Origin of the sequence: Paenibacillus cookii (assembly GCF_018333375.1) — a bacterium.
GTDB classification, from domain to species: domain Bacteria; phylum Bacillota; class Bacilli; order Paenibacillales; family Paenibacillaceae; genus Paenibacillus_AQ; species Paenibacillus_AQ cookii.
The window spans coordinates 1-57671 of record NZ_BORW01000006.1; the positions used below are offsets into that span (position 1 = coordinate 1).

The 57671-nt window shown below is 54.7% G+C and carries 58 protein-coding genes, 1 pseudogene and 1 riboswitch (1 of these 60 running past the window's edge); of the genes and pseudogenes, 47 read left to right on the plus strand and 12 right to left on the minus strand.

Features of this window, described 5'->3' with window-relative positions:
* Positions 1 to 125: 125 nt before the first annotated feature.
* Positions 126 to 791: a tetratricopeptide repeat protein gene (locus KI367_RS07855; RefSeq protein ID WP_036711769.1), complete on the minus strand. Its 666-nt coding sequence runs from the start codon at positions 789 to 791 to the stop codon at positions 126 to 128.
* A gap of 339 nt (positions 792 to 1130) precedes the next feature.
* On the opposite strand from KI367_RS07855, the gene KI367_RS07860 reads away from it, so the two are divergent.
* From KI367_RS07860 to KI367_RS07875, 4 genes are all read left to right on the plus strand, one after another.
* Positions 1131 to 1721 carry an HD domain-containing protein gene (locus KI367_RS07860; protein ID WP_036711772.1) on the plus strand — a complete coding sequence of 197 codons (591 nt, stop codon included), beginning with the start codon at positions 1131 to 1133 and terminating at the stop codon, positions 1719 to 1721.
* 153 nt (positions 1722 to 1874) lie between these two features.
* A complete protein-coding gene (locus KI367_RS07865; protein WP_212948874.1) occupies positions 1875 to 2093 on the plus strand; it encodes a helix-turn-helix domain-containing protein in 219 nt (72 codons plus the stop codon).
* Between the two features lie 213 nt (positions 2094 to 2306).
* Entirely contained in the window at positions 2307 to 3107 is an 801-nt protein-coding gene (locus KI367_RS07870; RefSeq protein WP_212948876.1) for a glycoside hydrolase family 25 protein, read from the plus strand.
* A 135-nt stretch (positions 3108 to 3242) separates the two neighbouring features.
* Entirely contained in the window at positions 3243 to 3353 is a 111-nt protein-coding gene (locus KI367_RS07875) for a sporulation protein YjcZ (RefSeq protein ID WP_197069988.1), read from the plus strand.
* A gap of 236 nt (positions 3354 to 3589) precedes the next feature.
* Here KI367_RS07875 and KI367_RS07880 read toward each other — a convergent pair whose 3' ends face one another.
* The 5 genes from KI367_RS07880 to KI367_RS27560 all read right to left on the minus strand — a co-directional run bounded on the left by KI367_RS07880 (position 3590) and on the right by KI367_RS27560 (position 6569).
* Positions 3590 to 3916: an SPW repeat protein gene (locus KI367_RS07880; RefSeq protein WP_036711775.1), complete on the minus strand. Its 327-nt coding sequence runs from the start codon at positions 3914 to 3916 to the stop codon at positions 3590 to 3592.
* A gap of 184 nt (positions 3917 to 4100) precedes the next feature.
* Complete coding sequence (locus tag KI367_RS07885) at positions 4101 to 4298, minus strand: hypothetical protein (RefSeq protein ID WP_036711778.1); 198 nt, start codon at positions 4296 to 4298, stop codon at positions 4101 to 4103.
* Between the two features lie 465 nt (positions 4299 to 4763).
* Positions 4764 to 5357: a hypothetical protein gene (locus KI367_RS07890; RefSeq protein ID WP_212948878.1), complete on the minus strand. Its 594-nt coding sequence runs from the start codon at positions 5355 to 5357 to the stop codon at positions 4764 to 4766.
* A gap of 197 nt (positions 5358 to 5554) precedes the next feature.
* Complete coding sequence (locus KI367_RS07895) at positions 5555 to 6403, minus strand: alpha/beta hydrolase family protein (protein WP_212948880.1); 849 nt, start codon at positions 6401 to 6403, stop codon at positions 5555 to 5557.
* A 40-nt stretch (positions 6404 to 6443) separates the two neighbouring features.
* A complete protein-coding gene (locus KI367_RS27560; RefSeq protein WP_212948883.1) occupies positions 6444 to 6569 on the minus strand; it encodes a DUF1963 domain-containing protein in 126 nt (41 codons plus the stop codon).
* A gap of 247 nt (positions 6570 to 6816) precedes the next feature.
* Positions 6817 to 6906, plus strand: a riboswitch (cyclic di-GMP riboswitch).
* A 183-nt stretch (positions 6907 to 7089) separates the two neighbouring features.
* Here KI367_RS27560 and KI367_RS07905 point away from each other — a divergent pair.
* The 4 genes from KI367_RS07905 (at position 7090) to coaD (ending at position 10562) form a co-directional block, all read left to right on the plus strand.
* Positions 7090 to 7845, plus strand: a complete 756-nt coding sequence (locus KI367_RS07905) for a GTP cyclohydrolase II (protein WP_036711782.1) — start codon at positions 7090 to 7092, stop codon at positions 7843 to 7845.
* Between the two features lie 11 nt (positions 7846 to 7856).
* A complete protein-coding gene (ribD, locus tag KI367_RS07910) occupies positions 7857 to 8954 on the plus strand; it encodes a bifunctional diaminohydroxyphosphoribosylaminopyrimidine deaminase/5-amino-6-(5-phosphoribosylamino)uracil reductase RibD (protein WP_212948884.1) in 1098 nt (365 codons plus the stop codon).
* Positions 8955 to 9469: 515 nt separating this feature from the next.
* Complete coding sequence (rsmD, locus tag KI367_RS07915; RefSeq protein WP_036714459.1) at positions 9470 to 10084, plus strand: 16S rRNA (guanine(966)-N(2))-methyltransferase RsmD; 615 nt, start codon at positions 9470 to 9472, stop codon at positions 10082 to 10084.
* Positions 10068 to 10562, plus strand: a complete 495-nt coding sequence (gene coaD / locus KI367_RS07920) for a pantetheine-phosphate adenylyltransferase (RefSeq protein ID WP_036714462.1) — start codon at positions 10068 to 10070, stop codon at positions 10560 to 10562. The genes rsmD and coaD overlap by 17 nt, the downstream gene beginning before the upstream one ends.
* On the opposite strand, the gene KI367_RS07925 is transcribed toward coaD, so the two are convergent.
* A complete protein-coding gene (locus KI367_RS07925) occupies positions 10559 to 11776 on the minus strand; it encodes a nucleoside recognition domain-containing protein (protein WP_212948887.1) in 1218 nt (405 codons plus the stop codon). The two genes, coaD and KI367_RS07925, sit on opposite strands and share 4 nt — an antisense overlap.
* A 101-nt stretch (positions 11777 to 11877) precedes the next feature.
* Between KI367_RS07925 and KI367_RS07930 the strand changes: the two genes are divergently transcribed.
* The gene (locus tag KI367_RS07930; RefSeq protein WP_036714499.1) at positions 11878 to 12918 is read left to right on the plus strand and encodes a SepM family pheromone-processing serine protease; all 1041 of its coding nucleotides are present in this window, start codon (positions 11878 to 11880) and stop codon (positions 12916 to 12918) included.
* On the opposite strand, the gene KI367_RS07935 is transcribed toward KI367_RS07930, so the two are convergent.
* The gene (locus KI367_RS07935; protein WP_212948888.1) at positions 12915 to 14177 is read right to left on the minus strand and encodes a nucleotidyltransferase; all 1263 of its coding nucleotides are present in this window, start codon (positions 14175 to 14177) and stop codon (positions 12915 to 12917) included. The two genes, KI367_RS07930 and KI367_RS07935, sit on opposite strands and share 4 nt — an antisense overlap.
* A 203-nt stretch (positions 14178 to 14380) precedes the next feature.
* Between KI367_RS07935 and KI367_RS07940 the strand changes: the two genes are divergently transcribed.
* The 20 genes from KI367_RS07940 (at position 14381) to KI367_RS08035 (ending at position 33764) form a co-directional block, all read left to right on the plus strand.
* The gene (locus tag KI367_RS07940; RefSeq protein ID WP_036714501.1) at positions 14381 to 14890 is read left to right on the plus strand and encodes a YceD family protein; all 510 of its coding nucleotides are present in this window, start codon (positions 14381 to 14383) and stop codon (positions 14888 to 14890) included.
* 59 nt (positions 14891 to 14949) lie between these two features.
* The gene (gene rpmF / locus KI367_RS07945; RefSeq protein WP_036645943.1) at positions 14950 to 15123 is read left to right on the plus strand and encodes a 50S ribosomal protein L32; all 174 of its coding nucleotides are present in this window, start codon (positions 14950 to 14952) and stop codon (positions 15121 to 15123) included.
* A gap of 200 nt (positions 15124 to 15323) precedes the next feature.
* Positions 15324 to 15902: a transcription factor FapR gene (gene fapR / locus KI367_RS07950; RefSeq protein WP_036714465.1), complete on the plus strand. Its 579-nt coding sequence runs from the start codon at positions 15324 to 15326 to the stop codon at positions 15900 to 15902.
* Position 15903: 1 nt separating this feature from the next.
* Positions 15904 to 16914, plus strand: a complete 1011-nt coding sequence (gene plsX / locus KI367_RS07955; RefSeq protein WP_036714467.1) for a phosphate acyltransferase PlsX — start codon at positions 15904 to 15906, stop codon at positions 16912 to 16914.
* Positions 16911 to 17900 carry a beta-ketoacyl-ACP synthase III gene (locus KI367_RS07960; RefSeq protein ID WP_036714469.1) on the plus strand — a complete coding sequence of 330 codons (990 nt, stop codon included), beginning with the start codon at positions 16911 to 16913 and terminating at the stop codon, positions 17898 to 17900. Before plsX ends, KI367_RS07960 begins: the two co-directional genes overlap by 4 nt.
* A 145-nt stretch (positions 17901 to 18045) precedes the next feature.
* A complete protein-coding gene (gene fabD, locus KI367_RS07965; protein WP_212948890.1) occupies positions 18046 to 18969 on the plus strand; it encodes an ACP S-malonyltransferase in 924 nt (307 codons plus the stop codon).
* Positions 18970 to 19020: 51 nt separating this feature from the next.
* A complete protein-coding gene (gene fabG, locus KI367_RS07970) occupies positions 19021 to 19770 on the plus strand; it encodes a 3-oxoacyl-[acyl-carrier-protein] reductase (protein ID WP_212948892.1) in 750 nt (249 codons plus the stop codon).
* Positions 19771 to 19871: 101 nt separating this feature from the next.
* The gene (acpP, locus tag KI367_RS07975) at positions 19872 to 20105 is read left to right on the plus strand and encodes an acyl carrier protein (RefSeq protein WP_019638123.1); all 234 of its coding nucleotides are present in this window, start codon (positions 19872 to 19874) and stop codon (positions 20103 to 20105) included.
* A 133-nt stretch (positions 20106 to 20238) separates the two neighbouring features.
* Positions 20239 to 21477, plus strand: coding sequence for a beta-ketoacyl-ACP synthase II (gene fabF / locus KI367_RS07980; RefSeq protein ID WP_212948894.1), 1239 nt, complete (start codon positions 20239 to 20241; stop codon positions 21475 to 21477).
* A 12-nt stretch (positions 21478 to 21489) separates the two neighbouring features.
* The gene (rnc, locus tag KI367_RS07985) at positions 21490 to 22200 is read left to right on the plus strand and encodes a ribonuclease III (protein ID WP_036714478.1); all 711 of its coding nucleotides are present in this window, start codon (positions 21490 to 21492) and stop codon (positions 22198 to 22200) included.
* A gap of 156 nt (positions 22201 to 22356) precedes the next feature.
* Entirely contained in the window at positions 22357 to 25926 is a 3570-nt protein-coding gene (gene smc / locus KI367_RS07990) for a chromosome segregation protein SMC (RefSeq protein WP_212948896.1), read from the plus strand.
* Positions 25927 to 25960: 34 nt separating this feature from the next.
* A complete protein-coding gene (gene ftsY / locus KI367_RS07995) occupies positions 25961 to 26971 on the plus strand; it encodes a signal recognition particle-docking protein FtsY (RefSeq protein ID WP_036714480.1) in 1011 nt (336 codons plus the stop codon).
* A 685-nt stretch (positions 26972 to 27656) separates the two neighbouring features.
* Positions 27657 to 28304, plus strand: a complete 648-nt coding sequence (gene trhA / locus KI367_RS08000; protein ID WP_036714503.1) for a PAQR family membrane homeostasis protein TrhA — start codon at positions 27657 to 27659, stop codon at positions 28302 to 28304.
* A gap of 160 nt (positions 28305 to 28464) precedes the next feature.
* Positions 28465 to 28821, plus strand: coding sequence for a putative DNA-binding protein (locus tag KI367_RS08005; protein WP_036714481.1), 357 nt, complete (start codon positions 28465 to 28467; stop codon positions 28819 to 28821).
* 24 nt (positions 28822 to 28845) lie between these two features.
* Positions 28846 to 30228, plus strand: a complete 1383-nt coding sequence (ffh, locus tag KI367_RS08010; RefSeq protein ID WP_036714482.1) for a signal recognition particle protein — start codon at positions 28846 to 28848, stop codon at positions 30226 to 30228.
* 39 nt (positions 30229 to 30267) lie between these two features.
* On the plus strand, positions 30268 to 30540 hold the full coding sequence (rpsP, locus tag KI367_RS08015; protein ID WP_036714483.1) for a 30S ribosomal protein S16: 273 nt from the start codon (positions 30268 to 30270) through the stop codon (positions 30538 to 30540).
* Between the two features lie 22 nt (positions 30541 to 30562).
* Positions 30563 to 30793 carry a KH domain-containing protein gene (locus tag KI367_RS08020; RefSeq protein WP_036714484.1) on the plus strand — a complete coding sequence of 77 codons (231 nt, stop codon included), beginning with the start codon at positions 30563 to 30565 and terminating at the stop codon, positions 30791 to 30793.
* Positions 30794 to 31071: 278 nt separating this feature from the next.
* Positions 31072 to 31590, plus strand: a complete 519-nt coding sequence (rimM, locus tag KI367_RS08025; protein ID WP_212948898.1) for a ribosome maturation factor RimM — start codon at positions 31072 to 31074, stop codon at positions 31588 to 31590.
* Positions 31591 to 31594: 4 nt separating this feature from the next.
* Complete coding sequence (trmD, locus tag KI367_RS08030) at positions 31595 to 32341, plus strand: tRNA (guanosine(37)-N1)-methyltransferase TrmD (RefSeq protein WP_212949049.1); 747 nt, start codon at positions 31595 to 31597, stop codon at positions 32339 to 32341.
* A gap of 67 nt (positions 32342 to 32408) precedes the next feature.
* The gene (locus tag KI367_RS08035; RefSeq protein ID WP_212948899.1) at positions 32409 to 33764 is read left to right on the plus strand and encodes a dipeptidase; all 1356 of its coding nucleotides are present in this window, start codon (positions 32409 to 32411) and stop codon (positions 33762 to 33764) included.
* A gap of 65 nt (positions 33765 to 33829) precedes the next feature.
* Here the strand turns inward: KI367_RS08035 and KI367_RS08040 are convergent.
* Positions 33830 to 34786: pseudogene (locus KI367_RS08040) on the minus strand (helix-turn-helix transcriptional regulator).
* A gap of 381 nt (positions 34787 to 35167) precedes the next feature.
* On the opposite strand from KI367_RS08040, the gene KI367_RS08045 reads away from it, so the two are divergent.
* Positions 35168 to 36124 carry a GNAT family N-acetyltransferase gene (locus tag KI367_RS08045; protein ID WP_246536764.1) on the plus strand — a complete coding sequence of 319 codons (957 nt, stop codon included), beginning with the start codon at positions 35168 to 35170 and terminating at the stop codon, positions 36122 to 36124.
* Positions 36125 to 36287: 163 nt separating this feature from the next.
* Here KI367_RS08045 and KI367_RS08050 read toward each other — a convergent pair whose 3' ends face one another.
* Positions 36288 to 36839: a winged helix-turn-helix domain-containing protein gene (locus tag KI367_RS08050; protein ID WP_212948901.1), complete on the minus strand. Its 552-nt coding sequence runs from the start codon at positions 36837 to 36839 to the stop codon at positions 36288 to 36290.
* A gap of 112 nt (positions 36840 to 36951) precedes the next feature.
* Positions 36952 to 38232 carry an MFS transporter gene (locus KI367_RS08055; protein ID WP_212948903.1) on the minus strand — a complete coding sequence of 427 codons (1281 nt, stop codon included), beginning with the start codon at positions 38230 to 38232 and terminating at the stop codon, positions 36952 to 36954.
* Between the two features lie 368 nt (positions 38233 to 38600).
* Between KI367_RS08055 and rplS the strand changes: the two genes are divergently transcribed.
* The 8 genes from rplS (at position 38601) to KI367_RS08095 (ending at position 45355) form a co-directional block, all read left to right on the plus strand.
* Complete coding sequence (gene rplS, locus KI367_RS08060; protein ID WP_036714491.1) at positions 38601 to 38945, plus strand: 50S ribosomal protein L19; 345 nt, start codon at positions 38601 to 38603, stop codon at positions 38943 to 38945.
* Between the two features lie 148 nt (positions 38946 to 39093).
* The gene (lepB, locus tag KI367_RS08065; RefSeq protein ID WP_212948905.1) at positions 39094 to 39714 is read left to right on the plus strand and encodes a signal peptidase I; all 621 of its coding nucleotides are present in this window, start codon (positions 39094 to 39096) and stop codon (positions 39712 to 39714) included.
* A 50-nt stretch (positions 39715 to 39764) separates the two neighbouring features.
* Positions 39765 to 40631 (plus strand): ribosome biogenesis GTPase YlqF, encoded by an 867-nt coding sequence (gene ylqF / locus KI367_RS08070; protein WP_036714508.1) that lies wholly within the window; start codon positions 39765 to 39767, stop codon positions 40629 to 40631.
* Between the two features lie 274 nt (positions 40632 to 40905).
* Positions 40906 to 42060, plus strand: a complete 1155-nt coding sequence (locus KI367_RS08075; protein WP_212948907.1) for a polysaccharide deacetylase family protein — start codon at positions 40906 to 40908, stop codon at positions 42058 to 42060.
* A gap of 114 nt (positions 42061 to 42174) precedes the next feature.
* Positions 42175 to 42795: a ribonuclease HII gene (gene rnhB / locus KI367_RS08080; protein WP_052147331.1), complete on the plus strand. Its 621-nt coding sequence runs from the start codon at positions 42175 to 42177 to the stop codon at positions 42793 to 42795.
* Between the two features lie 75 nt (positions 42796 to 42870).
* Complete coding sequence (locus KI367_RS08085) at positions 42871 to 44676, plus strand: TP0910 N-terminal domain-containing protein (RefSeq protein WP_212948909.1); 1806 nt, start codon at positions 42871 to 42873, stop codon at positions 44674 to 44676.
* Positions 44673 to 44987 (plus strand): EscU/YscU/HrcU family type III secretion system export apparatus switch protein, encoded by a 315-nt coding sequence (locus KI367_RS08090; protein ID WP_036706879.1) that lies wholly within the window; start codon positions 44673 to 44675, stop codon positions 44985 to 44987. Before KI367_RS08085 ends, KI367_RS08090 begins: the two co-directional genes overlap by 4 nt.
* Positions 44972 to 45355, plus strand: a complete 384-nt coding sequence (locus KI367_RS08095; RefSeq protein ID WP_036706881.1) for a YraN family protein — start codon at positions 44972 to 44974, stop codon at positions 45353 to 45355. Before KI367_RS08090 ends, KI367_RS08095 begins: the two co-directional genes overlap by 16 nt.
* Positions 45356 to 45513: 158 nt before the next feature.
* On the opposite strand, the gene KI367_RS08100 is transcribed toward KI367_RS08095, so the two are convergent.
* A complete protein-coding gene (locus tag KI367_RS08100) occupies positions 45514 to 47088 on the minus strand; it encodes a YifB family Mg chelatase-like AAA ATPase (RefSeq protein WP_212948910.1) in 1575 nt (524 codons plus the stop codon).
* A 604-nt stretch (positions 47089 to 47692) separates the two neighbouring features.
* On the opposite strand from KI367_RS08100, the gene sucC reads away from it, so the two are divergent.
* From sucC to flgC, 9 genes are all read left to right on the plus strand, one after another.
* Positions 47693 to 48853 (plus strand): ADP-forming succinate--CoA ligase subunit beta, encoded by a 1161-nt coding sequence (gene sucC / locus KI367_RS08105; protein ID WP_036706887.1) that lies wholly within the window; start codon positions 47693 to 47695, stop codon positions 48851 to 48853.
* Between the two features lie 36 nt (positions 48854 to 48889).
* A complete protein-coding gene (gene sucD, locus KI367_RS08110; RefSeq protein ID WP_212948912.1) occupies positions 48890 to 49819 on the plus strand; it encodes a succinate--CoA ligase subunit alpha in 930 nt (309 codons plus the stop codon).
* Between the two features lie 109 nt (positions 49820 to 49928).
* Positions 49929 to 51044 carry a DNA-processing protein DprA gene (gene dprA / locus KI367_RS08115; RefSeq protein ID WP_212948914.1) on the plus strand — a complete coding sequence of 372 codons (1116 nt, stop codon included), beginning with the start codon at positions 49929 to 49931 and terminating at the stop codon, positions 51042 to 51044.
* Between the two features lie 66 nt (positions 51045 to 51110).
* Positions 51111 to 53207 (plus strand): type I DNA topoisomerase, encoded by a 2097-nt coding sequence (gene topA, locus KI367_RS08120; protein WP_212948916.1) that lies wholly within the window; start codon positions 51111 to 51113, stop codon positions 53205 to 53207.
* Between the two features lie 34 nt (positions 53208 to 53241).
* Positions 53242 to 54588: an FADH(2)-oxidizing methylenetetrahydrofolate--tRNA-(uracil(54)-C(5))-methyltransferase TrmFO gene (gene trmFO / locus KI367_RS08125; protein WP_212948918.1), complete on the plus strand. Its 1347-nt coding sequence runs from the start codon at positions 53242 to 53244 to the stop codon at positions 54586 to 54588.
* A gap of 14 nt (positions 54589 to 54602) precedes the next feature.
* Complete coding sequence (hslV, locus tag KI367_RS08130) at positions 54603 to 55145, plus strand: ATP-dependent protease subunit HslV (RefSeq protein WP_212948919.1); 543 nt, start codon at positions 54603 to 54605, stop codon at positions 55143 to 55145.
* A gap of 16 nt (positions 55146 to 55161) precedes the next feature.
* Positions 55162 to 56565, plus strand: a complete 1404-nt coding sequence (hslU, locus tag KI367_RS08135) for an ATP-dependent protease ATPase subunit HslU (protein ID WP_036706891.1) — start codon at positions 55162 to 55164, stop codon at positions 56563 to 56565.
* A 470-nt stretch (positions 56566 to 57035) separates the two neighbouring features.
* Positions 57036 to 57446: a flagellar basal body rod protein FlgB gene (gene flgB / locus KI367_RS08140; RefSeq protein WP_036706893.1), complete on the plus strand. Its 411-nt coding sequence runs from the start codon at positions 57036 to 57038 to the stop codon at positions 57444 to 57446.
* A 6-nt stretch (positions 57447 to 57452) separates the two neighbouring features.
* Positions 57453 to 57671 carry the 5' end (the start) of a flagellar basal body rod protein FlgC gene (flgC, locus tag KI367_RS08145; RefSeq protein ID WP_036706895.1) on the plus strand. Its footprint extends 234 nt past the window's final position, so only the first 219 of its 453 coding nucleotides appear in the window; the start codon lies at positions 57453 to 57455; its stop codon lies beyond the right edge, outside the window.

Here is a 57671-nt window from a genome sequence, read left to right on the forward strand (position 1 = left end):
TAAGTGAAAGAGACAAATTACACTGAGCCTGAACAATTTATTGTCAGGCTAGCGTCTTTAGGCGCAGTTTGGCAACAGGGGGTTATACCCCAAGTGCAAACCACCCGTTGGACGGGTGGTTATGATTATTTTTTTATCATGCTAAGCACGGCCCATTTTCGTTCCTGGCGTTTCTTGTATTTCGGAAGGGAGCGGTAAATGTCGATTGCTTCCTGAAAAGCTTCCTTCGCCTCTTCCTTGCGGTCAAGCGACTTGTACATCATGCCGAGCAGGTAATAACCTTCGCAGGATGAAGAATGGATTTCCTGAAACCGGCGTACGTAATCCATCGCTTTATCCCGGTCGCTGTTTTTGTAGACGTCGGCCAAACGAAGGTAAGGCTGCCCGTATTTGACGCGCGGATTCAGCTCCAGCGCTCTCAGAATGGAGGTTTCCCCCTCCGCGATTTTGCCCTGCCGCAAATAAACGGTCCCGAGGTCATCCCAAAATTCGGCCGAATCTTCCGATTGCGACTGGATCGATTCCAGCAGTTTCAACGCTTCGCCGTCTTTTTTTCGTTCGATCAACAGCCTGGCCAGCTCATGTTTCGAAGAGACGTCGCTTGGGTTCATGCCGATTTGGGTGCGGAGTTTGGAGATTTGCCCCATCCGTTTGAAAGGTTTGGTCACGCTCGGAAGGATGCCGACAAAACGCCGGTCCAGCAAATAAACGATGACCAGCAGGACAAGGATGGCCAGGAAAGGGTTTCCCAGCAATCTCCATAACAGCACAAAACCTAAAATTTTGCCCATATATAACCTCCATGAGTTCGATGTCGACCGACTGTAACGCCCGGAAGTGATGTTCCGCGCGGTTTGTGTTCGTCAATGGCTCCGCCAATTCTCTGATTCGAATTCGGTCGTATAACGGCTCCGTATAAAATAATAGCCTCTTTTTCCAGATTATTCTACATTTTGCGATGAAATTATCCGGGGACGGCGAATGCGAAATGCTCCCAAATGATGGTTATGGCCCGAACGGGACGCATTTTTCCCGTGCAGAAAATCGGATTAGCCTGTTTTCGGAACCCGCTGCGATATATACTAAACGGTGGATCATTCAATAGAGTAACAACGGGGGGGGCGGTTCGATTGAACGACCGATTAAGCCGGCAAATCGCGTTTATACGCGAGGTCGACAAACTGAAGACGATTTTTCGCCAAACCTATTTGATGGATGCGGCACGGCATGAAAACGATGCGGAACATAGCTGGCATATCGCGCTTATGGCCTGGCTGCTTGAAGAGCATCGAGGGCCCGAAAAGCTCGACGTGCTGCGGGTCATGAAAATGCTGCTCATCCACGACATCGTGGAAATCGATGCAGGTGACACGTTTGCATATGATGTGCAAGGGCATGAGAATCAATTCGAACGGGAGCGGCAGGCTGCAGTTCGGATTTTCGGGTTGCTGCCGTCCGACCAATCGGCCGAAATGATGGAGCTTTGGCTTGAATTTGAACAAAGGGAAACGGCTGAAGCCCGTTATGCCGCAGCGATGGACCGCATACAGCCGCTGCTGCACAATTATTATACGGAAGGCAAGGCCTGGCGCGAGCACCGGGTGACGTCCGGACGCGTGCTTGAACGGATCCGTTTTCTTGAACGGGAAATGCCGGAGCTGCATGCTTTCGTCGCCGGACTGATCGATGATGCGGTCAAGCAAGGGTATCTGCTGCCATGAATCCGAAGTCATAATTCCAGAGAACGATTCAATAGACAAAAACAAGGAAAATGTATTTGATTTCCAATATAAACAAGGGTCTTTAGAACTATTTGTGTGATAATAATGAAAAAAAACAGGCCATCCGCCGATAAAGTAGTTGAGGTGATACGGATGGCCAAAAAGGGACAGACTTTCTGTTCTTACAGTTTGGATACCAAGAAGAAAGCTGTGGACATGCGTCTTCAAGGAATGACGAAAAAAGAGGTCGCCGAAGCGTTGGGAATTGCCGATATCGGGCGTTTGAAGGTATGGATGAGGAAGTACCGAGAGCAAGGGGATTCCGGATTAATAGACCAACGGGGACGTTCCAGAGGAACGTTCCGTTATTAAAACGAATGCGTTTACTTCTTGGGGAAAGGAGCCTTTATTTAAGGGCTTCTTTTTCTATGCTTCAAGCCCTGCTTTTCGCCCGGGATTCGCGCAAAGGGCACGGATCCAATTTCCGGATTCGGCGAGGAAACGTCCAAACGGGGGAATGGGAGCACACATAATTATATATACGCGCAGACCGGGCGGTCTGCAGACCAACGCGGAGGTGTTGCTGTGCAAAGCCGAAACGGCAATCATGCCAAAGGGATCGACGTATCGCATTGGCAGGGCGTCATCGATTGGAAACGGGTTAGAAGCGCAGGGTATTCTTTCGCATTTTTGAAAGCGACGGAAGGGCCGAAGCTGGTGGACGACCGGTTCAGGGTCAACTCGCAAGGCGCTCGGTCGGCCGGCCTGTTGACGGGCGCCTATCACTTTACCCGGGCCCGCAATGAGGCCGACGTCAACGCGGAGCTGGAACATTTCGTTCAGACCGTCGAAAGCGCCGGGGGCTTAAGCTCGTTCAAGCTGCCGCTGGCCCTTGACGTCGAAACGAAAGAAGGCGGGACCCGGGCGAACATCACGGCCATCGTGCGCGAATGGGTAACCCGATTCAAGCTGCGCACCGGCAGAACGCTTATGATCTACACGTACCCCGATTTCATCGACACCTCCCTGGACGGCACGCTGGGAAACGTTCCGCTATGGTACGCTTACTACAACAGCGGGGTCCCTGCGGATAAAGGCGGTTGGACTTCGTGGGAGTTTATCCAATATACGAACAAAGGCCGCGTGCCGGGGATCAACGGAGATGTAGACTTGAACGAATATAAAGGAAGCGAGGCGGATCTGATGGCCGCGTACAACCGGAACGATCAGGGAAAAGAGCCGGACGCGCCGGAATGGAAGGAAGCAGGCCGGCAGTGGCTAATCAAGCATGCAGGGATCAGCCCGGAATGGCAAGCGGAAGATCCGCTCGATATCGGCACGCTGGGCGCGATTTTGGCCAAATATGCCGCGTCCGGGAATAAGTAAACAGGAGGGATAAGATAAGACAGGCATTTGCCCTCGAAATTAGGCTCCCGCGCAGCCCGAAATGGGGAGGAGTCTATGCCAAAAGCCAGGCAGGCCACATACTTTAGAGTATGTTAGATGGAAGGAGGGAATGGAATGAGCGGAGTTGTTGGCGGAGTAGGTTGTTACAATCCTTTCGCTTCTACAGGTGCCATTTTGGTTCTCTTTATTTTGCTGGTTATTATTTTGCGCTCTTGCTGGCTGTAATCGGCTTGATTTCTTCAGCGGATCGCTAATGCCGGAAAGATCGCCTGAATGCGGCTTGATGGGAGCCTGCTTTCAGGCGATTTTACATAAGCGGCCGGCATGGAAAAAAAGCGCAGGCCCCGTTTTCGTACGGGACCTGCGCTTTCGTCACGGTGAAACCTTGCGCGGAACACAGGTGAAGGACGCCCCTGTTGGCCTAACGACGTAACTTTAAGCCTGCAACGCTTGACCTGCCGTCAATCCTTGGCAGACAGGGTGATCAAATTGAGAAGAACGGTTACCGCTCCCAAAATGATGCTGCTCCACATGACATTGGACTCGACGGTGTAAACAAACGGAAAAACAATAAACCAAACGCCGGCAAGCAGGGATATCCAGTTTTGCCAGGAGCCCCATCCGGACCCGGAAAAAGCCCACAAGGAAGCGATCAATTGAACGGCCCCGACAATGACACTCGTCCATAACGCTCCTTTGTCATCGGAATAACCCGCAATCCACGGCGCAATGATAAACCAGATCCCGATGAGGGCCACAATGGTATTATCGACGCTTCTTAGCTTCATCCAACACACCTCCGTTTATAATCGATGCCAACACGAGGGTACGTAAAAATCATATGCAGCAAAAAAGCGATCATTACAAAAGATGTAACGAAAGTCATGGCCGCGCGAAAAATTTTGGCGTACCCGCTCGATAAACCGCGATTCGGCCGGATCCGCTCCCGCCGGAGGAGAAGGGATTCGCGGATCAAGGGAGGCGGCTCCAGGCCGCCTTCCTTCCTTTGGCGTTATGATTTGGCGCGCCGCCCTCCGCCTTTCGACGTCCCGCCGCGATGGCCGCCGCCGTATCCCCCGTGACCGCCGTATCCGGGAGAGCCGTGATGTCCTGGGGAGCCATGATGTCCGGGAGAACCATGATACCCTGGATAACCGTGATGGCCGCCATAGTAAAGCCACCATGGGAACGAGTAAGGATAAGGGTAGGGGTAATAGGGGTACGGATACGGGTAAGGATATGGATAATAGGAAGAGGATGGAGCGTAAGGGGTGTAAGACATATGCATTCCTCCTGTAAGTTTGCGATTTATTACAGCCTATGCATATTCTGAAACCCGTGATCATCGCCCGGGAAAAATGGGCGCAAGCGGAGGTTGGCGGGGTCTGTCTGCCGGAGGGACTAGCGTTTTAGCTGATTTTATTTCAATTTAATGATCGCATAAGGTTGTTTTCATGTTTCAGGACGCGCCATTCTGTATATTTATATATATAACCCCCCTTTGATATATATAGTTCGGATTGGGCCCTGACGATGCGGATCGCCGGGGCCGCTTTTTTTTGTGATCGGCAGGCCGTTTGTCCGCAGCGAAAAAACGGATATGCCCTGGGGCATATCCGTTTTCCGTTTCGAACCTTATTTCAGGTAAGCTCTCGTTTTTAACCGGTCTTTGTGAAGAAGCGACTTATATAGTTGAGGGTGAATTTTGTACCAGCTTGCGTGCCTGAAAACCAGGGCGTAATCGTCCACCGGGATTGTAAAGGCGTCCTGCCCTTTTTGCAAATCCTCGCGGTTGATCGCGAGGCAAACCGTTTCTTTGGTCACGTTTTTGCCGTTTGCGGGCTCCGGATTTCCGTACAAGCAGACCTCAACCGTTCCGATGCCTTTGTTCTCGAGCAAGATGCCGCTGTATGAAATCAGCGTAGCCGCCGCATCGCTCATCAATCGGTCCGGATCCGGCGATTCATGTTTGAGGTCGACCGTGACCGTCTTGTTGTTGGCTCCCTGGAGCTGGATGTCTTTGATTTGCGCCGCCGGGATGGCGCCTTCGTCTAAGGGCTTTTCAAGGACAAGCTTGATGTTCTCGCGGGTGACTTCAGCTTGGGACCAGACATCCTTTTTTTGTGCGACGCCAACCTTGGCCGGCTCGGAGTTCCTTGAACAGGAAGCCAGCAGGAAACACGCCGCCATCATCATGCATACAACCTTAAAAGGCGATCTGGGCTTCAACTTCATCCCCCTTTCTCTAAAGCATGATACAAATGAAGTCTATCAGAACCTTGCCGAGAATGGAATAGAATCCCCATTTATGACAATGATGACAAAAAGACGTTACAATTCTTTAATCTGCTTCGAGTCCGCTTTCTTCGTTCAAGCATGGACCCTGCCGGGCCGCGTCGAAGTTTGCGCCGACGGCCCGGCACGGTTCATGGCCGGGTTTGGTGCTTCCGGATCCAGTCGAACATCCGGTTGATCGCGTGCATGTGCATTTCGTAAGGCATGTGATGGCCGTATCCTTCGTACCAATGCAGCTCGGCGTCTTTTCCCAAGGCCTGAAGCCGTTCGTACATCCGGATGCCGTGCCCCGGGTCCACCTGTTGATCTTCGCTTCCGTGAACGATGAGGACCGGACAGCGGATGCGTTCTGCCATGTGGAGAGGGGAGCGTGCTTCGTAAGCCGAGGGGATTTTGCGCGGATTGCCGACGACCCGTTTTAACATCCTCCGCAAATCCACCCGCTCCTCGTACGTTTGGGCGAGATCCGAGACGCCGCCCCAGAGGACGAGCTGCGAGATGAAATCCGTGTCCGCAGCCGCGGACGCGGCGTTTACGGAGCCCCGGGAAAAACCCATGGCCGCTATCCGTTTCGGATCGACGAACGGAAGCCCGGCAAGGAGCCGGCACGCCGCGGGAACGTCCTCCAGGTCGGCGCCGCCGAATTCGTCCCGTCCCTCGCCGCCTTGCGTCCCCCGGTAAACCGGGGCAAAAACGATAAAACCGCTTTGCGAAAAACGCTCGAGCCATTCGGTTTTGACCTGCCCGACCCTGCCGATGCCGCCGCGGCAATAAACAAGAACGGGCCATTTCCGTTCATGGATATCCAGCCGCTCCCGCTTGGCATTGTTCGCGATGACGGTCATGGGAAGCCGCTTCCCGCCGTATATTTTCCGGATATGCGCTTCCAGCGTTTCCGGTTCGATTTCGTATCCATACGGAAGGGAGAGATAACCCTTTACCTTATATTCGCCGGAGCGGTATGTCATATGAATCATCATGTAGATCAGCTGCCTTTTTCGTTTGCTTGTCCTTATTGCTTCATGTTCGGATATTGAGGGCGGTCACCCAAGACTTAGAAAAATCCAATCGGGCCAAATTCTCGCGGCGGATAAAAAAATTGCCGACGCCGGAATCCGCCAATTGTATCCTTTCTTTTTCTCGCATGAGGAAACCAAACCTACGTGTATTTTAGCCGAGCGGCGGATGGTCCGCAAACGGGCGGCCGATGCGTATCCGGAGCATGAATTACCCGGGGGCAGCTTCAATCTTTTCGTTGCATTTATTAAATTTGTCATTTATATTCATAGTGTAGTTACATAAAAAACGAATATTTTCCTTTTTTCTCAAAATCATAGGTTTTTCCTTCCGCTTTTCCTACAAGAATCGCGGAAGTTTTATATGATACGACATCGTACGATAATGGCAAACCCACTGAAAAGTGGCGACGCAAAGCTACAGGGGCTAAGGCGGATCCCATCCGCTATGCCAGCCAGTTACCGAATACGACGGAGGCCTCCGTCTATTTCTTTACGCGCATAGACGGGGGCTTTTTGTGTTTTCTATTAAAGTACGGTGTTCCTAATCAGTTCTACATAAGGGGGGAAGCAGTTCTCGTTAAGGTGTTGTCGTAGCCGGTGTCAGTCAGCAAGCCTCAAAACGAACGATAATACAAAGGAGATGGATGATGGTGATTCCAAACCAGGTTAGTCGATTATTGAAGGACAAAATAACGCTTGTTAAACTGCCTGAAGGTTCCGATCTCGCGCTTGTCGGTCCTGTTCGGCTCCCGGTACAACTGGAGGAACGGGAGGTTACATTCAACTGGTATACTTGGTTAAAAACGGAAAGCGCTTCATTTCAGGCGGAAGATGTTCTCCATACCCTGCCGTTTGCCGATCTTGCCTCATACCAGCAATCATCCGTGCTTGTTTACGGTGATTTTGCCAACGCGGAGCACACGTTAATTCGGATGCACAGCATTTGCCACACCGGGGACATCTTTGGAAGCAAACGATGCGATTGCGGGTACCAGCTGCGCCGATCCATGAACATGATCGTCGACAACGGCAGCGGAGCGCTCTTTTATTTGGCCAATCACGAAGGACGCGGAATCGGGCTTTTCTCCAAATCGTTGGCTTATCTGCTGCAGGAAGAGGGATACGATACGGTAGAAGCCAACCACGCTTTGGGCTTTCCGGATGATCTGCGGTCTTATGACGAGGCGATACAGGTTCTCCAGGCATTGCGGCAGAAACCGGTAAGCCTCATTACGAACAATCCGCGCAAATTGCAATCATTGCGGGAAAAAGGGCTTGCATCCGATCATCACGTATCGATTTGGGGCGATGTATCCCAACATAATACCCGGTATCTGGCAACGAAAATCGAAAAATCGGGCCATATTTACAATCCCCTGAACGAAACCGTTCAGCTCGGCTAAGGAGGCCCCGCATGAACCCGGATCAACATTATATGAAGCTGGCGCTGGACCTGGCGGCCACGGCAAGCGGAAAAACGAACCCCAATCCCGTCGTCGGCGCGATCCTTGTGAAGGATGGACAAGTTGTCGGCGTCGGCTTTCACCGAAAAGCCGGAGAACCCCATGCGGAGGTACACGCGTTCCGTATGGCGGAAGGACACACGAACGGTGCAACGCTTTACGTGACCCTTGAGCCCTGCTCCCATTACGGAAAAACCCCTCCCTGCGCAGAGCTGGTCGCCAGCTCCGGAGTAACCCGCGTTGTGGTGGCTATGCAGGATCCGAATCCGATGGTCGCCGGACGGGGGATTCAACTGCTCCGAGATAAAGGGATTGAAGTCGAAGTGGGCGTGTTGGAAGAGGAAGCCAAAAGACTCAACGAACGATTCGTCCATAATATGACCAAACGGCGGCCGTTCATTATTTCCAAGGTCGCCATGACGCTGGACGGGAAGTTAGCTGCATCTTCGGGCCATTCGAAGTGGGTTACGGGCGAAGAAGCGCGCCAGGAGGTGCATCGGTTGCGAAACGAAGTCGATGCCATCTTGGTCGGCATCAACACGGTGCTGGCTGATAATCCCCGCCTGACTACCAGACTGCCGGAAAAGGGGAAAAACCCTGTACGGGTCATCCTGGATTCCAATTTGCGGTTGCCCGAGGATGCCCATATAACCGACTGCACCGCGGCTAAGACATGGATTGCCACGAAGGAGGATGCGGATCCGGAGAAAGTCAACAGGCTGAAGCAAAAAGGGCTGGAGATTCTATTCGTTCCTTCGACCCGGCTCGGGCTGGACCTCCGGCGATTATCGGAAATGTTATACGAAAAGGGAATTACCGACCTGCTTGTCGAGGGCGGCAGCGAAGTCAACGCCTCGTTCCTTCGCGCCAGCCTCATTGACAAATGGTTGATTTATATCGCACCCAAAGTTTTGGGAGGACGCGGTTCCCTCACGCCATACGGCGGTCCGGATTTGGAAACGATGGATGAAGCATTGAACGTGCGGATTCACTCCGTCCGGCAAATCGGAGAAGATCTTTGCATCACGGCGTATCCGAAGTACGGCTGATGATGAAGGGGCCAGGTCTCCGAACGGGTATTGGCGCTAACGCCCCCTTTTTAGGTCTAGGATATTTTAATATTCAATGAATTTACTTACATTGACAATGACGAGCCGCCTATGGCCGTCATTTTTTTTCTCTCGGAATGAACGGCGGTGAAGGGGAATAAGCGGAAAATGGATCAAGACCGGAAAAATGAAAATGATCATTGCGGAAGGAACAACAACAATGGAAAAGGTTCTTTAGAAATAAAATCGGGCGCCCCTTTCGGGACGCCCTTTCATGGGAGAGGAGAAACCGGACGAAGAGCTTATGGGGAAACGTAAGCTTTCCGCGGTTGTCTACGACATTCATTGATGTCGATAGTTAAAGCATTCCCCGTAATCCCCGGTTTATACATCCCTTGCCAAAAAAAATTGTCCGAGGTCTTCGTTTTTCAAATTTGGGGTGATTATGGTACGATATCGTCAGAAATGAGCAGCATTAGACAAATATTCTGATTGACGAAAATGGGTGAAGCAACATGAGAGTAGTATCGGGAAGCGCCAAAGGAAGACCGCTGAAGGCGGTTCCGGGCATGGGCACGCGTCCGACGACGGATAAGGTGAAGGAAGCGATTTTCAGCATGATCGGTCCTTTTTTTGACGGGGGAGTCGCCCTCGATTTGTTTGCGGGAACGGGGGGGCTGGCCATCGAAGCGCTGAGCAGGGGCATGGAAAAGGCGATTTTTATCGACATGGACCCGAAAAGCATCGAAACGGTCCGCGCCAACCTGAAGGCGACGAAGCTGGAGGGGCAGGCCGAGGTCTACCGCAATGAGGCGGAACGCGCGCTTAAAGCGCTTGAAAAGCGTGGGGTCGTGCTGGACGTCGTGTTTTTGGACCCGCCGTACCGGATGAAAAACGGGGACAAGCTCATGGAAACGATGCATGAAAAAAACATGCTGGCAAGCGGGGCGACGATCGTTCTCGAGCATGAATCGGGTTACGAATACCCGGCAGAGTTCGGTCCGTTCGCCTGCGTCCGGCATGCGACATACGGGGAAACGGCAGTTTCCATTTACAAATACGACGGAAATAAAGCGGCCTCGCCCGAGGGCGAAGCCGCTAAGGAGGCCGATCATGGGTTCGACGAATAAACGTATCGCAGTATATCCCGGAAGCTTCGATCCGGTGACGATGGGGCATCTGGACATTATCCAGCGCGCGGCAAGGCAATTTGACGAGCTGGTGGTGGCCGTGCTGATCAACCGGAGCAAGCAGCCGCTTTTTTCGATTGAAGAACGGATGGATTTGATCCGGCGGGTTACTACGCATCTACCCAATGTGCAGGTGGACAGCTTCCAGGACTTGACGGCCAATTACGTGCGCCTGCGGAATGCGCAGGCCATCGTGCGCGGGGTGCGCTCCGTGACGGATTTCGAATACGAGCTTCAAATGGCGTCCGCCAACCATAAGCTGAATCCGGATGCCGAAACGGTCTTCATGATGACGAATCCGAAATATTCCTATTTAAGCTCGAGCATCGTCAAAGAAATCGCCGCCTATCACGGGGACGTAAAGGACCTGGTTCCGCCCGAGGTGGAGGAAGCGCTAAAGCGGAAGCAGCGCGGTTAACCCGTATGTTTGCGGGAAGGATGAAGCAGCTTGAACAACAGCGAGCAGGCGATCATCGCCGCGAGCAGCGCCCCTTGCCACTGCAGCAGCTGCGGCACGGCTTTCCATAGGGAAAAATAGGCGTTCCAATCGGACGGGATCGCTTCGCTCCCAAGGAATGCGTGATCCGCGTTTTTCGGGAAATAGCGGACGAGCGGCCAAACGAGCCAAGCAGCCGCAAAAGCAAGCGCGCCGTGTAGCAAGCGGACAAGCGCAAAGGGAAACCAGCGCATGCCGGCTTTTCTCAGCACCGACATCGACTGCAGCAGGGCGCTGATGCCGCTGAAGCCAAGCAGGGCGGATATGACGGACCACTGCAGCCGTTCGGCGGCGAAAGCGGCCGTGCTCGCATCGTTCGTGCCGAGATGAACCTCGAACGCTCCGGACAGCCAATAGGATGGAAGTCCGGGAGGGAGAAAGCGGCCGGCGATTTGGATGACGACCGCAAAAATAATGATATACCCGCCGACCATCATCAAGGTTTGAACGGCATTCGTCACCGAATCGCCCAGCAGCCTGCCGAATCCGCGGCCGTCTTTGGCATGGGCCGCTTTGGCGGCGTGCAGGGAGCGGCGCAGCATGGAAGGTTTGTTTTTGCCCTCGTCCGGCTTTTCGGCAGCCTGCGAAGCGGCGTCTTTACCTGCGCCTCTGTGGCCGATCAGGAGATAGGCGAGCAGTCCGGCGAGCCAATGCACGGCCAGCACGACATATCCTGCCGCAGGTTCATGCATCAGCCCGGTCGCGATGACGACCAGAATCAGCATCGGATTGCAAAAATGGGAAAGGGCGGCCAATTTGCCGGCATCCGGACCGCTGAGATCCCCTTGGTCGTACAGCTGTTTGGCGGCCTGGGCGCCTCCCGGAAAACCGGTGGTCATGCCCATGGCAAGAACCCACCCGCCGACGCCGGGAAGCTTGAACAGCCGTTTCATCAGCGGCTCGAGCCATGTGCCCAAAGCGTGAATAAAACCGTAAGCAGTCAATATTTCAGACAAAACGAGAAAAGGGAGCAGCGCCGGGAAAACGATCTGCCACCATAATTTGAGACCCTGCAGGGAGGCCTGAAAGGCCGGAGAAGGGGAACTGACGATGGCAGCCACCAGCGCAAGCGCCCCCGCGCCGAGCACCAGCGTGGCGGCAGCGGGAGTGAAGCGGAGAGGGGCCTTTTTTTTCATGATTTTCACCTCTTCTGAGTAAACATAGCTAGTACCCAATCTATGCGGGTAAGACAACCATAAGACCAGGGGAGCAGGATGGAATGAGAGAAGCGAATAACATGCAGCGCACGAAAAAGCGGGAAGCGTCCCGCCTGATCCTCTATATTTTTGCGGTGGCCCTGCTGGTTTACGTAACGGTATACATGCCGACGCCGTACATCATTTATCAGCCGGGAAGCGCCGATGAGGTCAAGCCGATGCTTTCCGTGCAAAAAGGGGACCCCGACGAAAAGGGGGCTTTTATGATGACGACGGTATCGGCGAGTTATGCCAACCTTGTCATGTTGGTGGTTTCCGCGTTTAACCCGAATGCGGAAATTGACAAAAAGGAGGCAAGGCTGGGCGACCGGAGCGAAGACGAATATGCGGCCGAGCAGGTGTATTTGATGAGCGATTCGCAATCTTCGGCGATGGAAGCCGCGTACCACGAAGCGAACGTCCCGTACAGCATCGTTCCGCAGTATTTGTTTATTTTTTCGACGCCGGAAGGGGACGAAGCGCGGAAACATTTCAAGCCGGGCGACCGCCTTTCCGAAGTCGACGGGAAGCCGGTGACCGACAATGCGGCATTGACCAACCTGCTGAAGACGAAAAAGGCAGGCGACCAGGTCACGGTCAAATTGATCCGGGACGGCAGAACGCTGGAGGAAAAAGTGAAGCTGATCGAACTCAGGGACAAGGACACGAACCGGACCCGCCCGGGGCTCGGCGTAACGATCGCGACCATGCAAAAAGTCGTCTCCAAAGATCCGGGGCTCCAGGTGAATTTCCAAAATACCCGCGTCGGGGGACCGTCCGCCGGACTGATGTTCACGATGGAAATCTACAACCAGCTGACGGACGGCGATTTGACCAAAGGTTACCAGGTTGCAGGGACGGGGACGATCGACAAGGAAGGGAACGTAGGCCCGATCGGAGGCGTGCAGCATAAAATCGTCGCGGCCGACCGGAAACACGCGGAAATCTTTTTCGTTCCGAAGGACAATTACGCGGAAGCCAAAGCGAAAGCGGACAAAATAAAAACCGGCATGAAACTTGTGCCGGTGGAGAAGCTGGAGGATGCCATCGCTTACATGGAGAACCTCCGGGTTAAATCTTAAGGCAACGCGCCGGTTTCATTCCCGGGCGTATAACGGATCGGCGCCTCCAGATAATCCCTGAACATGCTTTGGGTATCCGGATGCGGGAAAACGTTGGCGTAGGCCGCAGAGGCGCGGAGATCGAGCGTGAGCTGAGGGTGCTCGAACGAAGACGGCTTGACGATGACCGGAAGGGCGGCCGTCTTCTTCATTTGCTTCAGCAGCCGCTGCCCTTTGCCGTTAAAGCCGAGCACGCGCAAATACCCCGGTCCCTTGGCAAGCGCCCCGGGCGACATCTCCCGCTTCGTGTGGCGCAGCAAGATCTGGGCGAGCATCCGCTGCAGCTTCGTATGCGTGTACCGTTTCGTTTTGAGCGCTTTCAGCAGCTCGTCCACGTTCGGCTCTTTCAGGCTAAAGACGGCCTTGCGCAGACGGTGCTCCAGCCCTTCCGTGACCTCGTGATACTCCGCCAGGTTTTCCGGGGAGCTGGTGAGGAGGATATGCATGAGCGCCCCGCGGAAGGAATTCCAGGTGACGGGGCCCCGGCCTTCGCGGAATTCCCGGTCGAGAATGCGAAACGTGGTTTCGGGCACGTAGGGCCGGACCGCGGCTACCCCCTGCTCGAGGATCATCTTCCGCACGGCCGTCGCGCTGGCGACGGCCGCGTGGGAGGGCTGCTGATCGTGGTAACCGGCATGGATCCTCGGGATGGTGAGCGGCCGGATGGGGCTGTCCAGGCGGTTCAGCGCGATGAGATAATGCAGCCCGAGCGTATGGTTCGGCTGCTGGATGATCCGGAGAACGTCGCTTTCCTCCCGCGGGAGTCCCGCCGCCTCGGCGGCCGCCCTGCTGTAGGCGGCAGGATAATTCATTCCCTCCCCTAGATGGCAGGCGATCCGCTCCCGGAGCTCTTGGCTTTCTTCCGACAACGCGCGGGCGAGGGGGAGCAGCAGGTCGAGGGAGCCGCTTTCCGTCCCGAAGCAGAGGCTGTCCACGACGCCCGTGGCATGAAGGAGGGAAACGGCGCCGTAAGCGAACCATTCCGCCGGCTGCACCGCATAGGCGGCAGGCAGCTCGATGACGAGATCGGCCCCCATGGCCAGCGCCATCTCGGCGCGGGCGAATTTGCTGACGATTCCCGGTTCGCCGCGCTGAAGGAAGGGGCCGCTCAGCACCGCAACGGCATGTTCCGCACCGGAAAGCCTCTTCGCTTCGTTGTAATGATGGACATGACCGTTATGCAACGGGTTGTATTCGACGATGATTCCGACGGCAGTCAAGGCGATTTCAACTCCATCCGCGTGGTTAGATTTTTATCCAATATAACATAAAAGCCTGCCAACCCTGCAACAATAACCGTGATGGAGCCGTTCTGGATTTGGCGTTTGACCGCGACGCCAAAAAAAGCAAAGTAAAGGTCAAACTATTGACAAAGCTTCGAAGATATCGGTATAATAATTTTTGTTTGTTTGGAGTGATGTTCATGCACTTTCAATTTAGAAAAATGGCAGCCGGCAGTGAGCCGCTGCAGGTCCGACAGCAAGTGGATGTAAGCCGTTTAGTTCAAGGACTTGGCGATATAAGAGCGCCCCGGCCGCTTTTGGCGGAGCTGGAGGCCACTTATGTCGGACAGGATGCGGTGGATGTGCAAGGAAAGCTCTCGATCGAGCTGGACATGGCATGCTCCCGCTGCTTGAAACCCGTGCATCAGCATCTGAACATTCCATTCCACGAGCGGTTCAAGCTTATGAAGTCGACTGAAGAGATTCAGGATGAAGATGACGATACCATTTACGTGGACGATGACACGGTGGATCTTGTTCCGTACGTGGAGGAATCATTCGTACTTCATATTCCGATGACCGCAGTTTGCAAAGAAGATTGCAAGGGCCTGTGCCCGAAGTGCGGAACGGACTTGAATGAAGGAACCTGCGACTGCGATACGGAAGCGGTCGATCCGCGGCTTGCGGCGCTAAAAGATTTTTTCAAATGAGTATGCAAGCATTACCGGAGGCTGCGGCCCCCGGTTGATTGAAATAAGGAGGTGGGAACATGGCAGTACCTCAACGGAGAACGTCCAAAACACGTCGTGACAAACGTCGTACTCACTTTAAACTGGCAGTGCCGGGCATGGTGAAATGTGAACAATGCGGAGAATTGAAGCTTGCTCACCACGTATGCAAAGTGTGCGGAACGTATAAATCTAGAGAAATCATTTCGCAGTAATGCGGCAAATCAAGTAGTACTTCATCTATGGTGAGGTGCTATTTTTTTTGTCTCCTCTTCCTTTTTGGCTTGCCATGCTATATACTGTTTTAGTACCAGGTTCTAAAATGATCGGACGAATTTGATACGGAATTCGTTTTTATAACAGGAGTTAACGCCGGATTTTACAAAATGCTTAGGAGGTGCCTCTGATCGAACGGTTGCCCAAGAAACAGCGACATCAGCAGTTATTGAAAATCATTGAAGAAAACCCGTTTGTGACGGACCGCGAATTGACCCGCGAGCTGAAAGTCAGCATCCAAACGATCCGCCTCGACCGAATGGAGCTCGGCATCCCCGAACTGAGGGAGCGCATGAAGCAGATGGCCGAGCATTCCTACGACCAGGTGCGTTCGCTTCCGTTGGATGAGGTTGTCGGCGATGTTGTGGATCTGCAGCTGGACAAGAGCGGCATCTCCATATTCGAAATCCGGGAAGAGCATGTCTTTTCACGGACGCATATTGCCCGCGGACATTACGTCTTCGCCCAGGCGAACTCATTGGCGGTAGCCCTGATCAACGACGAAATCGCGCTGACGGCTTCGGCGGACATTCGCTTTTTGCGGCAGGTCCATTTAGGCGAGAAGTGCATCGCCAAAGCTTACGTCAGATCGATGAACGGACACAGGGGAAAAGCCAAGGTCGAAGTGTTTACCTACGTCGGCGAAGAAATGGTGTTCCAAGGCAATTTCGTCATTTATCGCTCAACAGGGGAAGATCATATTGAAGGAGGAATGTAGTATGCGGATCGCCATTGACGCCATGGGAGGCGACAACGCTCCCGAATGCAACGTCGAAGGAGCTTTGGCCGCTGCTGCCGAATGGAAAGATACGGAAATCGTATTGGTGGGGGACGAATCGAAAATTCAAGCGCTGCTTCAGAAAAGCGGCGGCCAGCTCCCTTCCAATCTGGGCGTCCGCCATGCGGGCGAAGTGATTGGTCCGGAGGATGAGCCGGTCAAGGCGGTTCGGCGCAAAAAGGATGCCTCCATGGTCGTGGCCGGACGCATGCTAAAGGAAAAAGAAGCCGACGCGATGATTTCAGCCGGCAACACCGGCGCTCTGATGACGACGGGGCTTCTGATCGTCGGAAGGATGGAAGGCATCGAGCGGCCGGCCCTCGCGCCGATGATCCCGACGCTGGACGGAGCCGGCGTCCTGGCGCTGGATTTGGGCGCCAATATGGATGCGAAGCCCGAGCATCTTGCGCAATACGCGCTGATGGGGAGCCTGTACAGGCAGAAGGTGATGGGCGTCGAACGGCCGCGCGTCGGCCTTCTGAACGTCGGCACCGAACCCGGCAAGGGGAACGAGCTGACGAAGCAGACGTTTCCGCTGCTGGAGCAGATGCCGATCCATTTCGTCGGCAACGTGGAGGCCCGCGACATCATGATGGGCACCTGCGACGTTCTCGTTTGCGACGGCTTTGCGGGCAACATTTTGCTTAAGGCCGTCGAAGGCACGGCGGGAGCGATGTTCAAACTGTTGAAGGAACAGTTCACGGCCAACCTCAAAAGCAAGCTGGGAGCCGCGCTCCTCATGCCCCAGATGCGCGGGCTGAAGGAAAAGCTGGACTACAAGGAACACGGCGGCGCTCCGCTGCTCGGCCTGAGCGGGTTGATCGTGAAAAGCCACGGCTCGGCCGACGGAAACGCGATCAAAAATGCGGTCCGCCAAGCCCGGATTGCCATTCAGAACAAGCTGGTAGAAAGCATTTCAAACGAAATTAGCGGGAAGAGAGTGACGATATGAATACATTGCGGCCAGTAGGTATCATCGGCACGGGAATGTACGTGCCCGAGAAGATTTTGACAAACGCCGACCTGGAAAAAATGGTGGACACCAACGACGAATGGATCGTATCCCGCACGGGGATCCGCGAGCGCCATATCGCGGCCGAAGACCAGGCGACGTCCGATCTTTGTTATGAAGCGGCGGTAAAAGCGCTGGAGTCTGCCGGCATGACGGCGGATCAGCTGGATCTGATCATCGTGGCGACGATCACGCCGGATACGTTCTTCCCGTCCACGGCGTGCATTTTGCAGGATAAGCTTGGAGCGAAAAAGGCAGCAGCCTTCGATTTGTCCGCAGCCTGCTCCGGGTTCGTGTACGGGCTGGCGACGGCCAGCAATTTCATCGGCACGGGCATGTACAACAATGCCCTCGTCATCGGCGCGGACTGCCTCTCCCGGATCACCGACTATACGGATCGCAACACATGCGTCCTGTTCGGCGACGGGGCGGGCGCCGTCATTCTCGGCGAAGTTCCCGAGGGCCGCGGGTTCCAATCCTTCGACCTGGGCGCCGAAGGAGCCGGAGGCACCTTGCTTAAGCTGGAAGCGGGCGGTTCCCGGTTGCCGGCATCGGTCGAAACGTTGGAAGGCAAAAAGCATTACATCTACATGAACGGCCGGGAAGTCTTCAAGTTTGCCGTCCGCGTCATGAACACCGCTACCGAGGACGTGCTGAAAAAAGCGGGCAAAACGAAAGCGGATATCGACCTGTTCGTGCCTCACCAGGCCAACATCCGCATCATCCAATCCGCGATGGAGCGCTTGGAGCTTTCGGAGGACAAGGTCGTCATTAACGTGGATAAATATGCGAACACGTCGGCGGCGTCGATTCCGCTCGCGCTCGTCGAAGCGGCGGAGCAGGGCCGGATGAAGGAAGGCGACTGCGTGCTGATGGTCGGTTTCGGGGGCGGCCTCACTTGGGGAGCTTCCGTTCTGGTATGGTAATCACCCTTATAACAATTTAGGGGACGCCGGATGATCCCGCGACCCCGTTTCATTACGTAGGCCGAAGCTGCCGCCGACCGTTGCTTTAAGGGAAAACACGGCCGGCGCCCGCAAGGCAACACAAGTTAGTGGGAGGAGCCGAAAGATGGGGAAAACGGCATTTATATTTCCTGGACAAGGAGCCCAGTCCGTCGGAATGGGCAAAGACTTTTACGAGGCGCATGCCGCCTCGCGCGAAATTATCGACAGCGCGGACCGCGCGCTGGGATTTCCGCTTTCGAAGCTCATGTTCGAAGGCCCGGACGGCGAATTGAAGAAGACGTTTAATACGCAGCCGGCTTTGCTGACGGCAAGCATCGCCGCGTTAACGGCGCTCCGCGAGAAAGGAATCGAGCCCGATTACGTCGCCGGCCACAGTTTGGGCGAATACAGCGCGCTTGTCGCTGCCGGAGTTCTTGTCTTCCAAGATGCGGTGAAAATCGTGCGTGCCCGCGGCGAATTCATGGAGGCGGCCGTTCCCGGCGGACAAGGAGCCATGGCGGCCGTGCTCGGCGCGGACCGTTCGGCTCTGGAGCAGCTGTGCCGCAGCGTCACGGAGGAAGGCCATCTGGTGGAAATGGCCAACATCAACTGCCCGGGACAAATCGTCGTTTCCGGCACAAAAGAAGGCGTTGCCGCAGTTGGGGAACGCGTGAAGGAAGCCGGGGGCAAACGGGCGATCCCGCTCGAAGTCAGCGGACCGTTCCATTCCTCCTTGATGAAGGAAGCGGCGCAGAAGTTGGCGGCGAAGCTTGAGGAGGCCGCGTTCAGCGAACCCGCCGTTCCGGTCGTTGCCAACGTAACGGCCCGTCCGGCCGAAAATGCGGACCGGATCCGGGAGCTTCTCGTCGAGCAGGTGTATTCTCCCGTCCTTTGGGAAGATACGGTGGCTTACCTGATCGCCGAAGGCGTCGACACGTTCGTCGAGATCGGACCGGGCAACGTGCTGACGGGGCTCGTCAAAAAAATGGACAAGACCGTGAAGCTGATCAACATCAATACGCTTGAAAGTCTATCCGCAAGCTTCTAAAAATACGGGATGAAAGAAATGCCCGTATACTAAGAAGAAAGGAGAATTCGCATGTCCAAACCATTGCAGGGACAAGCCGCGCTCGTTACCGGCGCATCCCGCGGGATCGGCCGCAGCATCGCGCTTGCGCTTGCCGAAGCCGGAGCGAACGTTGCCGTCAACTATTCGGGCAGCGAAGCCGCCGCGCAGGCTGTCGTCGATGAGATCAAGCAGCTGGGCGTCGAGGCGTTCGCCGTTCAGGCCAACGTCGGGCAATCGGACCAGGCCGAGAACCTTATCAAAGAGGTAACGAACGTATTCGGCCGGATCGACATCCTGGTAAACAATGCGGGAATTACGAGAGACAACCTGATCATGCGCATGAAAGAGGAAGAATTCGACCAAGTGATCGAAACCAACCTCAAAGGCGTGTTCAACTGCCTCAAATCCGCCAGCCGTCCGATGATGAAACAGCGCTACGGCCGGATCATCAACATCTCTTCGGTTGTCGGCGTGCTCGGCAACGCGGGGCAGGCTAACTACGTGGCGGCGAAAGCCGGCGTCATCGGCCTGACCAAATCATCGGCGCGGGAGCTCGCTTCGCGCGGCATTACGGTGAACTGCGTGGCTCCGGGATTTATCGATACCGATATGACCCGCGAGCTTTCGGATGAACTGAGAGACAAAATGATTCGGGATATTCCGCTCGCCCGTCTCGGCCGGCCGGAGGAAATTGCCAAGGTCGTGGTTTTCCTGGCCTCCGAAGGGGCATCCTATATGACAGGACAAACTCTTCATGTAGACGGCGGCATGTATATGTAACGCCCGCAAAACAGGCTAAACGGCCAAAAAGAGAACCGTTTTCATAGCCTCTGGCATTTTGAAAACTTTTCTCGTATAATACCAAGGAGGAGGTGAACCGGATGTCCGATGTATTGGAGCGTGTAAAGCGCATCGTCGTGGATCGTTTGGGTGCTGACGAAGCTGAAGTAACACTGGAAGCATCTTTTAAAGATGATCTTGGTGCTGATTCTCTCGACGTTGTTGAACTCGTCATGGAATTGGAAGACGAATTCGATCTGGAAATCTCTGATGAAGACGCAGAGAAAATTACGACCGTAGGTGAAGTTGTAAATTACATACAATCTCATACCTAAGTCATTTGATAAGTCCCGTACTGCTATACAGGCGGGACTTCTCCTCATTTTGAAAGTGAAATGCGAATGGACATGAATATTTGCACCGGACGGGCTTCTATCGTTCGTGCAATCGATATAGAGGTGAACGTACTTGAAGCATAGAGTGGTTATAACCGGGATGGGCGTTGTGACGGCACTCGGCCATGACCTGGACACGTTTTGGAATAACTTGATGGCGGGCAAATCGGGGGTTTCGCGGATCGAATCTTTCGACGTCAGCGAATATCCTACGCAAATTGCGGCTTCGGTCAAGGATTTTAATCCCGAAAACTTCATGGATAAGAAGGAAGCCCGCAAAATGGACCGCTTCGTCCAGTTTGCGGTAGCGGCCGGAAAATCGGCGCTTCAGCACAGCGGGCTGGACATCGCGAAGGATGCGGATGCGAATCGCGTCGGCGTGTCCATCGGGTCCGGCATCGGCGGTCTCGGAACTTGGGAAGACCAGCACAACATTTTGCTCGAAAAGGGGCCGAAACGCGTTAGCCCGTTTTTCATCCCGATGATGATCGCCAACATGGCTTCCGGCCAATTGTCCATCATGCTCGGGGCGAAGGGGCCGAATACGACGCCGGTCACGGCTTGCGCCACCGGTTCGCATGCCATCGGCGATTCGTTTAAGCTCATCCAGCGCGGCGACGCGGACGTCATGATCTGCGGCGGTGCCGAAGCGACGATCCGTCCGACGGGGATGGCCGGATTTTGCGCGATGCGCGCGATGTCCACTCGCAATGACGAGCCGGAAAAAGCGAGCCGTCCGTTTGACACGGGCCGCGACGGGTTCGTCATGGGCGAGGGGGCCGGCATTCTGGTTCTGGAATCGCTTGAGCATGCCCAAAAACGCGGCGCGCGCATTATCGCCGAGGTCGTCGGCTACGGCCTGAGCGGCGATGCTTACCACATTACCGAGCCGGATCCGGACGGGCCTGCACGCTGCATGACGATGGCGCTGCGCGACGCCGGGCTTGACCCCCAGGCGGTCGACTACATTAACGCCCACGGGACCTCGACGCCTGTCGGCGACCGTTCCGAAACGATCGCGATCAAAAAGGCGCTTGGCGACCATGCTGCCAAGGTAGCGGTCAGCTCGACGAAATCGATGACCGGCCATCTGCTGGGCGCGGCCGGCGGCGTCGAAGCGGTCATTTGCGGATTGTCGCTCGAACATCAAAAAATCGCGCCGACGATCAATTTGGAAAATCAGGATCCGGAATGCGATCTGGATTATGTTCCGAATCATGCCCGCGACGCGAAGCTGGACGTCGTCATGTCCAACTCTTTTGGTTTTGGCGGCCATAACGCCACCATCATTCTTAAAAAATTCGATGAGTAAGGGGACGATTTGTTGAGTGGAGATCTGAAGCAGTTACAGCAGAAACTTCAAATCCAATTTCACAATCGGCTGCTGCTGAAACAGGCCTTTACCCACGCTTCTTATGTCAACGAACACCGCTTCAGCCAGCAGCAGGATAACGAACGCCTTGAATTTCTGGGCGATGCCGTGCTGGAGCTGACGGTATCCGAATATCTGTACCGGCTTTTTCCGAACCGTCCCGAAGGTGAGCTGACAAAGCTGCGCGCGGCCATCGTCTGCGAGCCGTCGCTCGTGAAGTTTGCGGAAAGTTTGGAATTCGGGCAGTACGTGCTGCTCGGAAAAGGGGAAGAGCTGACCGGCGGGCGCACCCGCCCGGCTTTGCTCGCGGACGTTTTCGAATCGTTTGTCGGCGCCCTTTATCTCGATCAGGGCCTGGAAGCGGCCCGTTCGTTTTTGCAGACCTACGTTTTTCCCCAAGTCGAATCCGGGGGCAATCTCCATATGAGCGATTTCAAGACGGAGCTGCAGGAATTGACGCAGCATCATAATATGGGCGCTTTGGAATACCGGATCGTCGAAGAACGGGGTCCGGCGCATGAACGTGAGTTTGTCTCCGAGGTATATATGGGAAATGAGCGCGTAGGAAGAGGAACGGGCCGCTCCAAGAAAGAAGCCGAGCAGCAGGCTGCGGCAGTCGCCCTGAAGCAGCTGAAGCTCGCGGGAACGGACGGCTCCCTGTAAGTATTCAAGGACAAACAAAGAGCAAAGAGCAGTCGCACATGATGAACGGCAGTAGCCTTCAGACTGCTTTTTGCTCTTTCTTCGTTGAAGGCCGGCCGAGCTCCCAATGAGGCGCGGGGTTATGGTATTATAAGGTTTAGAGGTGATTTGGATTATATGTTTTTGAAGCGGATTGAATTAGCGGGTTTTAAATCGTTTGCCGACAAAACCGAAATGGAATTTGTCCGCGGCATCACGGCGGTCGTAGGTCCGAACGGCAGCGGCAAAAGCAATATTTCCGACGGCATCCGCTGGGTTCTTGGAGAACAAAGCGCCAAATCGCTGCGCGGAGGCAAAATGGAGGACATTATCTTTGCGGGGAGCGACGCGCGTAAGGCGGTCAATTTCGGCGAAGTGTCGCTGACCCTCGATAATGAGGACCATGCCCTGCCTCTTGATTTTAACGAGGTAACGGTGACGCGCCGGGTACACCGGAGCGGAGACAGCGAATATTTTATCAACAGGCAATCGTGCCGGCTGAAGGACATCACGGAGTTGTTCATGGATACCGGCATCGGCAAAGAAGCGTACTCCATTATCGGACAAGGCCGGATCGAAGAGATCTTGAGCACAAGGTCCGAGGACCGCAGAGGGATTTTCGAAGAGGCTTCCGGTATCGTCAAATATAAATCGCGAAAAAAGGATGCGGTCCGCAAGCTCGATGAAACCGAGCAGAACCTGCTCCGCATTCACGACTTGGTTACGGAACTAGAAGACCAGATCGGGCCGCTCAAGGAACAGTCCGAAAAGGCCATCCACTATAAACAGCTGCGCGAGCAGCTCAAAACGAAGGAAATTTCGCTGTACGTGCACCAAATCGAACAGATCCACGCCGCCTGGAGCGAAGCCAACGCGAAGCTGAAGGTGCTGCAGGAGGAGCAGCTTCAGCTGTCCACGGTCGTGTCCGCGCATGATGCCAAGCTGGAAAGCGACCGGGCGGCGCTGCGCAAGCTGGAGTCGGAAGTCGAAACGCTGCAAGGCGAGCTTCTGCAGTACAGCGAGGCCTACGAGAAAAGCGAAGGTTATGCGGAAGTGCTGCGGGAGCGCAAGCGGAACCTGGAAGCGAACCGGGAGCAGCTTTTGAATACGCTGAGCAGCGGAGATGAGCGTTTCGAGGACCGCAAGGCGGAAATCGAACTGCTGAAAACGAAGCTGGAAGCGTCGCAGGACGAATTGAAGCAACTGCGCGAGCAGCTTTCGAACGAGGAGTCAAAGCTGGCCGGCTTGACCGGGGGAATCAGCCAGCAGCAAGAGGAGAGCCTGAAAGGCAACTTGCTCGAGCTGATGAACCAAATGGCTCAGGCGCGCAACGAAATCCGTTATGCGGACCAGCAGCAGGAAGCTTTGGCCCGCCGCATGAGCCGCGCCGACGAGGAAACGGGCAAATGGGAAGGCAAAAAGGAAGAACTGATGGGCCGCAAGCAGCAGCTCGACCAAGCGATCGAAAAAATCGGGCAAGAGATTCGGGATCTTCGCGGCAGTTACATTACCGAAAGCGAACGGTACCAATCGCTTCAGCGTCTGCTGGATGAAAGCCAAAGCATGCTGCGGAAGTGGGAGCAGAAGCGCGAAGCGCAAATTTCGCGCCGGGATACGATGAAGGAAATGGCCGATGATTTTGACGGCTTTATGTTGGGCGTCAAGGAAGTGCTGAAGGCTGCGCGCAAATCGGTGCTGCATGGCGTACACGGGGCCGTCGCCGACCTCATCCGCGTACCGGAACGGCTGGAGCTTGCGGTTGAAACGGCGCTGGGCGCGTCGCTGCAGCATGTGGTCATGGATAACGAGGCGGTGTCCCGCCAAGCGATCGCATTCCTGAAGCAGCGGCAGCTCGGACGGGCGACGTTCCTGCCGCTCGACGTCATCCGCGCGCGGAACATTTCCTCCGGCGACCGGTCCATGGTCGAAGGCGTGGAGGGATTTGTCGGCATTGCGGCGGATCTGATCCGATACGAGGACAGATATGCCCCGATCGTCGGCAGCCTGCTCGGCAATGTCATTCTGGCGGAAAGCCTGGAAGTAGCCAACAAAATCGCCGCCCGCTGCCAATACCGCTATCGGGTCGTAACGCTGGAAGGCGACGTCGTGAACGCCGGCGGTTCGATGACGGGCGGCAGCCAGCACAAGAAAAACAACAACTTGCTCGGCCGCAAACGCCAGCTCGAACAGCTGGACCAGGAAATATTGGATACGGAAAATCAGCTGCGCAAGCTGACCCAAAGCATCCAGGACGTGAAAAACCAGCTGGCCGAAACGCAGGAGAAGCTGGATAAGCTTCGCCAAACCGGCGACGAAAAGCGGATCGAAGAGCAGAACCTCTCCGGCGACCTGAAGCAGTTGGAGCATGAGCTTCGGCATGTGCTGGAGCAGGTGCAGCTGGCCGGCCAGGAACGAACCGGCTTCAATGAAGAAAACGAACAGCTGCAGAAAGCGCGCGATGAAGCCGTCAAAAAGCTCGCGCAGCTGGAGGAGGAAGAAAAGGCGACGCATCAGGCGATCCAGGCTGCCGAATTTGCCCGCAAAGCCAGCGAATCGGCCAAGGAGGAGCTCCAGACCCAGCTGACCCAGCTCAAAGTCCGGGAAGGCAAGCTGGACCAGGAATGTTTCTCGCTTGAGGAACAGCTCCGCCGGATGCAAAACGAATTCAACTCCCACGATAAGGAGCTGCGCCAATCGAAGACGCTGCTGGCATCGATCGAGGCGGATCTCGAAAACAATGCCAAGGAATCGATCCAGCAAATCGAGGACCTGAACCGCTACAAGCTGAAGAAGGAGCAGGCATCCGAGCAGCTTGATTTCAAGCGTGCGGCCCGGATGCAGCTTTCGAAAAAGCTGGAACAGGACGAAAGCGAAACGAAGGAGCAGCGGACGCGCCTGAAGGCGGTGGAAGACCAGCTGCGGCAAACGGAAATCGGCGTGAACCGGCTTGACGTCGAATTGGAGAATATCCTCAAAAAGCTGAGCGAGGACTATGAGCTTAGCTATGAGCTGGCCAAAGCGAGATATCCGGTTCCGGAAGACGTGCCTGCCGTGAAGGCCGAGGTCCGCGAATTGAAGCGCGGCATTGCGGCGCTCGGTGACGTCAACTTGGGCGCCATCGAGGAATATCAGCGCGTCAACGAACGGTATCAGTTCCTCAGCGAGCAAAAGGCCGATCTGGTCGAGGCCAAAACGACCCTGTACGAGGTCATCCGGGAAATGGACGATGAGATGTCCAAGCGGTTCAAGCAGACCTTCGATGCCATCCGGCACGAATTCGGCACGGTGTTCGTCAAGCTGTTCGGCGGCGGCCGGGCAGACCTCGTGCTGCTGGATCCCGAGCATCTGCTGGAAACGGGCATCGACATCGTCGCGCAGCCCCCGGGCAAAAAGCTGCAAAACCTGCAGCTGCTTTCCGGCGGCGAACGAGCGTTGACCGCCATGGCGCTGCTGTTTGCCATTTTGCAGGTCAAACCGGTGCCGTTTTGCGTGCTCGACGAAGTGGAAGCGGCGCTCGACGAAGCGAACGTCGTTCGTTTTGCCCAATATTTGCGCGAGTTTTCCGAACAAACGCAGTTTATCGTCGTGACGCACCGCAAAGGCACGATGGAAGAAGCCGACGTGCTGTACGGCGTAACGATGGAAGAAGGCGGGGTATCCAAGCTGGTATCCGTCCGCCTCGAAAACGATGAAGCCGAGATCGCCTGACATCAGGCAATGACGACAGAGATGGAGGAGACATATGAGCTTTTTCAAAAAGCTGAAAGAAAGCATTTCCAGCAAAACCGAGGCGGTGACAAGCAAATTCCGCGACGGCCTGGAAAAAACCCGCAAGGGATTTGTCGAGAAAGTGGCGGACCTGATGATTCGCCGCAAAAAAATCGACGAGGAATTTTACGAGGAGCTCGAAGAGATTTTGATCGGGGCCGACGTCGGCGTCAATACGGTCATGGAGCTCATCGACGATCTGCGCGCCGAGGTGAAGAAACAGCGGATCGAAGACGCGTCCGAGCTGCAGCCGATTTTGTCGCAAAAGCTGATGGAGCTGCTGCGCGGAGACGACGATAACGCCATTCGCATGAACCCGGACGGCATCACCGTCATTTTGTTCGTCGGGGTCAACGGCGTCGGCAAAACGACGACGATCGGCAAGCTGGCCCACCGTTTTAAGCAGGAAGGAAAAAAAGTGATCCTGGCCGCAGGCGACACGTTCCGTGCCGGGGCCATCGAGCAGCTTGAAGTGTGGGGGGAACGCGCCGGCGTGGAGGTCATCAAGCAGCATGCCGGATCGGACCCTGCCGCCGTCATGTTCGACGCCGTGCAGGCCGCCAAGCAGCGGCAGGCGGATGTCCTCATTTGCGATACGGCAGGACGTTTGCAGAACAAAACGAACCTGATGGAAGAGCTGAATAAAATTTTCCGCGTCATTCAGCGGGAAATCCCGGGAGCGCCGCATGAAGTGCTGATGGTGCTGGATGCGACGACCGGGCAGAACGCGCTCAACCAAGCGAAGCTTTTCGGCGAAAAAAGCGGCGTCACCGGCCTGGTGCTGACGAAGCTGGACGGCACCGCCAAAGGCGGCATCGTCGTAGCGATTCGCCAGGAGCTGAACCTGCCGGTCAAATTCGTCGGCCTCGGCGAAAAAATGGAGGATCTGCAGCCGTTTGATTCGGAGCAGTTCGTGCATGCGCTTTTCGCTGGGCTGATCCAGGAACAAGAGCAGGGCGAAGAAACCGGAGCGTCAAACGAATAAGGAGTTAACTGACTTAGCCAACTTAAACTTACTCCCGTAACGATATAAAAAGACTTTGCCATGGAAGGCCGGGGTTCCAGCTGGAATGCCGCTTCCGTCGCAAAGTCTTTTTTCTGTCATAGAAACCCACGGGGTTGTTTTTTGCGGGAGGTTTCATTTTTTAACGTATTTTTGGCATAACTTTGAACCGGACCCGCCCCCTCGTTCGCCTATAATGCATAGGACAAACGCAATATCCCGGGAGATTTTCAAATACTGAAAGTTGCGTTCGGGCCAGTTTCGCCCGGAGCCGGAACCCTTATCCGGCGGGACTAAAAACGGCAGTCACCGGATCCATTCCGGCGGATTGCCGTTTTTGTTGCGTTCCCGAAGCCAGGGAGAACGATACCGGTCCCGCGTACAGGCACACCTCTGCCGCGATGTTCATAAGCTTTATCAGGCTTCCGGCGAGCACGGATACATAACTTCTTGCTGAATCGGATTCCAAAATCGTTTTTGGTTCCGGGCATCTTTTCAGCTTTTCAGAAATGGCGAGCGATGACGCATACCTGACCCGTGTTGCTCTCGAATTCCATCTTTGTCCTTCGATCGGAAAAGCCCGGATGACGCCGGACCCCGCAAAAGTGGAAATGGCAGAGGAGGGAAGGTTATAATGATAAGTAAAGAAACCATGAGAGGGTTGTTTATGGCGAACACATATACCTACAGCCGGCGGGAAGAAGTGGCCAATGCCATTACCCACGGCATCGGCGCGCTGCTTAGCGTAGCCGCTTTAATCGTTCTCATCGTCTTTTCGACGATGAAGGGAACGGCGTGGCATATCGTCAGTTTTTCCGTTTACGGCACGACGATGCTGATTTTGTATTTGAATTCCACCCTGGTGCACAGCTTTAAGGAAGGAAAAATCAAAGACCTGTTCGAAATTTTCGACCACTCTTCCATCTACTTGTTTATCGCCGGCACCTACACGCCGTTTATGTTGGTGGCGATCCGCGGACCGCTGGGCTGGACCTTGTTCGGGATCGTGTGGGGGATCGCCGTGTTGGGCTGCATTTTCAAAGCTTATTTTACGAAACGCTTTTTATTTATGTCGACGATATTTTATCTGATGATGGGCTGGATGGTCGTCGTTGCCTGGGGGCCGCTTACGGCGGCCGTGGCGTCCGGCGGAATCGTTTTGCTCGCGGTCGGGGGCGTGCTTTATACGCTCGGAACGATATTTTACGTCTGGCGCGGGTTCCCGTTCCATCATGCCATTTGGCATTTATTCGTGTTAGGCGGCAGCATCGTCCACTTTTTCGCCGTGCTGGTTTATTTGCTCCCCTGGTCGTAAAACGCTTGATAGCAAGAGGTTCGAGCCGGTTGGAGGGCCGATGGGAAAAAGATCGGAGGATGACAAGGAATAATGCTTGACATCTTTCTTCGTTTTATGTATGATAATGAACGTTAATGAAGTGTAAAGTGTTTTTCCTTGACGAAGGGAGTGCCCCTAAATGAGTCAGGAGAATCGGCTCGAGAAAACGAACCGGATCAATCTGTTGTTTGACTTCTATGAACTTTTGCTGACGGAAAAGCAGCAGACGTTCCTTAAATATTACTTTCACGATGATTTTTCCCTCGGGGAAATCGCCGCCGAATTCGAGATCAGCAGGCAGGCGGTATACGAACATATCAAACGGGCCGAGCAGGTGCTGGAGCAGTATGAGGAAAAGCTCGGGCTGCTCAAAAAGCATGAACGGCGCGTACAGGATTTAGAGAAGCTGCGCGAGCTGGTGAATGCCAGCGCGATGGCGCAGAGCGATAAAACGAACATTAATGATCTAGTGGATCAATTGGAAGCATGGGAATAAATCAAATGAAGGAGGTGTCGGTTCATGGCATTTGAAGGATTGACCAGCAGGCTGCAGAACGTATTCAGCAAGCTGCGCGGCAAAGGGAAGGTCACCGAAGACGACGTAAACGAAGCGATGCGCGAAGTGCGTCTGGCCCTTTTGGAAGCGGACGTCAACTTTAAAGTCGTCAAGGATTTCGTGGCGAAGGTGAAGGAAAAAGCCATCGGCACGGAAGTGATGCAAAGCTTCACCCCGGGCATGGTGATCATCGACATCGTCAACAAAGAGCTTACCGAGCTGATGGGTGGAAGCCAGGCGAAGCTGGCGAAAGCCAACAAGCCTCCAACCGTGATCATGATGGTCGGTTTGCAGGGTGCCGGTAAAACCACGACTTCCGGCAAGCTGGCCAAAATGCTGCAAAAGCAAAACCACCGTCCGCTGCTCGTTGCAGGCGATATTTATCGCCCGGCGGCGATCAAGCAGCTCCAGGTACTGGGAGAACAGATCCAAGTGCCGGTATTTTCGCTCGGAGACAAGACAAGCCCGGTGGAAATCGCAAAGCAGGGCTTGCAGCATGCCAAGGACAACGGCCATGATTATTTGATCGTCGATACCGCCGGCCGTCTTCACGTCGACGAAGAGTTGATGGAAGAGCTGCGGCAAATCCACGCCGAAATCAAGCCGGACGAAGTGCTGCTCGTCGTCGACGCAATGACGGGTCAGGATGCCGTCAATGTGGCGGACACGTTTAACAAGCAGCTCGAACTGACGGGCGTGGTCCTGACCAAGCTGGACGGCGATACGCGCGGCGGTGCCGCGTTGTCCGTCAAGGCGGTGACCGGTTGCCCGATCAAATTCGCCGCGTTGGGCGAAAAAGTCGACGCGCTTGAGCCTTTCCATCCGGAGCGGATGGCTTCGCGGATTCTCGGCATGGGCGATATGCTGTCGCTGATCGAAAAGGCGCAGTCCAACATCGACGCCGAAAAAGCCAAGGAAATGGAGCGCAAAATGCGCAACGCCGAATTTACCTTCGACGATTTCCTGGAGCAGATGGAGCAAGTGAAGAAGCTTGGCCCGATCGACCAGATCATGGACATGATTCCCGGCATGGGCAAGCTGAAGCAGGTGAAAGACTTGAAGGTCGACGAGAAACAGATGGGCCGCATCGAAGCCATCGTGTTCTCGATGACGAAAGAAGAGAAACAGAATCCGGACATCATCAACCACAACCGCCGCAAGCGGATTGCCGCGGGCAGCGGAACGTCGCTCGCCGAGGTGAACCGGCTGATCAAGCAGTTCGACGAGATGCGCCGGATGATGAAACAGTTCTCGGATATGATGGGGCCGAAAGGTCCTAAAGGCAAGGCCTTAAAACAGTTAAAAGGATTGGCCGGCAAAGGCGGACTTCGGTTCCCGTTCCGTTAATCTGAACAGATATATATTTTGTTGAAGGAGGTGAATTTCGTGGCAGTACGTATTCGTCTGAAACGCATGGGTGCTCATAAAGCTCCTTTCTACCGCATCGTGGTATCGGATTCCCGTTCCCCGCGTGACGGCCGTTTTATCGAAGAAATCGGTTACTACAACCCGGTACAACAACCGGCTGAAGTAAAAATCGATGAAGATAAAGCTCTTGCATGGCTCCAAAATGGTGCGCAAGCATCCGATACGGTTCGCAACTTGCTGAGCAAAGCGGGCGTGTTGAAGAAGTTCCATGAGCTGAAGCAACAGAAATAATGACTGATGGTGAGGGTTATCTATGGAAGAATTAGTCGGAGTCATTGCTAAGGCTTTAGTGGATCATCCCGAAGATGTGACCGTGAGAACGGTGGAGAAGGATCACCTGATTGTCTATGAACTGACCGTGCATCCGGACGATGTAGGGAAGGTCATCGGCAAGCAGGGCCGGATCGCCAAGGCGTTCCGCACGGTCGTCACTTCCGCAGCAGTCAAAATGGATAAACGCGTAACCGTGGATATTATATCTTAAAGGTACGAAGGGGGCTAGGATGCATTTCCTAGCCCTTTTTTTCGAATGATCGGATCGATCTGTTTCCGGCGGAGCAAAATAGGCAAGAGAGCCGGAAATTTGCCGTTCAAGAAGGAATTATGCCTTATCCGAGGTATTATATAGGATGGAAGCAAATGCCGCCGGGCAAGCGGCGGTTATTTGTTTAAATATTCGGTTTTATTTTTCGGAGGCGCCAACACGGCGTTTTTGACTGCGGTCTACGGGACCGGAAACAGCAATGAATGCAGGAGGAAAGTATGCCGCAAACCATGTTAAACGTAGGCAAGATCGTAAACACCCATGGGATCAAAGGCGAGATCAAGGTATTGTCGCACACGGATTTTCCCGAAGTCCGTTTTGCCAAAGGCAGCGAGCTGTTGATCGTCCCGCCGGACGGGAAAGCGCCCTTACCCGTCACGGTCCAATCCTCGAGATTCCATAAGAATATGTACATCGTGAAGCTGGAAGAGTACGATAATATCAACGACGTTGAAAAATTCAAGGGCAGCATGCTGAAGGTCAACGGCGAGGATTTGGTCGAGCTGCCGGAAGACGAGTTTTATTTCCATGAAATCATCGGCTGTCACGTCATGACGGATGAAGGACAGGAGCTGGGCGTCATTACGGAAATTCTTACGCCGGGAGCCAACGACGTATGGGTCGTGAAGCCGAAAGAGGGAAAAAGCATCCTGATTCCGTACATCGACGACGTCGTTTTGGACGTGAACGTCAAAGACCGGAAAGTGGTCGTTCATTTGATGGAAGGGCTGCTGTAATATGATGAAGGTCGATGTGCTGACATTGTTCCCGGAAATGATGGACGGCGTATTCCGCGCGAGCATACTCGGAAAAGCGCAGGAGAAAGGCATCGTCAGCTTGAATGCGATCAACTTCCGCGAGTATTCCAACAGCAAACACGGGACGGTGGATGATACGCCGTACGGGGGCGGGGGAGGCATGGTGCTGAAGCCGGAGCCGATTTTTTCGGCCGTGGAGGATTTGGTGTCCCGGACGTCCACGACTCCCCGCATTATTTTGATGTGCCCGCAAGGCGACACCTTTACGCAGCGCAAGGCGGAGGAGTTTGCCAAGGAGGAGCATCTTATTTTTATTTGCGGACATTACGAAGGGTATGATGAACGGATCCGCGAGCATCTGGTGACGGACGAGTTGTCGATTGGCGACTATGTGCTGACCGGCGGGGAGCTTCCGGCCATGGTAGCCATCGATTCGATCGTGCGTCTGCTGCCGGGAGTGTTGGGCAACGAAACCTCGGCCGTAACCGACTCGTTCAGCACGGGGCTGCTCGAATATCCGCATTATACCCGTCCCGCCGAGTTCAGAGGCTGGAAGGTGCCCGATATTCTTCTGAGCGGACACCATGCCAACATTGAGCTGTGGCGTCGCGAGCAGGCCTTGAAACGAACGCTGGAGCGCCGTCCGGACCTGCTGGACAAGGTCGAACTTACCGATCAAGACCGGCAATTCCTTAAGCAGCTGCAGAACGAGCGGGAAAGCGGCCGATAGGCCGGTTTCCTGCTTGCTTCATCAAAGCCGGGGCTCAAATCATCTTATCTTTAGAAGGAGGATCTCCATGGATTACAAAAATTATTTCCAGGGCAATAGAGACAAACATTTGGGCGAATTGAAGGAATGGTTGTCCATTCCGAGCATTTCGGCTTTGTCCGAACATAAACCGGATGTGAAGCGTGCTGCCGAGTGGCTTGCCGAGACGATGACCCGGGCCGGGCTTGAAAACGTTACAATTCATGAAACCAAAGGACATCCCATCGTGTATGCCGATCATCTGCATGCCGAAGGCAAACCGACGGTTCTCGTATACGGCCATTATGACGTGCAGCCGGTCGATCCGCTGAACCTGTGGCAAACGCCGCCGTTCGAGCCGGATATTCGCGACGGCAAACTGTTCGCCAGAGGAGCGACGGACGACAAAGGCCAACTATTCCTACATATCAAAGCGGTCGAAGCGATCCTGGCACAGGAAAAGCAGCTGCCCGTGAACATCAAATTTTGCGTTGAAGGCGAAGAAGAAGTATCCAGCCCGAACCTGCCGACGTTCCTCGAGGAGAATCAGGATCTGTTGAAAGCGGATATGGTACTTATTTCCGATACTTCCTTGCTCGAAAAAGGAAAACCTGCCATTTGCGTGGGCTTGCGCGGGCTTTGCTCCCTCGAAGTGGCCCTACACACCGCCAATACCGACCTGCATTCCGGTTCGTACGGCGGGGGCGTTCCGAATGCGCTGCATGCCATGGTCAGCTTGCTGGACTCCCTGCATGACGAAAAGGGACGGGTCAGCGTCGAAGGATTTTACAAAGGCGTGCTGGAATTGACGCCGGAGGATCGCGAAGAATTCAAAAAGCAAAATGTAGACGAAGAAAAGCTGAAGCAGGATCTGGGTCTGGACGCCCTGTTCGGGGAAGAAGGATTCACCTTTGCCGAAAGAACCGGAGCGCGCCCAACGCTGGAGCTGAACGGCGTTTACGGCGGCTTCCAAGGGGAAGGCAGCAAAACGGTCATTCCGAAGGAAGCGCATGCGAAAATTACCTGCCGCCTCGTTGGTCATCAGGATCCGCAGGACATTCTCGACAAAATCGAGAAACATCTTTACAGCCATGTGCCGACCGGCGCTAAGATCGTCGTGACCCCCATGGAAAAAGGCAATCCGTTTACGATCGATCCTTCCACGCCCGTCCTGCAAAAAGCGGCCGACGCCTATGAGCATGTATACGGCACGCGCCCTGTCTTTACCCGCGACGGCGGATCCATTCCGATCGTCGAAACGTTCTCTCGCGTTCTTGAAGCTCCTGTCGTGTGCATGGGCTTTGGCCTTCCGGACGAAAATCTTCATGCGCCAAACGAACATTTCAATCTTGAAAACTTCGATTTGGGTCTGCTAACCATCGTTGATTTCCTGAGAAGAGTGTAAGTGCGATACAAGCAAAACAGCCTGCCGCAAAGGTTTCCTTTGCGGCCAGGCTGTTTTTATTTGAATCACTGAAGCTTGGTCTGTCCATATTTATTTATCAGGTTTGCAACTACCTGGCGGATCTCCTGCAGCAGCTCAGGGCTATGTTTCAACGTCGCTTCATCGCCCAACCCGACGATGAATTTCGCGAAATAAGGAAGGTCTTTGCTCGGCACGCGGCCTTCAAGCCAGCCGCTGCCGTCCTCCCGGATATGAAGCAGGTTCTCGCTCCACACCTCGGCCTCGCAGATTTGAACCCCCGCCATCGTTAGTTCGGCGTACACCGGAACTAGATCCGGGCTGGTATGTGTTGAGGGATGGTAGTTTTCCAGATGGATATGCCGGAGATTTTCAGGGGGTCTTTCCGAAGGAACGGCGGACTTGATCCGGTCGCAGCGGAACACGCGAAAATCCCGGCTATTGAAACAATAGGCGGGACAGTACCACAAACCGCTCCTCGTATTGATGCCGATCGGCTGGATGTCGCGCTGCGATTGCTTTTGCCTGGAGGCATAATCGATCGTTAATACCTGCTGGCGAACCGCGGCGTTCAGTAGAATGCCCAGGAAAGGGGAGGACGCTTGTCTTTTTGGCGTGACAAAATCGACCCGATGCTTCATCTGATCGATCCGCTCCCGCGTGTCCTCCGGCATAAAACGGTAAAATTTTTGCAGCGCGGCAGAAGATTCCGCTTCAAACGGCAGCGAGGAATAATGGCGTAACGCATGAACGGCAAAAAACACCGACACCGCTTCCTCTTCGGTGAAAGCGATCGGAGGGAGCATTCGCTGGTTCAGCAATCGGTAGCCGCCGTGGGGACCAACCTCCGAATAGAGGGGCACGCCAAGCTAGCTCAGCTCCTGAAGGTCGCGCAATATCGTTCGGGGCGACACGTTGAATTCCGAGGCAAGCTCCTTGACGGTAAAGCTGCGTTTCCGGTTGACCGCCATCATGAGCTCCATGAGTCGTTTCGATTTGGACATAACATCTCTCCATTCGAGCAGGATCGGAAACGGCTTGTGTTATCCCGCCCTTTGCATAGGTTCATTTTATGATCAAATCATGACAATCCTTGTCACTATTATGAGCTAAACTGAAGTCAACGTCCAGAGGGACGCTGCGCCAAACCATCCTTCAAATAAACCAAAGGAGCTGGTCGATGGCGGGCATAAGGTTTCTTGCGATGCCTCTTTTTGATTCATCCGTTTCCAAGGGAGGCTCGGCCTGGTGACGGATCCAGCGGTTTATTTCCGGTAAAGGTTGATGCGAAAGCGAATTTAAAATATAATCACATTATGAAATAAAATTTTATATCTTGATCGAAATTTTGAAATATTTATTCTACTTTTCCGGGGGGACTTCATGTGAACATCATTCCGCTGCATGAGGATTGGCTGGCTGCCATGTGCGAGCTTTGGAATCGGGAGCTTGGCGGGCTTTTTCCGATGCGCGAGCAGCTCATGCGCCAAAATACGTTCCAGGATCAAAACGTTTACGCAGCCGGCTCTAAGCTGGCGGTCGATGACGAGGGCCGTCTAGCAGGTTTCGTCATTGCGAAAATATGGCAGGAAGAGCAGCGCAGCATGAAGCTTGGCGACGGCGGAGGCTGGATTCAGGCGATCGTGGTCCGCAGCGATGTCAGAGGGCAAGGCGTCGGCAGCCGTTTGCTGGAACAGGCGGAGCAGGCGCTCCGTGACGCGGGCGCCCAGCTGGCTTATGTCGGACGGGATCCTTGGCATTACTTTCCGGGGATTCCCCATGAGCTGCCCGATGCCAAAACCTGGTTTGCGCGCAAAGGTTATGAAGTGCTGTACGACGTATATGACTTGGTGAATATATCGGGAGAACATGAAGGACGCCAGCAGTACGTCGACGGGGCTTACGCACGCCTGCTCGAAGTGGGGGACCGGGACGAAATGCTGCGCTTTTTCAAACGCTGCTTCCCCGGCCGCTGGCTATACGAAGCGGAAACGTATTGGGAACGCGGCGGTACGGGGCGCGAGTTTGTCGGATTGTTTAAGGACGGCGAAATGATCGGCTTTTGCAGGGTCAATGACGATCAATCTCCGCTGATTGCCCAAAACACGTATTGGGCCCCGCTGTTTGAGAGCCCGCTTGGCGGCATCGGACCGCTTGGCGTGGACGACCGTTTCCGCGGAAAAGGCTACGGGCTGGCGATCGTCAAAGACGGCGTTGCCGAACTCGCAAGCCGCGGCGTCAAAAACCTGGTCATCGACTGGACCGGTTTAATCGACTTTTACGCCAAGCTCGGATTTACGGTATGGAAGGGTTATGACCTTGCCAAAAAAGATTTGAGGTAATCGATTCGGGCAGGCGTCAACGCCGGGAACACAAAAAAACCTCGGCATGCCAGCCGAGGTTTTTTCGCATTTAGGCTTCGGGTCAGACCTACCCGCACGACCGCATGGGAAAACGAAACCCGCCATTCCCAAGGAATCGAAACGCGTGCGTGGATGTACCCGTTTAATCGTCCGTCCATTTGGTAATCGTCGTAAAAATATCGTATTTTTCTTGGCCCTCATGTTTGCGTTTATGATGCTCTTCCACGAAACGATTGATTTTTTCGAAAAATTCCTTCGCTTCCTCTTCGGTCAGGTACACTTCGGAATGCGTCAAATTGCCATGGGGCTGATCCATGCTTTGGGCCTTCAAAAATCTTTGCTTGTTTTCTTCGTACAAATCCGAAAGGAGCTTTTGCGTTTCCGAGATAAAGATCTTTTTTGCGGCTTCGTCGGCGCCGTCGTCGCGTTTGATCCGTACCGCCCCTTTGAATGCCTCGTAATATTTGGCGTTTATGCCGTTGATTTCCTTCGTGCTTACCACGTGAATCATCCCGATGCTTTCCAGCTTTTTGGCGTGATAATAGACCTTCGCGGGCACTTCGCCCATGTCGTCGGCTATTTCTTTGATGGTCGCCGGGTGATCCATCCGCTGGAAGTGGCTTAATATTTTCATTCGGTAAGGGTCGGAATAAATCCGGATTTCCTCAATCGTGCTCAGTTCCTTCGTTTCCAATACAATCGCACCTCATTATTTCCTGCTTTTACGATCAGAGCATTTTGTCAATAAGCCTATTATATCGCCCGAAGGGATAAAGCACAAAGAATGTTTGTTTGCCTCCGGCGATTTAGATGCTCATGAAGCTTTTCTGGCTCAGGAGCAGCAGTCCGGGAACGATCATCAGCAACCCGAACACGAGAAACACCACGTTGGCGCTCAGCAGAGTGCCCGCAAAGCCGGCGATGACGCCGCCCAGAGGGATCATGCACGTGACGATCATGCTGGACAACGCCCCGACGCGCCCAAGCATATGCTGCGGCGTAACCTCCATCGTATACGTTGACATCGGCGTGTTGACGAACGAAATGGCAAAACCCATGCCGAAGCTGAACAAGGCGGCTGCATACAGCGGGTTATGGGCGAACAAAGGCGGAACGTACAGAAGGCTGTAGGTCGCCCCAAGCAGCAGAAAGCCAAAAACGATGAGGGAGCTTTTTTTGTAACGTGAGCCTTTTTGGCTGATCCATACACCGCTGAGGATCATGCCGACGACGAGCGTAATGCCGAGCAGGCTGAGCCCGAACGGACCGGAGCGGAGCACTTCTTTCACATAGACGGGCTGCAGCACGTTCCAAGGACAAAGGCACAGGTTCACGAACGCGCCGGCTAGCATGGTCATCAGAATGAGCCGTTTTTGCTTAACGAATCGCAGGCCGGAAACAAACTGCTTCCAATAAGAACTTTTGGCCGTCGCTGCGGCATCTCCGGTTTCTTCATCCGCCTGTTGCGCTTCCGGCTGCGGCCGCACGAAGAAAAACAGCAGGGCTTCGATCAAAAAAGTGGCGGCATCGACGACCATCGTGCCGGAAATGCCGACCAGGGCAATGAGCCCGCCCGCGGCGGCCATCCCTCCAAGCTCGGCGGTCCGGGAGGCGGAAGAGGTCAGCGAATTTCCGGTCAAAAGCAATTCTTTGGGCAAAAGACGGGGAACAAGCGACATCTCCGCAGGCGTCGAAAAACATTCGAAAGAAGAGTTGATCAGCGTCACGACAAATAAATGCCAAGGCTCGAGAAGGCCTGTAAAATACAGCAGCGCGGTCAACGATACCATGACCCCCCGTCCGGTGCCGGCGATGATGACGATGCGTTTTTTGGACCAGCGGTCAACCAAAACGCCCGTAAAAGGGCTGAAGGCGATCCCCGGAATAAAATTGACCGCAAACAGCGTGCCCATGAGCACTTCGGACCCTGTCAGCATGTAAACCATCCAGCTGTACGCGATGGAATCGACCGAATCCCCAAAACGCGAAATGATTTTTGCAGCCATCATGACCAGGTAAGAGCGGTGAGCGCTTAACGCCCGAATCCCCTGACGGGGGCGCGATTGAACCAAAACCGTTTCACTCATGTCCACAACTCCATTCAAAAATTATTGACGATAAAATTATTTTAACGTTAGATTTATTTTATTTATATTCAAGCGAATTTCAAGAGGTTTTTGGAAGAACGTCAAAATTTTTTTAATGATTGATTCTAAAGGCTTTGTCGGAATCACGATGCTTAGATGAAGCGTTCGTAACACGCAAAACCCGCGTAGGTTTGGACACGAGGGGAAACCGGCCGAAGCTTGTTCAATTCATGGTTGCAAACCGGGATGCCGGTATGATACAATTAACGCTGTTGTGTGGAATACGGTGGTCCGCTGCGGATGATGAAGGAAAACGGAGGGTTTTCCGGAAGAGGCAAGAACACCTGTACGGAAGGAGGGAGTCCTAGATGAATATCCTACAAGCGATCACTCAAGAACAGCTTCGTAAAGATATCCCAAGTTTTCGTCCTGGAGACACTTTGAAAGTGTACGTAAAGGTTATCGAGGGATCTCGCGAACGTATCCAGCTGTTCGAAGGTGTTGTTATTAAACGTCGCGGTGGCGGAATCAGTGAGACTTTTACGGTTCGTAAAATTTCTTACGGTGTTGGCGTGGAAAGAACTTTCCCGATCAACTCGCCAAAAATCGATAAAATCGAAGTGGCTCGCCGTGGTAAAGTGCGTCGTGCGAAGCTTTATTATCTTCGTGAACTTCGCGGTAAAGCAGCGAGAATTAAAGAAATTCGCCGTTAATATGCGGTGCAGCGAAAAGGGCTTGATTTCAAGCCCTTTTCGTTTTAGGATAAGAAATGTTACGGCTCCGTATAGGAGCTTTTCTTTTCGGCAAAAAATGAAAATGCGGCAAGCTCATGAAAATGATGCGAGGAGAGGACGGTGACGTATGCAGCAGGACATTCAGAGCGACGGGGTGGAATTGCAGGAGCGGGATCAGAAACCACCCAAAAAAGCGAAAAATGAAGTTGTGGAATGGTTAAAAGCGATCGTCATTGCTTTAATTCTGGTAGCTCTCATCCGCTGGCTTCTCTTTAAACCGTTTATTGTGGACGGGCCTTCGATGAAACCGAATTTCCATACGGGCGAACGGCTGATCGTCAATGAAATTTTATACGACATCCGGAAGCCGCAGCGCGGAGAAGTCATCGTGTTCCACGTTCCTTCCGAAGGCAAGGATTTCATTAAGCGGGTCATCGCCGTTGCGGGCGATACGGTGAAGGTCGAAGGCGATACGGTAACGGTAAACGGCAAGCCGGTCAACGAAACCTACATACAGGGCGCGATTGAAGAAAGCCATAAAGAGGGTAAACTGTATAACGACAAGGATTTTCCGAACACCGCGTTCCCGGACGGGAAAGTTCCGGAAGGCCACGTGTTCGTGATGGGCGACAACCGTTCCGACAGCACGGACAGCCGGATGATCGGATACGTGCCGCTTAGCGATATCGTCGGACGCGCGGATTTGATTTTCTGGCCGATCAAAGACATCCAATTGATCAAACATTAAAACCATCTACCGGTCAAGCGGCTGGTTAAGGCAAAAATGAGGTGATGACGGTGACGATTCAATGGTTTCCAGGTCATATGACAAGAGCGCGCCGCCAAATACAGGAAAAGCTGAAGCTGATCGACGTGGTCATCGAACTGATCGATGCCCGTCTTCCGCTGTCCAGCCGCAATCCGATGATCGATGAAATATTGCAGGGCAAGCCGCGGCTGATCATTATGAACAAGGCGGATTTGGCGGATGCCGCGGTCACGAAGGAATGGCAGCTTTATTTCAAGGAGCAGGGGCATGCGGCATTTCCGGTGGACGCTTCCAGCGGAACCGGGGTCAAGGACATTCCGGGCCAGCTGAAGCTGCTTTTGAAGGAAAAGATCGATAAGCAAATCGCCAAAGGCATGAATCCGCGGGCGATCCGGGCGCTGATCGTCGGCATTCCGAACGTCGGCAAATCGACGCTCATCAACCGGCTTGCCGGGCGCAGCATCGCGGCGACGGGCGACCGTCCGGGCGTAACGAAAGGCCAGCAGTGGATCAAGGTGGGCGGCGAAATCGAGCTTTTGGATACGCCGGGCATTTTATGGCCGAAATTCGAAGACCAGAACGTCGGTTACAAACTGGCGGTCACGGGAGCGATCAAAGAGGAGATCCTGAACGCCGAGGATATCGCTTTTTTCGCCGTGCAATATTTGGTCAGATACTACTGGGACGCGTTCCGGGAACGCTTTGAGCTTGACGAGAACACCCCGCATAACCCGGATGACAGCGATGAAATCGTGGCCATCATGGAAGCGGTCGGCCGCAAACGCGGCTGCTTGGTGAGCGGGGGAAGGGTCGATCTGGAGAAGGCTTCCCGGACATTGCTGCGGGAGCTTCGCGCAGGCAAAATGGGCCGCTTTTCCTTGGAATCGCCTTATTGATCTTGATAGCATATGGAAATCGAGCCAGCCGCCGGAAGGCGGCTTTTTTCTGTTTCAAGGGGAGAGCCGGCCAGCCGGCTCTTTTTTTTGCCGCAATCGTTTCCGCGAAGCCAAGGTTCGTTTCTGCGCGCCAGGATGCCGGGCGACTTTTTCTAGCGGACTTTGAATATAAAAATATCAGCAGCGATCAAACGCCAGGAAAAAAGGGCAAGGGCTGCCGGGATCTCAGGGGTTTACGGGAACAAGCGAAACTAAGGCGCAAGGGGAGAGGCGTTTGAAGCGGAAACGGCTGGTGACGGCAGGAGCGGTTGCGGTGCTCATCATTGCGGCAAGCTCCCTGCCGATGGAAGGGCAGGCAGCTGCGGAGGGAGTGTTCGTGCAGCCTGCGCCGATGATGACGGCGGTTCAGTCGGCAGAAGTGAACGGCCAAGCGCTCAGTGAGGCAGCCAAAACGGGAGTCGGGACGGGGCCGATTCAGGAGGAGCCCGGGGGTGGCAGCGTTCAGGCGCCGCTTCGGGATACGTCTTTTCAACAAGAACATCCGGCTAAGGTTTATTACCGCGATAAGGTGATTGCGTTAATGTACCACGAGGTGACGCCCGGTCAAAAAAACAAGCAGAGCTTGAATGCAGCCAAGTTTGAACGGCAGCTGATTCTGATGAAGGAAAGCGGCTTCCAATGGATCACGATGAAGCAATACGCGGAGTTTGTTTTGCATGGCAAATCCGTGCCCCCGAACGCGGTGCTCATGACTTTCGATGACGGATACGAGTCGTTTTACGAGTATGTCTACCCCCTTTTGCTCAAGTACCGGGTCCCTGCGACGAGTTTCCTGATCGTCGGCACGATCGATCATCCCCAGCATGCCGGGATTCCGAAGCTGAGCTGGAAGCAGGTGCGGGAAATGCACGCCAGCGGCGTCGACTTTTACAGCCACTCCTTCGATTCGCATCAGTATGCGCCGTTGGATGCCGCAGGGAAACGGTCCAAAGCGATTTTAAGGGGGCCGGTTTACAGCAAACAGCTTGGCCGAAAGGAGACGCAAGAGGAATATGCCGCCCGGGTGCGGCGGGATCTGGAAAAAGCCAATGCCGTGCTGCGCGAGAAAATCGGCAACGACATGAATGTCATCGCCTTCCCTTACGGCGTGTTTTCGCCCTCATTGCTTCGGATATGCAAGGACCTGGATATGCGGGTATCCTTCACGGTGCTTTCGGGCATCAACCGGCCAGGGGGGCTCAACGGATACCGCGTAAATGCAGGGGGCGCGGACAATGATCCGGAACGCCTGATTGAAGTGATGAAGCGGGGGGCGGTTCCCGGGGGAAAAACAACCGCCGGCGGCAAAGCGGGGGCAGGGAGACCGGCCGCTTCGCAGCAGAAACCGCCGAACCCGCAAGGCGTCCATCTGCGGATTGCCGAGGACTAAAGCGGAAAATAACGGGAAAGCCATGCAGCTCCGCGCCGAATCCAGTATAATGTGGAGAGCGAAGCTTGAGCGGACAGGGAACCCTGGCCGCCTATGGGAGCAGGGAGGAACAGCATGACGGACTTGTTGAAGCATGAAAAAGAATATTGGGAACAATCCTATCGATATATCGCCGGCATTGATGAAGTCGGGCGCGGTTGTTTGTTCGGGGACGTGGTCGCCGCGGCCGTCATTCTTCCGGCCGGGCTGGTGCTGGAAGGCGTGGACGATTCCAAAAAGCTGAGCGAGAAAAAACGCGAGGCGCTGTACGAACAGATCCTGGATCAAGCCGTGGACGTGTCGGTAGGTTATGCGGATGCCGAGACGATCGACCGCATCAACATCAAGCAGGCGGCCAGGCTGGCGATGAAAAGGGCGGTTCTCGGATTGTCCGTGGCGCCGGACGTATTGTTCATCGACGCGGAGAAGGTGGACGTCGACCTGCCGCAGCTCTCCATGATCAAAGGGGACGCGAGCAGCCAATCCATCGCGGCGGCATCGATTGTCGCCAAAGTGACGCGGGACCGGCTTTGCAAAGGGGAATGGGAAGCGAAATATCCCGAATACGGAATCGCGATACATAAAGGTTACGCCACCAAATTTCACCGGGAGCAGATTCTTGCCCTGGGGCCGACGCCGATGCACCGGCGCAGCTTTTTAAAAAATCTGGAAGTCGTTCAGGAAACCTTGTTTTAAGGCGTTTCTTCACAGCCGGAAGGCTGGCGCCGATATATAGATAAAAGGGTTCGTACGACTGAAGGAGGAAGAGGCGTGAATATCGGTTCGTTGATTCGCGGCATGCTCGGCGACGCCAAGACGGGGGATGCCAAGCAGCTCGAGGTGAAAACAGGCCAGGTGGTCAGAGGCATGGTGCTCAGCGTCTCGGAGGACGGCCAGGAGGCCGTCGTGCAGATTCAAGGGGTCAAGGTGAGGGCGATGCTTGAAACCCCGCTGCAGGAGGGGCAGACAACGCTCCTGCAAGTGCAGCCGCCTGCGGCCGGAGGCATGCTCGTATTGAAGCCGTTGTCCGGCTCGCCCAATGCCTCGCTGCCGGCGAAATCGGTTGCCGACGTGCTGAATGCGCTTGGGCTTGCGGACACGGAAGAAAACCGGACGATGATTCAAGCGATGCAATCAAGCGGGGTAGCGCTGACAAAGGAAAACGCGGAGCTGTTCGGCCGGATGCTGCAGCAAAAGCCGGCGTCCGTGCCAACGGCGGAATGGATTCAAGCCGCGGCGATCGCGCTGCAGCGTGGCCTGCCCGTGACCGGCGAAAGCGTCCGCGGCTTGCAGCAGGCCGTGTTTGGCGCGCCGGTTCACGAACTGCTCTCGCAGCTGGAAGGGGCGCTTGCTTCGTCCGGACAAGCGAAACCTGCTGCGGGAGCGGGGACGCCGGGGGCGCTTGATCAGGCTGCGCTGTCGTCCGGAGCTAACGGCATGGCGGCCGCCAAGGGAACGGAGCCGCAGCAAGGGATTTCTCCGGCGAAAGAAGGCGCAGCCGGGCAGGAGCAAGGAGCTGCTGCCGCAAAGTCCGCTGCTCTCCTTGCTGCGGATCGCGGGCTGCAGCCGCTGCTGGACAAGCTGCAGCAGGTGCTGCTGCAGCTGCGCGCCGCGCCTGCCCTGGCCGGGCTTCAGGGCAGCGGCGTAGCGGCCGGCGCCGCAGGCGCGCCGGCCGGGGGAGCGGCGCCGCCGCAAGAGCCGGCGGCGCAGGCGGCCTCTGGCGGCCCGGCGGCGCCAGAGGCAAAGCCGCCCCAGACCCCCGGCGCGGAGCCGTGGGTCGGGCGGCTTCTGAAGCTGCTCGGTGCGGAGCACGAGCAGCAGGGCGTGCGCGGGGCGATGCAGCCCGCGCAAACGGCGGCCGCGGCGCAGAGCGCGCGGCCGGAAGCCGCTGCACCGGCCATGGGCCAGGGTGCAGCGCCGGAAGCGGGCCCGGCGGCTGCCGGCATACATCCGGCAGCCGCGCAGATCCCGGCCTCGGAAACGGCCGGGGCTCGCGCCGAGCATGCCTTGCATGGCCCGGGCACGCAGCACGACACGCTGAAGGGCATTTTGCTTCAGCTGGTGAATCACGACGACGCGCCGCCGCAGCTCAAAGAAGCGGCGCAGCAGCTCGTTTCGCATTTGACGGGCCAGCAGCTGCTATTGAATACGGACCGTACGGCCCCGTTCGCGCAGGTAACGCTTCTGCTGCCGCTGAACGGGCCGGACGGGCAGGAGACGGCATCCATCCAGATCCAATCCCGCCGGGGGGCCAAAGGCGAGCTGGATGCGTCCAACTGCCGTTTATGGTTCGACCTGCAGATGAAACATCTTGGACAGACGCTCGTGGACGTGCAGGTCGTCGACCGGATCGTTTCCTTAAAGGTCCATAACGGGCACGAATGGGCCGGAGAGCTGCTGGAAAACCACAGGGATGAAATTGCCGGCGCCATCGAGTCGATCGGATATCAGCTGCTGAGCTTAAAGGCGGAGCCCCTGCCCGAAAAGGAACCGGATTCGCCGTCCGCCATGCTGGCGAAAGCGGCGGTCAGCGAATACGTGCCCCAAAGCTACAGAGGGGTGGATTACCGGGTATGAACGCAAAAGGACAAGAGCCGCCTTATACGATGAAAAAGGCGGTGGCTTTGAAATATACGCCGGATGAAGCCGCGGCGCCCGTGGTGGCGGCCAAAGGCCGGGGCAAGGTGGCCGAGGCGATTCTGGAAAAAGCCAAAGAGCACGGCGTTCCCGTCCAGGAGGATGCCGCGCTGGTGGAGGTGCTGTCCAAGCTGGACCTGGACCAGCAAATTCCTCCCGAGCTTTACCAGCTTGTGGCGGAGGTGCTGAGCTATATTTACCGGACAGACCGCTTGGCACGGGAAAAGGAGAAGGAATGGCTGAACGGATAAAAAGGGAAAAGGATAACCGCCGCGAAAAAGGAGCGGCGGCCGAGCAGGCTGCATGCGATTATCTGGCGGCCCAAGGTTATGCCATACTAGACCGCAATTGGCGCTGCCGCAGCGGGGAAATCGATATTGTCGCCGAGCTCGGGCGTTTGCTGGTCATCGTCGAGGTTCGAAGCCGGAGCGGCAGCCGTTACGGCACCGCCGCCGAATCGGTGGATTACCGCAAAATCCGGCAGGTTCGCGGCATTGCGTCAACGTACCTGCACTATAAACGGCTTGAGGATCGGGAGATGCGGTTCGACGTCATTGCCATCGAACTGGATGCGGCGCGGAACGTCGTCTCGCTGCAGCATATTGAAGGGGCTTTTTAAAGGAGGCTTATCTTCAAAATTCCAATCAGAAAACAAGAGAACACCGTGCCGTACAACATCAAATGGACTTCATCCGCCAATCATTTTCCGAATTCTGGTTCGAAGAATGGATCCCAGCCTAAAAAGACTTCCTGAAACGCGTTTCAGGAAGTCTTTTTTCACACCGGCGTTTCGGTTTGGGGTCGGTCCAGATTCCGGTATTGGATCGCCTCCGCGACATGGGAGGAGAGGATGTTTTCCTTTCCGTCCAGATCGGCGATCGTTCGGGAAAGCTTTAAAATCCGGTCATAGGCGCGCATGCTCAGTCCCAAGGCGTCGATCGTCCGATGAAGCATGTCGGCCGTATCCGGATCGAGCTTCGTGAACCGCCGGAGCGCTGTGCCGCTAAGCTCGCTGTTCCAGTTCATCTGGAGCATCCGGTAACGCCTTACTTGCCTTTCATGCGCTTCCAGCACTTGCGCGCGCATGTCCGCGGAGGAAAGGCTGAACTTTTCTTTCGTCCATTCCCTGGGCCTCGGCACGTCGACCTGCAGATCGATCCGGTCCAGCAGCGGGCCGGAAATTTTGGAGCGGTAATGCGCGATCCTTGCCGGACTGCATGTGCACGGATGACCGGGGTGATCGCTGCCCCAATACCCGCACGGGCAAGGGTTCATCGATGCGGCCAGCATGAATCTTGCCGGGAAGGTATGGACCGCCCTTGCCCGGCTGATCGTCACGCATTTGTCCTCCAGCGGCTGCCGCAGCACCTCCAGCACCTGCCGGTTAAACTCGGGCAGTTCGTCCAGAAACAGGATGCCGCGATGCGCCAGACTGACCTCCCCCGGCTTCGGTATCGTTCCGCCGCCGATCAAACCGCCGGCCGAAATCGTATGATGCGGGGAACGGAACGGCCGGGTCCGCAGCAGGCCCGCCGCCGGTTCCTTCAGTTTTCCCGCGGCGCTGAAAATTTTGGTCGTCTCCAGCGCCTCCTGCTCCGTCATGGGCGGGAGAATGGTGGGCAGGCGTTTGATCAGCATCGTTTTTCCCGTTCCCGGCGGACCGATCAGCATGATGTTATGCATGCCTGCCGCCGCAATCGTTAATGCCCGTTTCACGTGATGCTGTCCGAGAACGTCCGCATAATCTTCGGCTTGATGCGCTTCTTGACCGGGCGGATGGCCGGATACAAACCGCAGGCCCGCCAAAGACGAAATCCGCAGCGGAGCGTTCTTGTCCGCGGCCTCCTTTTCCCCGAGAGCGAATAGCTCTTTCAAATGGTCAAGTGCATAAATATTCATATTTTCGATGAGGGATGCTTCGGCGGCGTTATCCTTGGGGAGCAGGACGGCGGTAAATCCCTCGCGTTTGGCCCGGTCCACCATCGACAATACGCCCGTCACCGGCCGCAGGCTTCCGTCCAGCGCCATTTCCCCGATCATGAGGAGCTTTTCGTCTCCGGGAAGCACGAGCTGACCGCTGGTGCACAAAATGCCGAGGGCGATGGCCAGGTCGAAGGCGGAGCCTTCCTTGCGCAAATCGGCCGGCGCCAGGTTGATGGTCGTACGCTGCAAGGGGAAGGTGAACCCGCAGTTTTTGATTCCCGCCCGAACGCGTTCCACCGCCTCGCGAATGGCCGAATCGGGCAAGCCGATGATCGACGTTTGGGGAAGACCGTTCGAAATATCGACCTCAACCTGGATCAGAACCCCATCAATTCCGTATAAACATGCACTGTACATTTTTCCGTACATACGACAAAAGCACCCTTTCCAAACAGATCGGTTCTACTGCCCAAATGCAGCGGCGTGTCTGTCGAAAAAAGGTGCTTCCTTATTTTCGAACATGATATTGATCAAATTGTAATTTTGCGGCAGGGAAAAGTCAAGGCTGCTGTTTAGGGGAACTGCGGATATTCTTCGGGAACGTCATTGCAAAAGCTTTAGGTCGAAGAGGGATGGCCGTTGCCTGAAGCGGATGGCGGTATCTTAAGGTGGCATGCCCTGTTTGCCAAAAGATTAATATTTTCCAAATGTTGTGGTAATATAAGCCGGGAAGCGAGGGAAAAGCGCCGAAACCTAAGGGGAGCGGCCGGCAGGTCTAAAAGTGTCGATTTTTCAGGCCCGGTTGGAGTAGACAAGCGAAATCCTGAGCCGGAGAACAACAAAACGAATGATTATGGAAAAAAATCCCAAATATTCTCTCAAACGGATTAAACCGATATCAAAAAGCTGTCGATATTCCCTCAGTTTCTTAAGGTAAGCGTTTTAAAAACGTGGTACAATAGCTTGGGTTTATATTATTTTCCAAGAGAAAAGCCCGCCTTGTAGCAGTCATGTTGATAGGAGGATTCCGTAAATGAATATCCATGAATATCAAGGAAAACAGGTATTGAAGCAGTATGGGGTTACCGTTCCGAACGGAAAGGTCGCTTATACGGTGGAAGAAGCCGTCGAAGCGGCGAAAGAGCTTGGCAGCCAGGTCACGGTCGTCAAGGCCCAGATCCATGCGGGCGGACGCGGTAAGGCAGGCGGCGTCAAGGTAGCGAAAAATCTGGACGAAGTCCGCGCCTACGCCGAAGAAATCCTCGGCAAGGTTCTCGTTACGCATCAGACAGGTCCGGAAGGGAAGGAAGTAAAACGTCTTCTCATCGAAGAAGGCTGCGATATCCGGAAGGAATATTACGTGGGCGTCGTCGTCGACCGCGCAACGGGCCGCGTCGTGATGATGGGATCGGAGGAAGGCGGCACGGAGATCGAAGAAGTGGCTGCGAAAACTCCGGAGAAAATCTTCAAGGAAGTCGTTGATCCGGCCGTAGGACTGCAGGTTTTCCAAGCCCGCAGACTTGCTTATGCCATCAACATTCCGAAAGAATTGGTAAACAAAGCCGTTCAATTTATGATGGCCCTTTATACGGCTTTCGTGGATAAAGACTGCTCGATCGCGGAGATCAACCCGCTGGTTGTGACGGGTGACGGCAACGTCATGGCGCTGGACGCCAAACTGAACTTTGACTCCAACGCATTGTTCCGCCACAAGGACATTCAGGAGCTCCGCGATCTGGACGAAGAAAACGAAAAAGAAATCGAAGCATCCAAATACGACCTGAGCTACATCGCCCTTGACGGCAACATCGGCTGCATGGTTAACGGCGCGGGCCTTGCCATGGCAACGATGGATATCATCAAATACTACGGCGGCGACCCTGCCAACTTCCTTGACGTTGGGGGCGGCGCAACCACCGAGAAAGTAACGGAAGCGTTCAAAATCATTCTCTCCGACGAGCAGGTCAAAGGCATTTTCGTCAACATTTTCGGCGGCATCATGCGTTGCGACGTCATCGCCGAAGGCGTGGTCGAAGCGGCGAAACAGCTTGGTTTGACCCGTCCGCTGGTCGTGCGCCTGGAAGGCACCAACGTGGATCTCGGCAAGAAGATTTTGGCCGAATCCGGCTTGAACATCGTTCCAGCCGATTCCATGGCCGACGGCGCGCAAAAAATCGTCTCGCTCGTAAAATAAGGACCTTTAAATAAGATTAGGGGATGTGAACGAATCGTGAGTATTTTGGTCGATAAAAATACAAAAGTGATTACCCAGGGCATCACCGGGAAAACCGCCCTTTTCCATGCAAAAGGAGCCCTTGATTACGGAACGCAAATGGTGGGGGGCACTTCCCCGGGCAAAGGCGGCACAACCGTCGACATCGAGCTTGAAAACGGAACGTCCGTCAGCCTGCCCGTGTTCAATACGGTTGCCGAAGCCAAAGCGGCTACAGGCGCCACGGCGAGCGTTATTTACGTACCGCCGGCATTTGCCGCGGACTCCATCATGGAAGCGGTTGAAGCCGAAATGGAGCTCGTCATCTGCATCACCGAAGGCATTCCGGTGCTTGACATGGTCAAGGTTGCCCGTTACATGGAAGGCAAAAAGACCGTCCTGATCGGACCGAACTGCCCTGGCGTCATCACGCCCGGCGAATGCAAAATCGGCATCATGCCCGGCTACATCCATACGCCTGGACACGTAGGCGTCGTATCCCGCAGCGGAACGCTGACGTACGAGGCCGTCCATCAGCTGACGACCCGCGGCATCGGCCAATCCACGGCGGTGGGCATCGGCGGCGACCCGGTCAAAGGCACGGAATTCATCGACGTGCTGAAGCGTTTTAACGAAGATCCGAATACTTATGCGGTCATCATGATCGGCGAAATCGGCGGCACGGCCGAAGAGGAAGCCGCGGAATGGATCCGCGACAACATGACGAAACCTGTCGTCGGCTTTATCGGCGGCGTTACCGCTCCTCCGGGAAAACGCATGGGCCATGCAGGCGCCATCATTTCCGGCGGCAAAGGCACGGCGAAAGAAAAAATCGCCAAAATGGAAGAGTGCGGCATCAAAGTCGCTCCGACGCCTTCCGAAATGGGCTCCACGCTGGTCGACGTTTTGAAGGAACGCGGCCTGCTGGATAAATGCTTGACACACTAATCCGCATTCGGGTTATTATAGGATCAAAGGTAAGCAACCTTTTATTTCCTCCAGAGGGAATAAAAGGTTGCTTTTTGCATTTCAATTCGTTGCCTGAGGTGAAACCATGATGAATAAGCGCTGGCTGCTGATCGGTCTGCATGAATTCAAAGGGCTGGGCAGAAAAAGCATCGCACGAATCCTGTCGGAAGGTATGCTGTCGGAAGAGATGATCCATTTTAATAGTAGGGATTGGGAAAAATGCGGTTTTTCCGCCGGCCTGTCGGAGCGGTTGGCAAAAGAGCTCACGGCCGACTATATTTTGCGGAAACGGGAAGAAAAAGAAAGGGATGCGGGCACCCGCGTGGTCACCATTTTGGATGAGCATTATCCGGAGCTGCTGAAGGAAAGCCCCGATCCTCCGCACGTGCTTTACGGAAAAGGGGATCTCCGGTTGCTCCATGTGCCGTCGGTTGCCATGGTCGGGACAAGGGTTCCGACGGCGTACGGGCGGAAAATGGGGGCGGAGCTGGCGCAGGGATTATGCGAAGCGGGACTGGCCGTCGTCAGCGGGCTCGCCAGAGGAATCGACAGCATTTGCCACGAAGCTGCGTTATTATGCGGAGGCGGGACGGTTGCGGTCATTGCGACGGGCATCGATATCGTTTATCCGCCGGAAAACAAATCGCTTTTTGCCAGAATCGGCGATCGCGGATTGATCGTGACGGAATATCCTCCTGGGACAAGACCTCATCCGGGATTGTTTCCGCAGCGGAACCGCATCATTGCCGGCTTGTCGCTGGGCACGATCGTGGTGGAGGCGGATGAACGGAGCGGATCGCTCATTACGGCGGACGCGGCGCTGGATGCGGGGCGCGACGTTTTTGCCGTGCCGGGCCAGGCGAATTCCCCGAAAAGCAGGGGGGCTTTAAACCTGATCCGGCAGGGGGCCAAAATGGCCTGCAGCGCGGACGACGTTCTCGAGGAATATGATTCATGGTTGCCAAACCGGCACGAGAATACATACAATAGGGAACGCCAGGTAAAAGAGGCCGCGAGCGGAACGGGCCATTTGACAACCGACGAGCTGCAACTATACCATATACTGGAGCAGGGGCCGTTCACGCTGGACGAACTGCTGCTACGAAGCCGATGGGATTTTGGACATTTGCATTCAGTTCTGTTATCTTTAATCATAAAAAAGCAGATTACCCAATTACCTGGTGCTATATATAAGATCATCTGAACATTGAACGTTTGAACCGCAAAAAATCAAGCGAAACTTTTGACTGTAGGAGAGGAGGATGAGCCGATGGCTGATTCACTGGTGATCGTGGAATCGCCCGCCAAGGCGAAAACGATCGGCAAATATTTAGGCAGCAAATTTATCGTAAAGGCTTCCATGGGCCATGTTCGCGATTTGCCAAAAAGCCAAATCGGAGTTGAAATAGAAAACGAGTTCAATCCGAAGTACATTACGATCCGCGGAAAAGGTTCCGTGCTCAAAGAGCTGAAGGATGCCAGCAAAAAGGTCAAAAAGGTTTATCTCGCAGCCGACCCCGATCGCGAGGGGGAAGCGATTGCCTGGCATTTGGCGCATGCGCTTGAACTGGACGATACGGAAAACTGCCGGGTCGTATTCAACGAAATTACGAAGCAGGCCGTGAAGGACGCGTTCAAAACGCCGCGCAAAATCAACATGGATTTGGTCAACGCCCAGCAGGCGAGGCGGATTTTGGACCGTCTGGTAGGCTACAAGATCAGCCCATTATTATGGAAGAAAGTCAAAAAGGGACTGTCCGCGGGGCGGGTCCAATCGGTCGCCGTCAAAATCATCCTGGACCGCGAAAACGAAATCAACGCTTTCGTTCCCGAGGAATATTGGTCCATCACCGCTAAGCTTGCCAAGGGCAGCTCGGTGTTCGAAGCGAAATTCCATCAGCTTGAAGGGCAGAAGAAGGAGCTTTCGAAGGAAGAAGACGTCCAGGAGGTTCTGAAGGCGATCAAAGGGGCTACCTTCAAGGTGGCCGAGGTCAAGGAAAAAGAACGCCAGCGGCATCCGTCGCCGCCGTTTACGACAAGCTCCCTCCAGCAGGAAGCGGCCCGCAAGCTGAACTTCCGCGCTGCCAAAACGATGTCCGTCGCCCAGCAGCTGTACGAAGGGGTCGAACTCGGCAAGGAAGGCACCGTCGGTTTGATTACTTACATGCGTACCGACTCGACGCGAATTGCCGCGTCCGCGCAGGAAGAAGCAAAAGGTTACATCGGCGAAAAATTCGGCGGCGATTTCGTGCCGGAAACCCCGCGCGAATATTCGAAGAAAGCGGCAAACGCGCAGGATGCGCACGAAGCGATCCGCCCGACCTCGGTGCTCCGCGATCCCGAATCCGTCAAAGCCTTCATGAGCCGCGACCAGTTCAGGCTGTATAAGCTGATTTGGGAGCGCTTCGTGGCGAGCCAGATGGCTTCCGCGGTTCTCGATACGCTGTCGGTGGATATCGCCGCCGGAACGGCCGTATTCCGCGCTTCCGGCTCCAAGGTGCGTTTCCCGGGCTTCATGAAGGTGTATGTCGAAGGAAACGACGACGGCACGACCGAAGAAGAGAAATTCCTGCCCGAGCTGACGCCGGGAGATAAGCTGAAGAAGGAAGACATCGAGCCGAAGCAGCATTTCACCCAGCCTCCGCCGCGGTATACGGAAGCGCGTCTCGTGCGCACGATGGAGGAGCTTGGAATCGGACGGCCGAGTACGTATGCCCCGACGCTGGAAACGATTCAGAAGCGGGGTTACGTGGCGATCGAAGACAAGAAATTCGTTCCCACCGAGCTGGGAGAGCTGGTCATCGAGCAAATGGAACAGTTTTTTCCGGAAATTCTCGATGCGGAGTTTACCGCCCATATGGAAGAAGATCTCGACCATGTGGAGGAAGGCTCCGAGGATTGGGTGAAGGTGCTGAAGGAATTTTACGAATCCTTCGAAAAACGCCTGGAAGTCGCCGAGGAGGAAATGAAGGAAATCGAAATCGAAGACGAGGTTTCCGACGAAATCTGCGACAAATGCGGTAGGCCGATGGTTTACAAGCTGGGTCGGTTCGGAAAGTTTCTGGCATGCTCGGGATTCCCGGATTGCCGGAACACGAAACCGATCGTCAAGGATATCGGCGTGACTTGTCCGAAATGCAAGGAAGGCCACGTCGTGGAACGCCGCAGCAAAAAAGGGCGCATCTTTTACGGCTGCGACCGTTATCCGGAATGCGGTTTCGTGTCCTGGGACCGCCCTTCCAGCGTTCCTTGCCCGAAATGCGGCTCGTGGATGGTGGAAAAGCGGAACAAGCAAGGAGCCCGGCTGCAATGCACCTCCTGCGACCACACCCAGGAAATCGAAGAAAACGATGAAGACACAGTCTAACAGCATGTTGTATGCACAGTAGGAGGTAATGAAATTGACCGAAGCAAAACAGGTGACCGTCATCGGCGCGGGTCTGGCAGGCAGCGAAGCTGCCTGGCAGATCGCGAGCCGGGGCGTACCCGTGAAATTATATGAAATGCGTCCCGTCGTCAAAACGCCCGCCCACCATACGGACAAGTTTGCCGAGCTCGTCTGCACGAATTCCCTTCGGGCCAACGGCTTGACCAACGCGGTCGGCGTGCTTAAAGAAGAAATGCGGATGCTGGATTCGATCATTTTGAAATCGGCGGACAAAAACGCGGTTCCCGCCGGCGGCGCGTTGGCGGTGGACCGGGACGGTTTTTCCGGCGATATTACGAGCATCCTGCACAACCATCCGCTGATCGAGGTCGTAAACGAAGAAATACAGCATATACCTGAAGAGGGGATCGTCGTCATCGCGACAGGCCCTCTGACATCCCCTGCTCTCTCTGCCGAAATCAAAGCGCTCATGGGCGAGGAGTATTTTTATTTTTACGATGCGGCAGCGCCGATCGTCGAAAAAGATTCCATCGATATGAGCAAAGTGTACCTGGCTTCCCGCTACGACAAAGGCGAAGCCGCCTATTTGAACTGCCCGATGACCGAAGAAGAGTTCAACGCGTTTTACGATGCGCTCGTTTCGGCCGAAGTCGCGCAGCTGAAGGAATTCGAGAAAGAAGTTTATTTCGAGGGCTGCATGCCGATCGAAGTGATGATGAAACGCGGCAAACAGACGGCTTTGTTCGGTCCGATGAAGCCCGTCGGCCTGGTGAACCCTCATACGGGCGAACTTCCGTACGCGGTCGTGCAGCTGCGCCAGGACAACGCGGCGGGAACGCTGTACAACCTCGTAGGGTTCCAGACCCACCTGAAATGGGGCGAGCAAAAACGGGTGTTCTCCATGATTCCGGGACTCGAAAATGCCGAATTCGTCCGCTATGGCGTCATGCACCGCAACACGTTCATCAATTCGCCGCGCCTGCTTAAGCCTACATATCAGCTTAAGACGAACGAGAATCTGTTTTTTGCCGGGCAAATGACCGGGGTGGAAGGATATGTCGAATCGGCCGCATCGGGGCTTATAGCGGGCATTAACGCCGCCAGAAAGGCCAAAGGCGAGGAGCTCGTCGTTCTACCCGAAACCAGTACGATCGGAAGCATGGCGCATTACGTCACGAATGCCGATCCGAAGCATTTCCAGCCGATGAATGCGAACTTCGGTTTGCTGCCGGCACTAGGCCAAAAAATCCGCAACAAAAAAGAGAAAAACGAGGCGCTTGCCAACCGGGCGCTCGCCAGCATTGCCGAATTCGTCAAAGAATACGGCGCCTCGAAAGCAGGGGCAGGAAGCATAGAGTAGGAGGCTTGACGGACATGGAGATGTCATTTCACGCAACGACGATTTGCGCCGTGCGTCACAACGGGAAGGCGGCCATCGCCGGCGACGGGCAAGTGACGTTCGGCGAGAACATGATCATGAAGCAAACGGCCAAAAAGGTACGGCGGCTCTATAGGGGGCAGGTCGTAGCCGGTTTCGCCGGATCCGTGGCGGATGCCATTACCCTTTTCGAAAAGTTCGAAGGCAAACTGGAGGAGCATCACGGCAATCTGCAGCGCGCGGCGGTGGAGCTTGCAAAAGACTGGAGATCCGACCGCGTCCTCCGCAAGCTCGAAGCCTTGATGATCGTCATGGACAAGAGCGGCATGCTGCTGATCTCCGGAGGCGGAGAAATCATTGAGCCTGACGACGACGTCATCGCGATCGGGTCGGGGGGCAGCTTTGCGCTGTCGGCCGCCCGGGCGCTGAAACGTCATGCGCAGGATCTCGAAGCGAAAGACATCGCGCGCGAGGCGCTGAAAATCGCTTCCGAAATTTGCGTCTACACGAACGGGAATATCATCGTGGAAGAGCTGTAAGGACAGGGGGATGAACATGGTGAATCAGAACATGACGCCAAGACAGATTGTCGCCGAATTGGATAAATATATCGTCGGGCAGAAACAAGCCAAAAAATCCGTAGCCGTCGCCCTACGCAACCGGTATCGCCGCAGTCTTCTTCCCGACGAGGACCGCGACGAGATCGTTCCGAAAAACATTTTGATGATCGGGCCGACCGGCGTGGGCAAAACGGAAATCGCCAGACGTTTGGCCAAACTCGTCAACGCGCCGTTCGTCAAAATCGAGGCCACGAAGTTTACCGAAGTCGGCTACGTCGGCCGCGACGTGGAGTCCATGGTCCGCGATTTGATCGAAACGTCGATCCGGATGGTGAAAGGCGAGCGGATGGAAAAGGTCAAAGACCGCGCGGAGGAGCTTGCCAACGAACGCATCGTCAAAATCCTCGTTCCAAGGAACGCGAAAAACAAAGGCCAGCGCAATCCGTTCGAAATGCTGTTCGGGAACGGGAACAACGAGCCGCAGGATGAGGACGAAGACCAGGAGCTTGAAGGTTCGATCGCCGAAAGACGGCGCCAGGTCAAGTTCAAGCTGCTGTCCGGCAGCATGGAGGACGACCTGATCGAAATCGACGTTGAGGATACGACGCCGACGATGATGGATATGCTTGCCGGCCAAGGCAACGATCAAATGGGCATGAACATCCAGGAAATGTTCGGCAGCCTGCTGCCGAAACGGACGAAAAAACGGAAGCTCACGATCAAGGAAGCACGCAAGGTGCTGATTCAGGAAGAAGCGACGAAGCTGATCGACATGGACGACGTCATCGCCGAGTCGGTGTCCCGGGCAGAGCAATCCGGCATCATTTTTATCGATGAGATCGACAAGGTGGCTAGCCAGGGCAAAGGAAGCGGCCCTGACGTGTCCAGGGAAGGCGTGCAGAGGGATATCCTTCCCATCGTCGAAGGTTCCACCGTCATGACCAAATACGGCCCCGTAAAGACGGATTTCATCCTGTTTATTGCGGCCGGCGCTTTCCATATCGCCAAACCGTCCGATTTGATTCCGGAATTGCAGGGACGTTTCCCGATCCGTGTCGAATTGAACAGCCTGTCGCTGGATGATTTCGTGTCGATTTTGACGGAACCGAAAAACGCGATTACGAAGCAATACAAGGATTTGCTGAAGACGGAAAACCTCGAAATCGACTTTTCGCCCGAAGCCATCCGGGAGATTGCCAAAATTGCCGCAACCGTGAACGAAAACATGGAAAATATCGGCGCGCGCAGGCTGCACACCATCCTGGAGAAGCTGCTGGAGGATCTTTCGTTCGAAGCGCCGGAGCTGACGCTGGAGCACATGACGATCACGCCGGAGTATGTGCGGGAGAAACTTGCCGGTATCGCGCAGGACCGCGATCTCAGCCAATATATATTGTGATCATAGACATAGATAACCCGATCGGAAGCCTTAAAGGCTTATATTCTGATCGGGTTATTTGTCGTTAAAACCGGTCGTTTAGTAACGGATCGGGAAAATATGAAAATTTTTTGAAAATTTATACTTTCGCAAATCGGAAAATCCGGGACTATTTCGCATCGTTTTTGGCGAAAACTGGCGATGCGCAAGGTTGTCCTAAACCTCTAATCCCTTATACGGAGCAGAATCACAAAGATTTCGACGCAAAATAAGAAAAAAGCCCCTCTTTTAGTCAAAAGATAGGGCTTTTTTCTTATTGTAATAAATCCCAATCTCTAAGAAACTTAGGATATACGACAAGTTAGTAATTTTTTCTACTTAAGTCCCAAAAATCTTGTTTATTTTGATTGGTTTTGTCGAAAAAGACAGGATTTCGGAGGATGAAGTGGAAAAATTTCATATGTAAGATCTTTTGAAGAGGGGGGCAGAACATGGATTTGTTGAACAGCACCAGCTTTCGGCTCATGGAGGCTGGACTGCGTGCGGCTAACATTAGGCAAAATGTCATTTCCAACAACATCGCGAACGAGGAGACGCCTTATTTCAAGCGCTCGGACGTGTCGTTCGAAAATTTGCTGCAGCAGGAAATGAACGACGGTGCGATGCCTCGGTTGCGCGGCAAAGTAACGGATCCCCGGCATTTTGTCATAGGACCTGCCAATTCGATTCCGGAGCCGGTCGTCACCACGGACCGGTCCACCGCGATGAACAATAACCGGAACAATGTCGATGTCGACAGCGAAATGGCGAATCTGGCGGCAAACCAAATTCAGTACAATTCTTACATCCAGCAAATCAATGAACAAATCAAAATGATGCGCGTCGCGGTAGAAGGGAGATAAGAATAGATGAATTTGAACAGCAGTTTTGGCATCAGTGCATCCGGCCTGACGGCGCAGCGCCTCAGAATGGATGTCATTTCTTCGAATATCGCCAATGCAGAAACGACCAGGGCATCCATCGTCAACGGACAAGCCGTGCCTTACCGGCGCAAGATGGTCGTTTTAGCGCCGAATGAGTCGAAATTCGAGAATATGCTGCAAGCACAATTGAATGGGGAGGGAAGC

Bases quoted from the DNA above. Each gene is read 5' to 3' on its own strand.
- KI367_RS07855 (WP_036711769.1), bottom strand. From the start codon at position 791: ATGGGCAAAATTTTAGGTTTTGTGCTGTTATGGAGATTGCTGGGAAAC.
- hslU (WP_036706891.1), top strand. From the start codon at position 55,162: ATGGTGAATCAGAACATGACGCCAAGACAGATTGTCGCCGAATTGGAT.
- KI367_RS07895 (WP_212948880.1), bottom strand. From the start codon at position 6,403: ATGATGATTCATATGACATACCGCTCCGGCGAATATAAGGTAAAGGGT.
- KI367_RS08020 (WP_036714484.1), top strand. From the start codon at position 30,563: ATGGAAGAATTAGTCGGAGTCATTGCTAAGGCTTTAGTGGATCATCCC.
- dprA (WP_212948914.1), top strand. From the start codon at position 49,929: ATGAATAAGCGCTGGCTGCTGATCGGTCTGCATGAATTCAAAGGGCTG.
- ftsY (WP_036714480.1), top strand. From the start codon at position 25,961: ATGAGCTTTTTCAAAAAGCTGAAAGAAAGCATTTCCAGCAAAACCGAG.
- KI367_RS07930 (WP_036714499.1), top strand. From the start codon at position 11,878: ATGCAGCGCACGAAAAAGCGGGAAGCGTCCCGCCTGATCCTCTATATT.
- KI367_RS08100 (WP_212948910.1), bottom strand. From the start codon at position 47,088: ATGTACGGAAAAATGTACAGTGCATGTTTATACGGAATTGATGGGGTT.
- topA (WP_212948916.1), top strand. From the start codon at position 51,111: ATGGCTGATTCACTGGTGATCGTGGAATCGCCCGCCAAGGCGAAAACG.
- flgB (WP_036706893.1), top strand. From the start codon at position 57,036: ATGGATTTGTTGAACAGCACCAGCTTTCGGCTCATGGAGGCTGGACTG.
- trhA (WP_036714503.1), top strand. From the start codon at position 27,657: ATGGCGAACACATATACCTACAGCCGGCGGGAAGAAGTGGCCAATGCC.
- rnhB (WP_052147331.1), top strand. From the start codon at position 42,175: ATGACGGACTTGTTGAAGCATGAAAAAGAATATTGGGAACAATCCTAT.
- rplS (WP_036714491.1), top strand. From the start codon at position 38,601: ATGAATATCCTACAAGCGATCACTCAAGAACAGCTTCGTAAAGATATC.
- ribD (WP_212948884.1), top strand. From the start codon at position 7,857: ATGAACCCGGATCAACATTATATGAAGCTGGCGCTGGACCTGGCGGCC.
- KI367_RS08035 (WP_212948899.1), top strand. From the start codon at position 32,409: ATGGATTACAAAAATTATTTCCAGGGCAATAGAGACAAACATTTGGGC.
- rimM (WP_212948898.1), top strand. From the start codon at position 31,072: ATGCCGCAAACCATGTTAAACGTAGGCAAGATCGTAAACACCCATGGG.
- KI367_RS07865 (WP_212948874.1), top strand. From the start codon at position 1,875: ATGGCCAAAAAGGGACAGACTTTCTGTTCTTACAGTTTGGATACCAAG.
- hslV (WP_212948919.1), top strand. From the start codon at position 54,603: ATGGAGATGTCATTTCACGCAACGACGATTTGCGCCGTGCGTCACAAC.
- KI367_RS07885 (WP_036711778.1), bottom strand. From the start codon at position 4,298: ATGGCGGCCATCACGGTTATCCAGGGTATCATGGTTCTCCCGGACATC.
- trmD (WP_212949049.1), top strand. From the start codon at position 31,595: ATGAAGGTCGATGTGCTGACATTGTTCCCGGAAATGATGGACGGCGTA.
- KI367_RS07875 (WP_197069988.1), top strand. From the start codon at position 3,243: ATGAGCGGAGTTGTTGGCGGAGTAGGTTGTTACAATCCTTTCGCTTCT.
- coaD (WP_036714462.1), top strand. From the start codon at position 10,068: ATGGGTTCGACGAATAAACGTATCGCAGTATATCCCGGAAGCTTCGAT.
- KI367_RS08090 (WP_036706879.1), top strand. From the start codon at position 44,673: ATGAACGCAAAAGGACAAGAGCCGCCTTATACGATGAAAAAGGCGGTG.
- plsX (WP_036714467.1), top strand. From the start codon at position 15,904: ATGCGGATCGCCATTGACGCCATGGGAGGCGACAACGCTCCCGAATGC.
- lepB (WP_212948905.1), top strand. From the start codon at position 39,094: ATGCAGCAGGACATTCAGAGCGACGGGGTGGAATTGCAGGAGCGGGAT.
- fabD (WP_212948890.1), top strand. From the start codon at position 18,046: ATGGGGAAAACGGCATTTATATTTCCTGGACAAGGAGCCCAGTCCGTC.
- acpP (WP_019638123.1), top strand. From the start codon at position 19,872: ATGTCCGATGTATTGGAGCGTGTAAAGCGCATCGTCGTGGATCGTTTG.
- rsmD (WP_036714459.1), top strand. From the start codon at position 9,470: ATGAGAGTAGTATCGGGAAGCGCCAAAGGAAGACCGCTGAAGGCGGTT.
- KI367_RS07925 (WP_212948887.1), bottom strand. From the start codon at position 11,776: ATGAAAAAAAAGGCCCCTCTCCGCTTCACTCCCGCTGCCGCCACGCTG.
- KI367_RS07880 (WP_036711775.1), bottom strand. From the start codon at position 3,916: ATGAAGCTAAGAAGCGTCGATAATACCATTGTGGCCCTCATCGGGATC.
- KI367_RS07905 (WP_036711782.1), top strand. From the start codon at position 7,090: ATGGTGATTCCAAACCAGGTTAGTCGATTATTGAAGGACAAAATAACG.
- ffh (WP_036714482.1), top strand. From the start codon at position 28,846: ATGGCATTTGAAGGATTGACCAGCAGGCTGCAGAACGTATTCAGCAAG.
- KI367_RS08095 (WP_036706881.1), top strand. From the start codon at position 44,972: ATGGCTGAACGGATAAAAAGGGAAAAGGATAACCGCCGCGAAAAAGGA.
- KI367_RS07940 (WP_036714501.1), top strand. From the start codon at position 14,381: ATGCACTTTCAATTTAGAAAAATGGCAGCCGGCAGTGAGCCGCTGCAG.
- smc (WP_212948896.1), top strand. From the start codon at position 22,357: ATGTTTTTGAAGCGGATTGAATTAGCGGGTTTTAAATCGTTTGCCGAC.
- sucC (WP_036706887.1), top strand. From the start codon at position 47,693: ATGAATATCCATGAATATCAAGGAAAACAGGTATTGAAGCAGTATGGG.
- KI367_RS08005 (WP_036714481.1), top strand. From the start codon at position 28,465: ATGAGTCAGGAGAATCGGCTCGAGAAAACGAACCGGATCAATCTGTTG.
- KI367_RS07960 (WP_036714469.1), top strand. From the start codon at position 16,911: ATGAATACATTGCGGCCAGTAGGTATCATCGGCACGGGAATGTACGTG.
- fabG (WP_212948892.1), top strand. From the start codon at position 19,021: ATGTCCAAACCATTGCAGGGACAAGCCGCGCTCGTTACCGGCGCATCC.
- KI367_RS08055 (WP_212948903.1), bottom strand. From the start codon at position 38,232: ATGAGTGAAACGGTTTTGGTTCAATCGCGCCCCCGTCAGGGGATTCGG.
- KI367_RS27560 (WP_212948883.1), bottom strand. From the start codon at position 6,569: ATGCGAGAAAAAGAAAGGATACAATTGGCGGATTCCGGCGTCGGCAAT.
- rpmF (WP_036645943.1), top strand. From the start codon at position 14,950: ATGGCAGTACCTCAACGGAGAACGTCCAAAACACGTCGTGACAAACGT.